Raw genomic sequence first — 57,671 nt, 5'->3', positions numbered from 1 at the left:
GGAATACGGGGCGTCGTCCCCGGCGCCCTCCGCGTAGCGTTCCTCCAGCTCCTTGACCAGGTCCTGGAGTTCGGAGCGGATCCAGTCGCGGGTGGCCACCTCGCCGAGGCCGACGCGCAGGGACGCGATCTCGCGGGTCAGGTACTCGGTGTCCGCGATCGACCGCTCGTTCTGCTTGCGGTCCTGTTCGAGATTGACCCGGTCCCGGTCGTCCTGGCGGTTCTGCGCGAGCAGGATCAGCGGGGCGGCGTACGAGGCCTGCAGCGACAGCATCAGCGTCAGGAAGATGAACGGATAGTTGTCGAAGCGCAGGTCGCGCGGTGCGGAGACGTTCCACACCACCCACAGGATGATGACGAAGGTCATCCAGACGATGAACCGTCCGGTGCCCAGGAACCGGGCGATCCGCTCGGAGAGCCGGCCGAAGGCCTCCGGGTCCCACTCGGGCAGCAGCCGGCGGCGCGGCGGCATCGGCTGGTCGAGCCGGTTGCGCGGCCGCGTCGTCGCGGTGGCCCCGATGGGGGTCCGCTCCCGGCCGTCGCGCTCAGGAGCCATGACGGTCCCCCGTGCCGTCCGGGGCCGCACCGGCGGGTTCCTCGTCGAGGTGGAACTCCGTCTCGCGCCAGTCGTCGGGCAGCATGTGGTCCAGTACGTCGTCCACGGTCACCGCGCCGAGCAGCGAGCCGCTCTCGTCGACCACCGGCGCCGCGACCATGTCGTACGTGGCGAAGAAGCCGGCCACCACGGGCAGCGCCGCCTCCGGGTCCAGCGGCATCAGGTCGTCGTCCACGAGCGAGCCGACCAGTGTGAACGGCGGGTCGCGCAGCAGCCGCTGGAAGTGCACCGTGCCCAGGTACTTGCCGGTCGGCGTCTCGTCCGGGGGCCGGCACACATAGACCTGGGCGGCGAGCGCGGGGGAGAGGTCGGGATTGCGGACCCGGGCGAGGGCGTCGGCGACCGTCGCGTCGGGGCGCAGCACGATCGGCTCGGTCGTCATCAGACCGCCCGCGGTCCGCTCGGCGTACGCCATCAACCGCCGTACGTCCGCCGCCTCGTTGGGCCGCATCAGCGTCAGCAGCCGCTCCACGTCCTCCTCGGGCAGCTCGGCGAGCAGGTCGGCCGCGTCGTCCGGGTCCATCGCCTCCAGGACGTCCGCGGCGCGCTCCTCCTTGAGCTTGCCGAGGATCTCGATCTGGTCGTCCTCGGGGAGCTCTTCGAGGACGTCGGCGAGCCGGTCGTCGTCCAGCGCGGCGGCCACCTCTCCGCGCCGCTTGGGGGACAGGTGGTGCAGGACGTTCGCGAGGTCGGCGGGGCGCAGCTGCTCGAAGGTGGCGAGCAGGTTCTCGGCGCCCTGACCGTGCTCCTCCAGCGAGAAGCCGGTGACGGCCGACCACTCGACGGTCAGCGTCTCGCCCTTGGAACGCCGGAACGCGCCCCCCTTCCCCTTTCTGACGAACACCCGGTCGAGCTCCCAGTCCCGCCGGGCGGGCAGCTGCTGGATCGACACGTCGAGCACGGTGACCTCCTCGTCCGAGTCGACGAGGCGGACCCGCCGGTCGAGCATCTCGCCGAAGACGAGCCGCTCGGTGGGCCGCTGCTCGAAGCGGCGCACGTTCAGGACACCGGTCGTGATGACCTGTCCGGTCTCGATGCCGGTCACGCGGGTCATGGGCAGGAAGATGCGGCGCCGTGTCGACAGCTCGACGACCAGGCCGAGCAGCCGGGGCGGCCGCCGTCCGACACGCAGCATGGCCACCAGGTCGCGCACCCGGCCCACCTGGTCGCCGCTGGGGTCGAAGACGGCCGTGCCGGCGAGGTGCGAGACGAAGATCCTGGGGGCGCCTGCCGCCATGCCCGCGCCTCCTTCTCGTCCTGGTGCCACCGGCCGTCCGTGCCGTGCCGCTTTGTGTCGCCATGTCCGCTCGGGTCGGCTTCAGGCTAGCCCGTCCCGGTCGGATACGCCCTGGTGAGCGGTCCGGACGGACTGCCTCCGGGAGACATGGGAGACCCCGGTACGCTGCCGTACGCCGCTGAGGACACCCGCACGAGAGGTAGCCCCGCCTGTGACCGCGAAGCCCCTGGATCGTACCCACAGGACCGCACTGGTGAGCGCGATGTGCGCCCTGGTCGTGACGGGGACGGGGCTGACGGGGTGCAGTAGTGAGGACCCGGACGCGGGCACCAACGGGGTCGGCAAGCTGTCCGCCGCGAAGATCCAGAGCCGGACGCGTACGGCGGCGGAGTCGGCGAAGACGGTACGGCTGTCGGGCACTGTCGTGACCAACGGACGTACGTACACGCTCGACATGCGCCTCAAGGGCGACGGCGGCTCGGGGTCGGTCACCTCGCAGGGGGCGACCTTCCGGCTGCTGCGGGTCGGTGAGCACCTCTTCCTGAAGGCCGACGCGGAGTTCTGGAGCCATCAGGACGGCAAGGGCGACGACGCGGGGTCGGACGCGGCGGCCGCCGACAAGCTGGAGGGCATGTACGTGAAGGTCCCGACCGGCGACCCGGCCTACAAGCGCTTCAGCGGCTTCACCGACAAGAACGTCCTCCTCGACGGCCTGCTCACCCTGCACGGCACGCTCGCCACCGACGGCCACCACGAGCAGAACGGCACCCGCACCATCCGCATCACCGGCGACAAGGGCTCCGGCGGCAGCCTCGACGTCTCCCTGGAGGGCGAGCCGTATCCGCTGCGCCTGGTCCGCGCCGCGGACGCCGGCACCCTCAGCCTCACGGACTGGGGCAAGGACTTCGCCCTGGCCGAGCCCTCCAAGAAGGAAACGGTGGACTACGGGCAGCAACTGCCCGCGTCCTGACGAAGGACGGCGCCCCCGCCGGCGTCAGCCGCGCTTGCGCTTCTTGAAGAGGAGCCGCGGGAGCCCGGCGGGCGCCGGCCGGCGGGTCGTGGCCGGGGTCGGCAGCGGCGGCGCGGCGAGGGAGCCGTCGGGGAGCGCCGACGTCGTGCCCTGCGGCTCCAGGCGGAGCAGCCGGCACTCCCGCGCCCACCGGTCGGGCATCGCCTCCCCGTCGGGCGCGTTCAGCCGCTTGCCCTTGAGCTCGGCGACCGCCGCCTCCCACTCGGGGGACCGGGGCGCCAGTTCGACGACCTTCGCGGCCCAGGAGACCAGGCGCCCGCCCTTGTCCTTGCTGCGCACGGTGACCACGGCGTCGCCGCCGTCGACCAGCCCCGGCAGCGGCTGCTCGCCGGTTCCGTCGCCGACCAGGCACACCGCGCCGTCGTGCCAGACGTGCCACAGCGGGCGCGAGGCCGGCTCCTGGTCCCGCCGGCCGTCGAGCGTCGGCACCCGGCTGCCCGTCACCCAGATCAGCCCGGACTTCTTGGTGGCCTCCTCGACGAGGGCCTGGTCGAGCAGCTGTTCCGTCATGGGGGCAAGACTATCCAGCGGCCCACGCGCGGTGACCGGCCCGCTCAGAGCCAGCCGTTGCGCTTCAGGGTGCGGTGGATGCCGAGGCAGATGACCACCGTGATCCCCATGATCACGGGGTAGCCGTAGCGCCAGTGCAGCTCCGGCATGTGCTTGAAGTTCATGCCGTACACGCCGCACACCATGGTCGGTACGGCGATGATCGCCGCCCAGGACGTGATCTTGCGCATGTCCTCGTTCTGCGCGACGGACGCCTGCGCGAGGTTGGCCTGGAGGATCGAGTTCAGCAGCTCGTCGAAGCCGAGCACCTGCTCCTGCACCCGGGCGAGGTGGTCGGCGACGTCCCGGAAGTACTTCTGGATGTCGGGGTCGATCAGCCGCATCGGCCGCTCGCTGAGCAGCTGCATGGGGCGCAGCAGCGGCGACACCGCCCGCTTGAACTCCAGCACCTCACGCTTGAGCTGGTAGATGCGCCCCGCGTCGGTGCCGCGCGGGGTGCCCTTGCGCCCCGGTGAGAACACCTCCGTCTCGACCTCGTCGATGTCGTCCTGCACGGCGTCGGCGACCGCGATGTACCCGTCGACGACGTGGTCGGCGATCGCGTGCAGCACCGCCGAGGGGCCCCTGGCGAGCAGCTCGGGGTCGTCCTGGAGCCGGTGCCGCAGCGCCCGCAACGAGCCCTGCCCGCCGTGCCGGACGGTGATGAAGAAGTCCCGCCCGGTGAAGCACATCACCTCGCCGGTCTCCACCACCTCGCTGGTGGCGGTCAGTTGGGCGTGGTCGACGTAGTGGATGGTCTTGAAGACGGTGAACAGCGTGTCGTCGTAGCGCTCCAGCTTGGGCCGCTGGTGGGCCTGGACGGCGTCCTCCACGGCCAGCGGGTGCAGCCCGAACTCGCTGGCGATACCGGCGAATTCGGCCTCGGTGGGCTCGTGCAGGCCGATCCAGACGAACCCGCCGTCGCGGCGCACCTGGCGCATCGCCTCATGGGGCGTCAGCTGGTCCGGCGTCACCACGCGGGCGCCGTCGCGGTAGACGGCGCAGTCCACCACGGCCGACGGCGTACCGGGGTCACGGGTCGTGTCGTACGTGCCACTGTCCTTGCGCAGCGAGGGACGGGGACGGACCGCGGCGCGGAGGTCACGGATCATCGACATGGCAGGCTCCTTCGCAACGGAGGCGGCCGGCAACGGTTGGAACTGCCCGGAATGGGGACGTCCTGACTGCGGATGTTTGGCACGTCCACAAAGCGGGGAGCACCGCACCGTCACGGTGGCGGCTTCGCTACTGATTCAGATCAGACGGATCAGTCAGATGGATCAGGCGGAAACGAAGTGCTCTTCCGTCGGTGCACCGGACAGACGAGATGCGAGTGCGAGAGGTGGCAGCCGGCAGAGCCAGAGCTACGTCAACGGCAGGAAGAGCGGGTGGTACTGCACGGTCGACTTCGGTCCATTGCAGCCCCACCTCCTCCGGCCGGTCCCCCGTGAGGGACGATCCATTCCCCGCAGGGAGCCCCCGCAGGGGAGTCTCACGCGTCGAGGCTTGAGAGCGACGCTTCTGCGTGCTGCCCCGACCAGCGGCCAAGACTATCAGCGCACCGAAGCGTCAACATGCCGCTTTGCCGGTTGTTGACCGCGGGTGCGGCGGTCCGGGACGGAAAAAGCGCCGCCTATGCTCGGCGTATGGCAGACGTTCTTCCGCTGGTCGAAGCCCGGTTGCGCGCCGCGCTGGGCGAACCCGACGCGCGCGCCGCGGTCACCTTCCTGGGCACCGACCGCATCGAAGTGCTGCGCTTCACAGAGGGCGACGTCGTCCGCTACGCGACCCTCGGCATGTCGGCGCAGCCGATGACCGACCCCACCGCGGCCCTCGCCGACCCGGTCAAGGGCCCGCGCGCCGAGCTGGTGCTGTCGGTACGCGCGAGCGGCACCGACACCGACAAGGTGCTCCGCCCGCTCGCCGTACTGGCCGCCTCACCGCAGGTCGAGGGGCTGGTCGTGGCCCCCGGCGCCTCTCTCGACGTGGGTGAACCCCTGTGGCCCGGCGCCCCGTTCACCTCCGTGCTGGTCGCCGAGTCGGGCGGTCTGGTCGAGGATCTCGACCTGGACCCGCCCGCCGATCCCGTACGTTTCCTGCCGCTGCTGCCGATGACTGCGAACGAGGCCGCGTGGAAGCGGGTGCACGGCGCGGGCGCCCTCCAGGAGCGCTGGCTGAGCGGCGGAACGGACCTGCGCGATCCGCAGCGCAAGTCCGTGTCCCTCGACTGATCTCCGGTCAGTTCACGGTCGCTGCCCGCTGGTTGGCCCGGTCGTGGGCCGGAGCCGAAACCGGACCCGAAACCCGGACCCGAAACCGGACCCGAAACCGGACCCGAAACCGGACCCGGAGCCGGAGCCGGACCCGGAGCCGGTCGGTCGGCGATGACGTGACGCCGTCCTCGGCCGGGATCGTCGCGATCGTTGACGTATGCACGTAGTAATTAGCAGGGCTAACTACTGTGTCGGTCATCCAGTTTCCCGGAAGAGCGGGCGCGCGCCGGACGGGTGATCGTCCTTGACGCGGCGAAGGACGGGGAGGACCGTTGGGCTCTATGAGGGGCGAACCCAGTTGCCCGAAGTGTGGTGGCCGGGTCAGGGCTCCCGGACTCTTCTCCGACTCCTGGCAGTGCGATGTGCACGGGACCGTGCATCCACTGCAGCCCGTGATCCCGCCCAGCGTCGAGGCCCTCGGTGTCGTGGTGCACCGCACGCAGGTCCCGGTGTGGATGCCGTGGCCCCTGCCGGTCGGCTGGCTGTTCACGGGCGTGGCCTGCGCCGGCGACGACCGCAGTGGCGGCCGGGCGACTGCCGTGGCCTGCTCCGGACCCGGACCGCTCGGCGGCATAGGTGAGCTGGTCCTCGTCGCCGAGGAGCTCGGCGTCGGCCTCGGCGCGCGGTACGCGGGCATCGACGGACCCGACCCCGGCCCGTACATGAACGTCGAGAAGCCGCCCCAGGCGAAGGTCCTGGCGGCCGGCCGGCCGACCCCGCTGTGGCTCGTCTCCGGTTCCCCGGACGACCGTGCCGTCTTCGCGGGCGAGGCGCTCGGGCTGTGGCTGTGGGCGGTCGTCTGGCCGGAGCAGTCGGGGCTGCTGATGTACGACGAGCTGGTGCTGACGGATCTGCGGGACGCCGGCGCGGAAGTGGATCTGCTGCCGTGCGGGGCGCTGTCGCCGCGGATTCTCGAGCCGTAGGGCGGCGCGGGCGTAGGGGGTGCATCCCCGGGGCGGGTGTGACAGGGAGGGGTGGGACTCCCGTTATCCTTGAGCGTCCCCTTCCGTACCGTCACCGCCTGGAGTCCGCGTCGTGCGCATCGATCTGCACACCCACTCCACCGCGTCCGACGGCACGGACACCCCGGCCGAGCTGGTCCGCAACGCGGCCGCCGCCGGTCTGGACGTCGTCGCGCTGACCGACCACGACACCACCCGCGGGTACGCGGAGGCGCTCGCCGCCCTCCCCGACGGGCTGACCCTGGTCACCGGCGCCGAACTCTCCTGCCGCCTCGACGGCATCAGCCTGCACATGCTGGCCTATCTCTTCGACCCCGAGGAGCCCCACCTGCTCGCCGAGCGCGAGCTGGTCCGGGACGACCGGGTGCCGCGCGCCCAGGGCATGGTCGCCAGGCTCCAGGGGATGGGCGTGCCCATCACCTGGGAACAGGTCGCGCGCATCGCGGGCGACGGCTCCGTGGGCCGCCCCCATGTCGCCTCCGCCCTGGTCGAGCTCGGTGTCGTGAGAACGGTGAACGACGCCTTCACCGAGGACTGGCTGGCCGACGGCGGCCGGGTGTACATGCCGAAGCACGAGACCGACCCCTTCGAGGCGATCCGGCTGATCAAGGGCGCGGGCGGGGTCGCCGTCTTCGCGCACCCGGCCGCGGCCAAGCGGGGCCGCACGGTGCCCGAGTCCGCGATAGCGGAGCTCGCCGCCGCCGGCCTCGACGGCATCGAGGTCGACCACATGGACCACGAGCCGGCGACGCGGGCGCGACTGCGTGGACTGGCGGCGGAACTCGGGCTGCTCACCACCGGCTCCTCCGACTACCACGGCAGCCGCAAGACCTGCGTGCTCGGGGAGTTCACGACCGACCCCGAGGTGTACGGGGAGATCACGCGTCGGGCGACCGGGGCGTTCCCGGTGCCCGGTACGGGTGGGGGCCGCGCTGCCTGACCGCCTTCGGGCGCCTCTGCGCCGGACCTTCGGTGCGGCACTTTCGCCGTCGTCCCGGGTGTACGGGTCCGCGGCCGCCCTTGGCTCCGGCAGTCCCTGACCGCCCCTGACTCGCTCTGTATTCACCGCATGCGGCGTCGACCGCCCGTGCCGTCCGTCCCGCCGGCCGTGTCGCCGTGCGGAACGCCTGCCCGTACCGGCTGCCGTGCCGCGCGGGCGCCCCTGTTCCACCCACCACCTTCGCAAGGCCACTCACCGTGTTCGACGTCGCCGTCTTCGGCTCCCTCTTCCTGACCCTCTTCGTGATCATGGATCCCCCCGGGATCACCCCGATCTTCCTCGCGCTCACCGCCGGCCGCCCCGGCAAGGTGCAGAAGCGCATGGCCTTCCAGGCTGTCTGTGTGGCCGGCTCAGTCATCGCCGTCTTCGGTCTGCTCGGGCACCAGATCCTGAACTACCTGCATGTCTCCGTGCCCGCGCTGATGATCGCGGGCGGGCTCCTTCTGCTGCTGATCGCCCTCGACCTGCTGACCGGCAAGACCGACGAGCCCAAGCAGACCAAGGATGTCAACGTCGCGCTCGTCCCGCTGGGCATGCCGCTGCTGGCCGGCCCCGGCGCGATCGTGTCGGTGATCCTGGCCGTCCAGAAGGCGGACAGCGTGGCGACGCAGGTGTCCGTGTGGGCCGCGATCCTGGCGATCCATGTCGTGCTGTGGGTCGTGATGCGTTACTCGCTGCTGATCATCCGTGTCATCAAGGACGGCGGTGTGGTGCTGGTGACCCGGCTCGCGGGCATGATGCTGTCCGCGATCGCCGTGCAGCAGATCATCAACGGGATCACGCAGGTGATCAGGGGGAGCTGACGGACAGAGCCCCGCACGGCATGTGCCGTACGGGGCTCCGGAGTCTGCAAAGCGTCTGCGGGTTACGTGTACATCTTCCGCGGGTTACGAGGCAGTCGAGTCGGCCGGGCGGATCCAGAGGCGCTGGCCTATGGCCGCGGCCTGCTGAACGATCCGGTTGACGGAGGCGGCGTCCACGACGGTGGTGTCAACGGGGGTTCCGTCGACGTCGTCGAGTCGCATGATTTCGAAGCGCATGGGCTTCTCCCTTCGTCTGGTCATCCTCCTGAGGAGAACTACTGATGAGTGGCGCAGGAGGCGTCAGTGCCCCTTGCTCTCTACGGATTCAACGGGATGCGTGTTACAAACATTCCCTACGCTAAGGAAATTTTTCGAGAACCTAATTACTGACGAGTAAGGGATGGGCATCGACCGATCGGGACCGGTTGTGTTCACAGCGTGACCGCCGGGACAATGGAGGCGATGAACGACGACCTCGCGGCGCTCGGCGGCCGCATCGACCGTACGAACGAGCTGCTGCAGCGCATGCTCGCCGAAGTGGCGAAGACACCCTCCACGCACGCGATCTTCGTCGACGCCGGCTATCTGTACGCCGCCGCGGGACGGCTCGTCGCCGGCACCGAGGACCGCCGGGCCTTCGACCTCGACGCGGAGGGCCTCATCGAGGCGCTCATCGACCGCGCCCGCACGATCTTCGCGGACAGCCGGCTCCTGCGCGTCTACTGGTACGACGGCGCGCGGCGCCGCATCCACACCGCCGAGCAGCAGTCCATCGCCGAGCTCCCCGACGTCAAGGTGCGGCTCGGCAACCTCAACGCCAACAACCAGCAGAAGGGCGTCGATTCCATCATCAGGTCCGATCTGGAGTCCCTCGCCCGGCACCGTGCGATCAGTGACGCCGCGCTGCTCGGCGGCGACGAGGACCTGGTCTCCGCGGTCGAGGCCGCGCAGGGGTACGGCGCGCGGGTCCACCTGTGGGGGATCGAGGCGCCCGAGGGGCGCAACCAGGCCGAGCCGCTGCTCTGGGAGGTCGACAGCCAGCGGACCTTCGACCTCGACTTCTTCAAGCCGTACGTGTCCCGGCGGACCGGCGCCGCCTACGACGTGTCGGCGGCGCCCCGGCCGACCCGGGACGACGTGCGGTTCGTGGGCGCCCAGATCGCCGCGAAGTGGCTGGCGGCGCGCGGGCGCGAAGCGTTGGCGGAGCTGCTGCCCGGCCATCCGTATCTGCCCGGCTCCGTCGACCAGGATCTGCTCGTCGAGGCCGAGGGGCTGCTGCAGTACTCGCTGCGCGGTCAGGCGGATCTGCGTCGCGCGCTGCGGGACGGCTTCTGGGAGCACGTGCGGGCGCAGTACTAGGTGCCAACCGGTCCTGGTCTCGGCGCCGCGTTACGTGCGGTGGCGCTGCTCCTGATCGTGGTGCGCTACAGCTCGTCCCAGAAGGCCGCCAGGGCGCGGGCCGTTGCCCGTGGCTGGTCCGTGTTCGGGGAGTGCTCCGCATCCCGTACGACCGTGCGGTGGGCCTTGAGCCGCGCGGCCATGTCGTCCAGCAGCGGCACCGGCCAGGTGTCGTCGCGCGCGCCCGACACCACGTGCATCCCCAGGGGTACGGCGGCCAGCTCCGCCACGCGGTCCGGCTCCGTGCACAGCTGACGGCCCGTCGCGATGAGCTGCGCGGGGCTGGTGGCCAGCCAGCGGCGGCGCAGGTCGGCGCGGTCGTCCAGACCGGCGTCCAGGCCCGCGTCCAGGCCCGCGTCCAGCTCACCCGTGCCGTCGTGCCCCGGCTCGCCGGTGTCGGTCTCCTCGGGGGGCTCCATCGCCTGGATCGCGTCCCACACGTCCGCCATGCTCATCACGGCGAGCGCGTCCCTCAGCAGCTTCACGCGCTGCTGCTGGGAGACGGAGATCTGGGCCGGGCCGGAGGACATGAGGGTGAGTGACGCGAACGGGGTCGCGTCCAGCAGGACCGCCGCGCGGGCGATCAGGCCGCCTAGGGAGTGGCCCACGAGGTGCACCCTGGTGCCCACGGCTGCCGCCTGCGCGAGGACGTCCCGCGCCAACTCGCCCTGCGCGTACGGTGCTTCGTCGTCCCTCGGGCCCGGTGTCTCGTACTGGCCGCGGCCGTCCACCGCGACGGTGCGATAGCCCGCGTCGGCCAGCGGCCCGTGCAGCGCGATGAAGTCCTCCTTGCTGCCGGTGAACCCCGGCAGCAGCAGGACCGTCCCTCTCGTCTGTTTGCTCGACCCGGGTGCCGCGTCGAGCACGGCGAACTCACCGCGCGTGGTCGTCAGCCGGTACGCACGCACACCGACGGGCGGGACAAAGCTGGGAGGCCTGCTCATGGGGGGAGGCTACCGGGCGGGGGTGGCTTGGACGGGTGCGGGTTCGCTGCCGCTGGGTGCTGGGTGCTGGGTGCTGTCCGGTGGTGGGCGTCGGTCGCCGTCCGGCGGTGGGTGGGTGGTTCGCCGTCCGGCGGGGGGTGGGTCGGGTCCGTGCCGGTACATCCGCCCGTCGCCCTACCGGCTGTGCTGTCCTCTGGGGGCGCTCGGTTGCCCGTCCTCACGCATGGCGACGGGCATTTGATGTACCGGCACGGCCCCTTCGGCCGGCTCGCGACTGCGGGTGCGTGGGGGTTGCGGGCTGGGGCGGCCCGCCGTCGCTGTCTTGCGCTGCGGGCAGCGGCGGCACCTGTCTTCGCAGCGGGCTGCGGGCTGCGGGCTGCGGGCACGGGGTGGCGGCGAAGCCGCATGGCTGCGGGCAGCGGGCACTCGGGTGGCGGCGAAGCCGCATGGCTGCGGGCAGCGGGCACTCCGGGGGGGCGGCGGAGCCGCTCTTGCTGCGGGGCTGCGGGCACGCGGTGGGGCCGTACGGTCATAGCTGCGGGCATGCGTGCCGCTAGGGGCGGCACGGGTGGGCGCAGCGGCACCCCGTAGGCGCCGGGCTCGCCGACCCACCCCTGCGCCAGCACTCACGCCGGGTGGCAATGGGGGTACGGGAGTGGGCTCACGCGGGCGGCACCCCGTAGGCGCCGGGTCCGTCGATGCACCCTGACGCCGGTCCAGGCAGGGAAGGGGACCTTGGCCCACCCGAGGGGCCCGGCAGGGTCCGAGATGCGCTCAGGTGGCGGCGCCGGCCAGGGCGGGGAGATGCCGATGGCCCGGTCCCACAGGGTGTGGGACCGGGCCATCGGGATGGGATCAGCTCTCCGCAGGCTCCGCGGCGGCGACAACCTTGCGGGTGCGGCGCCGCGGCGTGGTGGCCTTGGGCTCGTCGGCCGTCTGGGCCGGGATGTCGGCGTCGACGGCCGGGACCGCGGCCTTGCGGGTGCGGCGGCGGGGCTTGGTCTCGACGGCCTCGCCCTCGGCGGTGTCGACGACGGCGACAGGCGCCGCGGCCTTGGCGCGGGTGCGCCGCGGCTTGGCCTCGGACACCTCCGTGGCCTCGGCAGCGGCGGGAGCCGCGGCCTTGGGGGTGCGCTTGGGCGCGGCCGGGGCCTCGCTCACGCCCTCGACCGTGTCGACCACGGTCTCCGCGGCCTTGCGGGTGCGGCGCCGCGGCGTGGTGGCGACGGGCTCGTCGGCCGTCTGGGCCGGGATGTCGGCGTCGACGGCCGGGACCGCGGCCTTGCGGGTACGACGGCGGGGCTTGGTCTCGACGGCCTCACCCTCGGCGGTGTCGACGACGGCCTCGGCAGCGGCGGGAGCCGCGGCCTTGCGGGTGCGCTTCGGCGCGGCCGGGACCTCGCTCACGCCCTCGACCGTGTCGACCACGGTCTCCGCGGCCTTGCGGGTGCGACGACGCGGCTTGGTCTCGGCCTCGGGGACCTCGGCGACGGGGGTCTCCACGACGGGGGTCTCGACGACCGCCGTCTCGACCGGCTCCGCGGCCTTGCGGGTGCGACGACGACGCGACTTCGCGGGCTCGTCGGTGACGCCCTCGGCCGTGGCCACGGCGGCCTCGGCAGACGGCTCGGCGACAGCCTCGGTCACCGCGGGCGACTCCCCGGCCGCTCCGCCGCGGGTACGGCGACGACGGCGCGGGGTGCGTGGGGTGCGCGGCTCGGTGGCCTCGACGGCGTCGACGGACTCGGTCGTCGCCTCCGGCGCCGGAGCCGCAGACGACTCGTCGAGCGGCGTCCCATTGCGCGTACGGCGACGGCTGCGCGGCGTACGCGCCGGGCGCTCACGCTCGCGCTCGGGGGCCGGACCGGCCGAGCGGCCACCGCGGCCACGCGGACCACCACGGCCACCGGTCTCACCGAGGTCCTCGACCTGCTCGGCCGCGAGACCGGCGCGCGTGCGCTCGGCACGCGGCAGGACACCCTTGGTGCCGGCCGGGATGTTCATTTCCTCGAAGAGGTGCGGGGACGTGGAGTACGTCTCCGGCGGGTCCGGGAAACCGAGGTCCAGCGCCTTGTTGATCAGCTGCCAGCGCGGGATGTCGTCCCAGTCGACGAGCGTGACGGCGATGCCCTTGGCGCCCGCGCGGCCCGTACGGCCGATGCGGTGCAGGTACGTCTTCTCGTCCTCGGGGGACTGGTAGTTGATGACGTGCGTGACGCCTTCGACGTCGATGCCGCGGGCGGCGACGTCGGTGCAGACGAGGACGTCGACCTTGCCGTTGCGGAAGGCGCGCAGCGCCTGCTCACGGGCGCCCTGGCCGAGGTCGCCGTGGACCGCGCCGGAGGCGAAACCGCGCTGCTGGAGCTGGTCGGCGAGGTCCGCCGCCGTCCGCTTGGTGCGGCAGAAGACCATCGCGAGACCGCGGCCGTCGGCCTGCAGTATCCGCGAGACGATCTCCGGCTTGTCCATGTTGTGCGCGCGGTAGATGTGCTGCGCGGTGTTGCGGACCGTCGCGCCCTCGTCGTCCGGCGCCGTGGCGCGGATGTGCGTGGGCTGCGACATGTAACGGCGGGCCAGGCCGATCACGGCGCCCGGCATCGTGGCCGAGAACAGCATCGTCTGACGGCGGGCCGGCAGCATGTTGATGATCTTCTCGACGTCGGGCAGGAAGCCCAGGTCGAGCATCTCGTCGGCCTCGTCGAGGACGAGCGACTTGATGTGCTTCAGGTTCAGCTTCTTCTGGCCCGCGAGGTCCAGCAGCCGGCCCGGGGTGCCGACGATCACGTCGACGCCCTTCTTGAGGGCCTCGACCTGGGGCTCGTACGCCCGGCCGCCGTAGATGGCGAGCACGCGCACGTTGCGGACCTTGCCCGCGGTGAGGAGGTCATTGGTGACCTGCGTGCACAGCTCGCGCGTCGGGACGACGACGAGCGCCTGCGGGGCGTCGGTGAGCTGCTCGGGCTGCGCCCGGCCCGCCTCGACATCCGCGGGAACGGTGACGCGCTCCAGGAGGGGGAGGCCGAAGCCCAGCGTCTTGCCGGTGCCGGTCTTGGCCTGGCCGATGACGTCGGTGCCCGTGAGGGCGACGGGGAGCGTCATCTCCTGGATGGGGAAGGGGGTGACGATGCCGACGGCCTCAAGTGCCTCGGCCGTCTCGGGAAGGATTCCGAGGTCTCGGAAAGTCGTAGTCAGGGTGCTGCCTCTTCTGTGTACGCGGTGCGAGGCGAGCGCGGGGGTCGTGTCGGGACCGTGCCGGGGACGTCGGCCGCTTGTCGGGCGGGCCGAGTGGCATGGGACCACAGCCGACGCTCGAGCGCTCGTACCGCTGAGGGTCCCTCCGGGTGTCGTACGCAAGGTGCCGTACCGACGTGGAGGGCTGTCGGGTCGGAGCCGATCGGGCCTCCGACCGGGCATCCTCATTCGTGCGGCCCGTCAGATACTCGGCGGGCGCATTACCACCATACCCCGGAATCGCGCACATGCGTTGGCCGGTTTGGTCACATGGTCGTCGTCACACTGATTGACCAGGGACTTCCGTGTCGCGACGAGCGGGCTATTGTGCGCTTCATGACGACGCCTGACAACGCCGCTGACACCCCCGCCGAGACCGCTCCCACGGCCACCGGAGTCGCCGCCCAGGACTGGGACACGGCCTCCGCGGACCCCCAGTACCGCGCCGCGGTCGTGGACCTCCTCGGAGCGCTCGCGTACGGGGAGCTGGCGGCGTTCGAGCGGCTCGCCGAGGACGCCAAGCTGGCGCCGACGCTCCTCGACAAGGCGGAGCTGGCGAAGATGGCGTCGGCGGAATTCCACCACTTCGAGCAGCTGCGGGCCCGGCTGGCCGCGATCGGCGCGGAGCCGACCGACGCCATGCAGCCGTTCGTCGCCGCCCTCGACGGCTTCCACCGGCAGACCGCCCCCTCGGACTGGCTGGAGGGGCTCGTCAAGGCCTACGTCGGCGACTCGATCGCGAGTGACTTCTACCGGGAGGTCGCGGCCCGCCTCGACACGGACAGCCGCAGCCTGGTGCTGGCCGTGCTGGACGACACCGGGCACGCGAGCTTCGCCATCGAGAAGGTGCGCGCGGCGATCGACGCGGACCCGCGGGTGGGCGGGCGGCTCGCGCTGTGGGCGCGGCGTCTGATGGGCGAGGCCCTCTCCCAGTCGCAGCGGGTGGTCGCCGACCGTGACGCCCTGTCGACCATGCTCGTCGGCGGAGTCGCGGACGGCTTCGACCTCGCGGAGGTCGGCCGGATGTTCTCCCGGATCACCGAGGCCCACACGAAGCGGATGGCCGCGCTGGGCCTGGCCGCCTAGGACAGGCCACGGGCCCCCCGGCGGGCTATGGGCGCGCCGGGTCGCCGGTGTCCTTGCGGCGGTCCCTACGCCGGCGCCGAGTGGCGGCGAAATCGCTCCGCCGGGCGGAGCAGCAGGGACAGCGAGGCGGCGGCCACGGCGACCGCGCCGACGAGGGTGAGTGCGAAGTGGCCCGGTCCCAGCGCGCTGTGGGTGAGGAAGGCGCCGAAGAGGGCCCCGGCGATGCCCGTCGGAAGCACCAGAGTGCGCGCGGGCAGGCGGTGGGACAGGCGGTGAACCGCCGCCCAGGCCAACGCGAAACCGAGGATCGCGGAGCCGAGCGCTTCCAAGAACATGGTGTGGTCCCTCCCGCACGGCTGGGGCAAATCGGTCGTAGCCGGTGTACCCCTGAGCTGCGGAACGCAATCCTCCTCTGTGCGGGAGATGTGTTCCGTCTGTGCAGTTCAGGTCATGAGAAAGGGACCCGGCGACGCATGCCGCCAGGCCCCTTCCCCGCTGTCTGCTACAGCGCGCTGAAGCCCACCTTGCGCGTGGTGGGCTCGCCGAGCTCCACGTACGCGAGACGGTCGGCCGGGACCAGGACCTTGCGGCCGTGGTCGTCCACGAGGCTCAGCAGTGCCGACTTGCCGGCCAGCGCCTCGGACACCGCGTGCTCGACCTCCTCGGCGGTCTGACCGCTCTCCAGAACGATCTCGCGGGGCGCGTGCTGCACGCCGATCTTGACCTCCACGGCTATGTCCCTCCGACGGTCAGTGATGTGCGCGTTCCTCCGCGCCGTACGCAGCACACATTAGCCCGGTGAGGGGACCCGTACGTTCCGTCCAAGAACGCCAACAGCGAACACGCGACGGGAACAAGGACGCGGACGTGCCGCGCCGCCGGGCTGTACTCCGGTGACGGGCGCCGTCCGCGCCGTATGACAGCCGTATGTCAGTGGGTCTCGCTGCCGTGCAGCGGGAAGCCGGCGATGCCCCGCCAGGCCAGGGAGGTCAGCAGCTGGACCGCCTGTTCGCGCGGGACGCTGCGGTCGCTGTGCAGCCAGGAACGCGCCACCACCTGGGCGAGTCCGCCCAGGCCGGACGCGAGCAGCATCGACTCGGCCCGGGACAGGCCGGTGTCCTCGGCGATCACCTCGCAGATGGCTTCCGCGCACTGGACCGTGACCCGGTCGACGCGCTCGCGCACGGCGGGCTCGTTCGTCAGGTCGGACTCGAAGACCAGCCGGAAGGCGCCGCCGTCGTCCTCGACGTACGCGAAGTACGCGTCCATCGTGGCCCGTACGCGCAGCTTGTTGTCCGTGGTGGAGGCCAGCGCCTTGCGCAGGGATTCCAGCAGGGACTCGCAGTGCTGGTCCAGGAGGGCGAGGTAGAGGTCGAGCTTGCCCGGGAAGTGCTGGTAGAGCACCGGCTTGCTGACACCCGCACGTTCGGCGATGTCGTCCATCGCGGCCGAGTGGTACCCCTGGGCAACGAAGACTTCCTGGGCCGCGCCGAGGAGCTGGTTGCGTCGGGCACGGCGCGGCAGGCGTGTGCCCCGCGGGCGTGCCGCCTCTGTCTGCTCGATGGCTGTCACGCCGCCTCCCAATGTCGTCCACATGCGGTGTGCGCCGCGCCGCCATCGTACTTTTCGGTAACCGTGATGTGCGCGCTGCGAGCGCAGAATTTCACGGACCGGACAACGGCGATAGCCCCACAGAGCGCGTCAGGCAGGGGCGGGGCGGTCGCGGGGGCGCCTTCCCGCCGCTTCCGGGGTCCCTGGCGGTCTGCCGGGGCGGCCACGGCCGTCAGCGGTAGTCGTCCTCGTCGAGGGGGACGACGCGGGCCTGTTCCGCCAGGTCGGCCTCGTTGGCGGTGGCCGGGTCCGCGCTGGTCAGCGAGTCGTCACGGTCCGGAGCCACGTCGGTGTGCTGCTCGGCGGCGTCGGCCTCGGGGGTCTCCTCGGCGAGGTCGACGGTCTCCTCGTCCTCGAACGTCCCGGGGTCGGTGGGGTCGATGGCCATGGTGGGCTCCCTTCCTAGAACTTCCCTGAGCCTCCGGAAAAAGAAGCCCGGGCCACTTGGGTGCCCTGTTTCGAGCCTAGGAGACACGTCAGAGGGGCGCTATGCGATCCCGGGGCGGAATGAGCACGACCTGTGATGGCGAACACATGAACCACTGCGTGATCGTCTCGTAACATTGCCGCATGTCTTCGACCGAGCTGCCGTCCGTGCTGGCCACCTCCGTCACACCCAAGGTGGGCACGGTCAAGGTCGCGGAGGGCGAGCGGCTGCGCTCCGTAGGCCTGCCCGGGATCACGCTGACGGTGCGGTCGAGACCGCCGGAGCGGGACGGCCTGCCCCCGGCCCTGTACGTGCACGGCCTCGGTGGCTCCTCGCAGAACTGGTCGGCACTGATGCCACGGCTGGACGGACTCGTCGACAGCGAGGCGCTCGATCTGCCGGGCTTCGGGGACTCGCCGCCACCGGACGACGGGGACTACTCGGTCAACGGGCACGCGCGCGCGGTCATCCGCTACCTCGACGCCTCGGGGCGCGGCCCCGTGCACCTCTTCGGGAACTCGCTGGGCGGAGCGGTCACGACGCGCGTCGCGGCCGTACGCCCCGACCTCGTCCGTACGCTCACGCTGGTCTCGCCCGCGCTGCCGGAGATCCGGGCCCAGCGCACGGCGTGGCCGACCGCGCTGCTCGCGCTGCCCGGGGTGGCGCGGCTGTTCACGAGGTTCACCAGGGACTGGAGCGCCGAGCAACGCGTCCGCGGAGTCACGGCGCTCTGCTACGGGGACCCCACCATCGTCACGCCCGAAGCGTTCCGGAACGCGGTCGAGGAGATGGAGCGGCGGCTCGCCCTCCCCTACTTCTGGGACGCCATGGCGCGCTCGGCCCGCGGCATCGTCAACGCGTACACCCTGGGCGGGCAGCACTCGCTGTGGCGCCAGGCCGAACGCGTCCTCGCGCCGACCCTCCTCATCTACGGCGGCCGCGACCAGCTCGTCGGCTACCGCATGGCGCAGCGCGCCGCCCGCGCCTTCCGCGACGCCCGGTTGCTGACCCTGCCGGACGCGGGGCATGTCGCGATGATGGAATACCCCGAGACGGTCGCCACCGCCTTCCGTGAACTCCTCGCGGACACGGGCGAGTTGAGCGGACCGGCTGCCGGGGGCGCGTCGGCCGCGAGGGACGCGGCCGACCATGCCGACCACACGAACACGGAGAGCTGAGGCCGGGGGTGGGACGTCACAGCCGTCGGGGGCGGGCAGACAAGGGCGATGCCGGCGACAAGCAGGGTGCTTCGGGGGCGGCGGTGCCCCCCGCCGGGGCGCCGGCCGGCACGGTGCCCCGCTTTCCGGACGGGACGCCGGCGCACGGCGTCCCGCGTTTTCCCGACGGCACCCCTGCTCACGGTGTGCCCCAGGTGCGGGGCGGACACCCCGAGCAGCGCGAGAACGGGGGCGGCTGGGGCGAGTTGAGAGGCGGCCCGCGGGCGACGGGCGCCGGATACGGCGTACCGCAGCCGGAGCAGGCCGCGCACCGTGCGCCGTACGCCGGGCAGGGTGCGCCCGGTGGCGGGCCGGCGGGTGGGCCCGCCGGGTTCGCGGGACCCCGCATTCCGCACCAGCGGCAGGAGCCGGGCCGGCGCGGCGGACCCCGGCAGGCCTATCTCGACGCCTTCGACGCGGACAACGACGTCTTCGACGCGGACGACGATGTCTTCGGCGCGGACGACGACGTCTTCGCGCCCCGCGGAACCCTTCGCTCCGGGCCGTATGCCGCGGTCCCGGTCCAGGCTCCGGGCGTCGAGCCGCCGACCGGCCGGCCGCCGGGCACGGCCAAGGGCGGCGGCAAGGGGCGGGCGTTCGCCGGGATCGCGGCCGCCGCGGTGACGACCGTGCTGGCCGTCGTGGTCGCCGGGCAGGTCGCCGACGGGCGCGAGGACGCCGCCGTGCGCCCGCAGGCCGCGGGGGGCGGTGACCGGGCCGCCCGGGACTCCGCCTCGCGCGGAGACCAGCGACCGACGCAGAGCGGCACGCCGGCCGCGACCGTGCTGACGTACGACCAGAAGATGAGCAAGACGTACGCGCTGGGCGCGCAGCTCAAGGGGTCGGGGAAGTTCGAGGCGGTCGCCGGCTTCGACAAGGCGCCCGGCAAGGGGCGCAAGTACACCTACCGCGTCGACGTGGAGCAGGGGCTGGGACTCGACGGCGGGCTCTTCGCGCAGGCCGTGCAGAAGACGCTCAACGACGACCGGAGCTGGGCCCACAACGGCGGCCGTACCTTCGAGAGGATCTCCTCCGGGAAGCCCGATTTCGTGATCACGCTCGCGAGTCCCGGCACCACCGCCACCTGGTGCGCCAAGTCCGGACTCGACACCACCGAGGACAACGTGTCGTGCGACTCGGCCGCCACCGACCGGGTCATGATCAACGCGTACCGTTGGGCGCAGGGCTCCGAGACCTACGGTGACCGCATTCACGCGTACCGGCAGATGCTGATCAACCACGAGGTGGGCCACCGGCTCGGATTCGGCCATGTCACCTGCGGCAAGGACGGTGACCTGGCGCCCGTCATGCAGCAGCAGACGAAGTTCCTCGATCACGACGGGATCCACTGCAAGGCCAATCCCTGGGCCTACCCCGGGAGTTGACGGACGCCTCCGGAACCGCGTTGACACCAGGCGAAAATTCGTTCATATTTCTGCGCATGTCGCCTCGTCACGCCTCCGTATGCGCCGCCCTTGAGCTGGCGCTCATCGGCGTGACCGCGCTCTGCGTGGCCGACATTCACTGTCGCTGACGCTCGCCCCTGGCGTGTGCGTCGCGTTCTTCCCTCTCTGGGTTCCGCATGTTCTTCACGGCGGTCTCCCGACGTGCTGTCCGACGCCCGGGGCGAGCTCTGCTCAGCTTCGTCTCACCCTGTGTCGTCTGGTCTCGCCATGCGAGACACCCTTCCGAGAGGTCGTCTTCCGATGCGTCAACCGTCCGTCATAGCGCGCCGCGTGGCCGCGGCATCCGTCAGCCTGGTCGTGGCAGCGGGTGCCGCCGCCTGCGGCCCTGAGGACAACGATGCGAAGGGCGCCGCTGGCGACTCCAAGCCGCAGAAGGGGGGCACGCTGACGGTTCTGAACTCCAACCCCCAGGAGGACTTCGACCCGGCGCGGCTCTACACCTCCGGCGGCGGCAACGTCCCCTCGCTCGTCTTCCGCACGCTCACCACGCGCAATCGCGAGGACGGCGCCGAGGGCGCCAAGGTCGTCCCGGACCTGGCCACGGACACCGGCCGGCCGAGCAAGAACGCGACCGTGTGGACGTACACCCTGAAGAAGGGGCTCAAGTACGAGGACGGCACCGCGATCACCACGGCCGACATCAAGTACGGCATCGAGCGCTCCTTCGCCGCCGAACTCTCCGGCGGCGCGCCCTACTTGAGGGACTGGCTGATCGGCGGCGCCGACTACCAGGGCCCGTACAAGGACAAGGGCAAGGGGCTCGACTCGATCGAGACGCCGGACGAGCGCACCATCGTCTTCCACCTCAACAAGCCCGAGGGCGAGTTCCCCTACCTGGCCACGCAGACGCAGTTCACGCCCGTCCCGAAGGCCAAGGACAACGGCACCAAGTACGAGGAGCACCCGGTCTCCTCGGGTCCCTACAAGGTCGTCAAGAACGAGAACGACGGCGAGCGGCTGACCCTGGAGCGCAACACCCACTGGTCGGCCGCCACCGACGAGGAGCGCAAGGCCTACCCCGACAGGATCGACGTACGCTCCGGCCTCGACTCCTCCGTGATCAACCAGCGGCTGTCGGCGTCCCAGGGAGCAGACGCCACCGCCGTCACCACGGACACCAACCTCGGCCCGGCCGAGCTCGCCAAGGTCACGGGCGACAAGGAACTCGCCTCGCGCGTCGGCACCGGGCACTTCGGCTACACCAACTACCTGGCCTTCAACCCGAAGGTGAAGCCGTTCGACAACCCGAAGGTGCGGCAGGCGGTCTCGTACGCCATCGACCGTTCGTCGGTGATCAACGCGGCCGGCGGTTCGTCGCTCGCCGAGGCCGCGACGACGTATCTGCCGAACCAGAAGTCCTTCGGCTACACGCCCTACGACCACTTCCCGGCGGGCAAGTCCGGCGACCCGGCCAAGGCCAAGGAGCTGCTGAAGGAGGCCGGCTACAAGAACGGCCTGACCATCACGCTGACCCATTCCAACTCGAAGGACTTCGAGACCAGCCCGGAGATCGCGACGGCCGTCCAGGACGCCCTGAAGAAGGCCGGGATCACCGTCAAGCTCCAGGGCCTCGAGGAGAACGACTACAAGGACAAGATCCACAGCGTCAAGACCGAGCCCGGCCTCTTCCTCGCGCACTGGGGTGCCGACTGGCCGTCCGGCGGCCCCTTCCTCGCCCCGATCTTCGACGGCCGTCAGATCGTCAAGGACGGCGCCAACTTCAACACCGGCTTCCTCAATGACAAGTCGGTCAATGACGAGATTGACGCGATCAACAAGTTGACCGATCTTGACGAGGCCGCCAAGCGCTGGGGTGCACTGGACAAGAAGATCGGTGAGCAGGCGCTGACCGTGCCGCTGTTCCACCCGGTCTACAAGCGGCTGTACGGCAAGGACGTCAAGGACATCGTGATCAGCGACTGGACCGGCGTCCTGGACATCTCCCAGGTCGCGGTGAAGTAGCCCGATGAGTGAGGCCCTTGTGGCCTCGGAGGCTGCCGGGGCGGGCACCGAACTGGTGCTCGCCCCCGCCTCGGGGGCCCGACAGTTCTGGCGGCGGCTGCGTGCGCAGCGCGCCGCCCTCGTCGCGGCAGTCGTCGTCACGCTTCTCGTCCTGGTCGCGCTCGGCGCGCCGCTGCTCACCGCGATCGAGGGGCAGGACCCGACCACGTACCACCCCTCGCTGATCGACTCGGCGCGCGGCGGCGTCCCCGTCGGATCGCTCGGCGGCATCAGCGGCGACCACTGGCTCGGCGTCGAACCGCAGACCGGACGCGATCTGTTCGCACGGCTGGTGTACGGCGCCCGGGTCTCCCTGGGGGTCGCGCTGGCGGCCACGCTGGTGCAGGTCCTCATCGGTGTCGTGGTGGGCGTCGCGGCCGCGCTCGGGAACCGATGGGTTGATCAACTGTTGAGCCGCGCCACCGACATCATCGTCGCGATGCCGCTGATGATCATGTCGCTGGCGCTGCTGGCCATCGTGCCCGGCAGTTTCCCGCGGCCCGTGCTGGTCGCGCTCGTCATCGGCCTGATCGCCTGGGGCAGCATCGCGAAGATCGTGCGCGCCCAGACACTCACCCTCAAGGGGCTCGACTACGTCTCCGCCGCCCGGCTCAGCGGCTGGGGCGCCTGGCGGATCGCCCGCCGCGAACTGCTGCCGGGCCTTGCCGCGCCCGTCATCACCTACTCCGCCCTTCTCGTGCCGCAGAACATCACCGTCGAGGCCGCCCTGTCGTTCCTCGGGGTCGGTGTGAAGCCGCCGACGCCGTCGTGGGGACAGATGCTCACCGCCGCCGACGTCTGGTACCAGGCGGCGCCGCAGTACCTGCTGCTGCCGGCCGGCGCGCTGTTGATCACCGTGCTCGCGCTGACCGTGCTGGGCGACGGCGTACGGACCGCACTCGACCCGCGCGCGGCCTCACGGCTGCGCGTCGGCACGGGGCGCAAACGCGAGGCGAAGGCGGACGCGGGCGCGGTCACGGGCGCGGTCGCAGTCGCGGTCGCCGCTACGGCGGACGCGGAGGCCGACGCGGGTGCCGCGACGGTGGGTGCGGGAGCCGGGTCGGCCGGCGCGGGTGCCGCGACGGCGGATCCGAGTATCGGGACGGCGGATCCGAGTACTGAGACGGCCGTCGCGGGCAACACGGCGGCGGACGCGAGCGCCACGACGGAGGTCAAGAAGTGAACGGCTTCGGCGGCTTCGTGCTGCGCCGCGCCATCGGCACCGTGGTCACCCTGCTGGCCATCTCGGTGATCATCTACGTGGTCTTCTACGCCACCCCCGGCAACGTCGCCCAGATCACCTGCGGCCCGCGCTGCTCGCCGGTCCAGGTCCACCAGGTCGCCCAGCAACTGCACCTCGGCGACCCGCTGTACGTGCGCTACTGGCACTTCCTGCAGGGCATCTTCGCCGGCCAGGACTACTCGACGGGTACGTCGGTGCAGCACTGCTCGGCGCCCTGCCTCGGCCTGTCGTACCGGACCGACCAGCAGGTCACGCAGCTGATCCTGACGAAGCTGCCGGTCAGCCTGTCGCTGGTGTTCGGCTCGATGGTGCTGTGGCTGGTCCTCGGCGTCGGCACCGGCGTGCTCTCCGCGTGGCGGCGCGGCCGGCTCACCGAACGCGTGCTGACCGGCATCACGCTCGCGGGCGTGGCCACTCCCGTGTTCGTGATCGGTCTGGTGCTGATGATCGTCGTCTGCGGCCAGCTGCAACTGCTGCCCTTCCCGCAGTACGTCAATTTCACCGACGATCCCGAGCAGTGGGCGTGGAACCTGCTGCTGCCCTGGCTCTCGCTCGCCCTCATCGAGGCCGCCGCGTTCGCCCGGCTGACCCGGGCGTCGATGCTGGAGACGCTCGCCGAGGACCACATCCGCACCTTCCGCGCGTACGGCGTCGGCGAGCGGTCGATCATCGGGCGGCACGCGCTGCGCGGGGCGTTCGCGCCGGTCATCGCGCTGAACGCCAACAACGTCGGCTCGGCGGTCGGCGGCGCGGTGCTCACCGAGACGCTCTTCGGACTGCCCGGCATCGGCCAGGAACTGGTGCACGCCGTCAACGTCGTCGACCTGCCGGTGGTCGTCGGCATGGTCCTGGTCGTCGGCTTCTTCGTGGTTCTCGCCAACGCCGTCGCGGACGTCCTGTACGCGGTGGCCGACCGACGGGTGGTACTCGCATGAGCTCGGTGAATGTCGGCGGGAGCCGCGGCGACCGTCCCGGCGACGCCCTGGTGGACGTCGCCGGTCTCTCGGTCGCGTTCGGGAGCCTGCGTGCCGTCGACGGGCTCTCCTTCCGGCTGGCGAAGGGCGCCGCGCTGGCCCTGGTCGGCGAGTCCGGCTCCGGCAAGTCGACGGTCGCGTCCGCCATGCTGGGGCTGCACCGCGGCACGGGAGCGCGCGTCGACGGCTCGGTGCGGGTGGCCGGTGTGGACGTAGGAGCCGCCTCCGACGACGAACTGCGGCGGCTGCGCGGCGCGAAGGCGGCCATGGTCTTCCAGGACCCGCTGTCGTCCCTCGACCCGTACTACGCCGTCGGCGACCAGATCGCCGAGGTGTACCGGGTGCACACGCGGACGTCCCGGCGGGCCGCACGCGCGCGTGCCGTGGAGGTGCTCGACCGGGTGGGGATCGCCGACGCGGCACGCAGGTCCCGTTCCCGACCCCACGAGTTCAGCGGCGGGATGCGCCAACGGGCCCTGATCGCCATGGCCCTGGCCTGCGAACCGGAACTGCTGATCGCGGACGAGCCGACCACCGCGCTCGACGTGACCGTCCAGGCCCAGATCCTCGACCTCCTGCACACCCTGCGGGAGGAGACCGGACTGGGACTGCTGCTGGTCACGCACGACGTCGGGGTCGCCGCCGAGAGCGTCGACGACGTGCTCGTCATGCGCCACGGTCGTGCGGTCGAACACGGGCCGGTCGCCGCGGTGCTCGGCGCGCCGCAGGAGTCGTACACCCGGGAACTGCTGGGTGCGGTGCCGCGCGTCGACGTGCCGCGGGCCGAAGCCGCGAAGCCTTCGGACGAAGTGGTGCTCGAAGCGGTCGGTCTGCGGCGCGAATTCGGCCGTGGCAAGGGGCGGTTCGCCGCGGTGGACGACGTGTCGCTCGTGATTCACCGGGGCGAGACCCTGGGCGTCGTGGGCGAGAGCGGCAGCGGCAAGACGACACTGGGCCGGATGCTGGTGGGTCTGCTGGAGCCGACGGCCGGGTCGGTCCGGTACGAGGGGCGTGCGCAGTCCGGCGTGAACCCGGCCGTGCAGATGGTCTTCCAGGACCCCGTCTCCTCCCTCAACCCCCGGCGCAGCGTGGGCGAGTCGATCGCCGATCCGCTGCGCGCGCGGGGCGAGCTGAGTGAGGAGCGCATCCGGGGGCGCGTACGGGATCTGCTGGAGCGCGTGGGGCTCGAAGAGGCGCACTACGACCGGTACCCGCACGAGTTCAGCGGCGGACAGCGCCAGCGCGTCGGCATCGCGCGGGCGCTCGCCGCCGAGCCGCGCGCCATCGTGTGCGACGAGCCCGTCTCCGCGCTCGATGTCACCACCCAGGCGCAGGTGGTCGCCCTGCTCGCCGAGCTGCAGCGCGAACTGGGGCTCGCCCTGGTGTTCGTGGCACACGATCTCGCGGTCGTGCGCCAGGTCAGCGACCGGGTCGCGGTCATGCGGCGCGGACGCGTCGTCGAGCACGGACCCGCCGACGAGGTGTACGAGTCCCCGCGGGACCCGTACACGAGGCAGCTTCTCGCCGCCGTACCGGCGCTCGATCCGGCGGTCGCGGCGGAGCGCCGCACCGTCCGACGCGAGTTGGCGGTGGTGTAGCCGGAGGTTTTCCGGCGGCGCTCGCCGGAGACGCCCGTGACCTCACGAAACGTAACTGCTTGATCCCTTAGCGCGACGGAACGCGATCCGTCCGGGAAAGTTACGACCGTTCACCCCTTTTGGTGGCGCGATGGACAACCGTCCGTCGCGCCACCGTCATGTCCGCATACGTTCGTCCCGCTGCGAGCCGCCGGGTCAACGGCGGCTCCCCATACGGGAGATCGGGGGTGCACTCGTGCGCATCGGACTGCTTACGGAGGGTGGCTATCCGTATGTGAGCGGTGATGCCAGGCTCTGGTGCGACCGGCTCGTACGCGGGCTCGAGCAGCATGAGTTCGACATCTACGCGCTCAGCCGCAGCGAGCGGCAGGAGGACGAGGGCTGGATCGAACTGCCGCCGCAGGTCAGCCGGGTGCGTACGGCACCGCTGTGGACGGCCGAGGACGACGGGGTGGTGCACGGGCGGCGGGCGCGCCGGCGCTTCGCGGAGGCGTACGGCGAACTGGCCGCCGCGGTGTGCGGGACGGGGGCGCCGGGGACGGACGCCTTGCGGGGGAGCGCGGGCGCCGCACTCGGGACCACGGGCACCTCACTCGGGAGCGCAGGCGTCTCACCGGGAAGCGCGGGCGGCGCACTCGGGACCGCGGATGCCCAGGGGGCTAGCGGGGTTTCGGAAGCCCTTGACGGCGTTGAGGCGGACCGTTTCGGCAACGCCCTGTACGCACTCGCCGAACTCGCCCGCGACGAGGGCGGACTGGTCGGCGCCCTGCGCTCCGAGGCCGCCGTGCGCGCCCTGGAGAGCGCCTGCCGTGCTCCCGGCGCACTCCGCTCCGCCCGCACCGCCCGCGTGCCCGACCTGCTTGCCGTCGCCGCCCACTTCGAACGGGCGCTGCGCCCCCTCTCCCTCGACTGGTACGAGGACGACGGGCTCGGCTCGGTCGATCTGTGCCACGCGGCGGCCGGCGGCTCGGCGGCCCTGCCCGGCCTGCTCGCGCGGCACTTCTCCGGCGTACCGCTGCTGGTCACGGAGTACGGCGTACAACTGCGGGCGCACTACCTGGCGTCCGGTGAGGCGCCCCCCGCGGTCCGGGCGCTGCTCGCCGCCTTCCACGGCAGGCTGGCCGCGGAGGTCTACCGCCGGGCCGTCCTCGTCACGCCCGGCAACACGCACGCCCGTCGCTGGCAGGAGCGCTGCGGCGCCGACCGCGCCAAGCTCCGCACGGTCTACCCGGGCATGGAAGCCGCCCGCTTCGCCGAGGTGGGCGAGGGCGTGGAGGGCGCCGCAAGCGCCGACCCGGACACGCTGGTCTGGGTCGGCAGGATCGAACCGGCCAAGGATCTGATGTCCCTCCTCCACGCCTTCGCGGAGATCCGCAAGGAGGAGCCGAAGACGCGTCTGCGGATCGTCGGAGCGGCCGCGGGCGCCGAGGGCACGGCCTACCTCGGCCACTGCAAGGCCCTCGCCGCACAGCTCTTCCCCGACGAGGCGGAGGGCGTCCACGCGGTCGGCGACAACCCCGTGTCCTTCGAGGAGATCGGCGGCCCGGAGGTCCCGAGCCTGCCCGAGGCGTACGCGGCGGGCGCCGTCGTCGTGCTGTCCAGCGTCGTCGAGGGCTTTCCGATCAGCCTGGTCGAGGCCATGTTCTGCGGCCGAGCGACCGTCTCCACGGATGTCGGCGCGGTCGTCGAAGTCATCGGCGGTACGGGGCTGGTGGTGCCGCCGCGCAATCCGCGGGCGCTCGCCGAGGCGTGCGTGGCCCTGCTGCGCGATCCCGAGCGCCGTGCGCGCCTCGGCGCCGCCGCCCGCGCGCGAGCCCTTGAACTCTTCACCGTCGAGCAGAACATCACGGCATTTCGCGGCATTTACCTGGAGATCGTCTCGCACTCCCCGGTGCGGCGCATGGTCGTCGACGAGGCGGGGGAACCCCTGCCCTTCGGCGTGCCGGCCGAGGCCCACGTGCCCGGTCGCTGGACCGAGGGCCGCCTCATGGCCGCGGGCCGCCCGCGCTGGGCGGCGGGAGCGCCGGTACGCGCCACGGTGCGCATCCCGGCGGGGGAGGGCGCGTGACGAGCGAGCTGGGCGAACTGGACCGGCCGGGCAGACCGAACAGCCCCGGCTCCTGGGACACACGGTCGGAGGAGTGGCTTGTGGCGGGGGTGAGCGAGACGGACGCACACACGGACGGATCACGGGATGGCTTGGGGAGCGCCGGCGTGGACGTGGGGGTGGGCCGGGGCGGCAGCGCCGACGACACGGCGGGTGGTCCGGGCGGAACCCGCGATGGGGGGAGGGGTACGGGCGTGGTTCGCGATGGGGGGAGGGGCGAGGGTGTGGCTCGTGACGGCTTGAGTGGTACGGGTGTGGTTCGCGATGGCTTCAGCGGTACGGGTGTGGTTCGCGACGGCTTGAGTGGTACGGGTGTGGTTCGCGATGGCTTCAGCGGTACGGGTGTGGTTCGCGACGGCTTCAGCGGTACGGGTGTGGCTCGCGACGCGGTGAGCGGAGCGGGCGGGGTCGTCGGAACCGTCGAGGCCGGCCGGGTCGCCGGGGTCGGTCCGGAGGCGAGCCGCGTCGGTGGCGCGCGCAGGTCCCCGGGCCGGCGCGGCGCCGCGGACCCGGTGAAAGCCCTGATGCACCGGCACCGCGAACTGTGCCAACGAGCCGTGGACCCACTGGAGATCGCCGCGGGTCTGGAGGCGCACGGCGTCACCGACCGGACCGCCGCGCGCTTCCGGCACCGGGACGTCTTCTCCCTGGCCGAGGAGATGTACGCGCGCGTGGCACGCGACGGTGAGCCGACGCCGCCGCCCGCGGAGGCCGGTCCGCCAGGAAGGTCCGCCCGCTGGGCCGTGCTCGCACTGCTGCCGGGCGCCCTGTGCGCGGCAGCCGTGAGCGGGCTGCGGCTGACCGACGGACAGCCGCGCCTCGCCGTGGCCGCGGCCGGTGCCCTCGCCGTGGCGCTCGGCCTCCGGGCGGCTCTTCGGCACGGTCCCCTCAGCGCCCCGAACCGTACGACAACCTCCATCCGCACATCGACCTGCTGGCTCCTCGCCTACGCCCTCCTCGGCGACGGACTGCTGAGCGCCGGTCTGGACGGCGGACCCGACGGCTTCTGGCCGCCGGCCACCGCGTCGGTCCTGGCCCTCGCCCTGGCCTGCGCCCCCGCCGCCTGGTGCGCCCGGCTCTTCGCCGTACGGGCCCGCCGCAGGCTGACCGCGAGCCGCGGCCTCGAAGAGTTCGCCGCCTCTGTACAGCCCCTGGTCTTCGGGGTGTTCGGGCTGTTCCTGTGCGCGATGGCCGCGCTGCTCGCCCTGTGCGGCGCGGCGCTGGGCGAGCCGGCCGCGTATGCCGGCGCCGGATCCCTCGGCGCACTGCTTCTGCTCGCCCGGCTGCTCACCGTGCACGGCTTCGGCCACGCTCCGGCCGTGGTCCTCGGCGCCGCGGGCGTGGCCGAGGGGGCCGCCCTGGCCACGGTCTTCGCCGGCCGCCTCCCGGGCTGCTCGTTCCTGGCCACGCCCGTCGAGACCCTCGTCGCCGCGTGGGGTCCCGGGGCCGTCCCGGCCGTGGTGTGCGGTACGGCCGCCCTCGTCCTCCTGATCCACGCCACCCGCACTCTGACCCGCGCCTCGGCCCATGCGACGACCTCCGGAGCGACACCGTGAGCCGCGACCGAATCTCGGCCCCCGGCATCCCGTGTGCCGTGAGCGGCGACCCGGACTCCGGCCCCAGCCGCCGCGAGTCACGACCGAATCTCGGCCCCCGGCACCCCACTGCCGAGAGCGGCGACGCGGACTCCGGCCCTCGCCGCGGTGAGCCACGACCGAACCCCGGCCCCCGGCGGCCCCACCGCCGTGAGCCGTTACCCGAACCCCGGCTTCGACGTCCCTCACCGTCGTGAGCCGCACCCCGAATCTCGGCCCTCGACGTCCCTCACCGTCGTGAGCCGCACCCCGAATCTCGGCCCTCGACGTCCCCCACCGTCGTGAGCCGTGCCGGCCGCGAGGGACACAGCAACCGTCCCGAGCAGCCCCCTCTTCTCCCGCGGGGCCGACACCGCGGGCCTTCCTCCCGATCCACGGCACCACCCCTGAAGGAGAACGCCAGATGATCACCTCCCGAACCGGAGAGTCCGCCCCGGGAGCCGCCCGATGAGGGTCCTGCTGATCGGAGCCAACGGATATCTCGGCCGCTTCGTCGCCGACAGGCTGCTCGCCGACCCGGCCGTGCAGCTCACCGCGCTCGGCCGCGGCGACGACGCCGACGTACGGTTCGACCTCGCCTCGGGCAGCCCCGGCGCGCTCACCCGCTTCCTCGACGCGGTGCATCCCGGGGTGGTCATCAACTGCGCGGGCGCCACCCGCGGCGGAGCCCGCGAACTGACCCGGCACAACACCGTCGCCGTCGCCACCGTCTGCGAAGCCCTGCGCCGCAGCGGTTGCGGAGCGCGGCTCGTGCAGATCGGCTGCGGAGCCGAGTACGGACCGAGCCAGCCCGGCTCCTCCACAGCCGAGGACGCCGTACCGCGCCCCGGCGGCCCCTACGGCGTCAGCAAACTCGCCGCCACCGAACTGGTCCTCGGCTCCGGCCTCGACGCCGTCGTGCTCCGGGTGTTCTCCCCCGCGGGGCCCGGCACCCCCGCCGGATCCCCGCTCGGCCGGCTCGCCGAGGCCATGCGCCGCGCCATGCAGTCCGGCGACGGCGAACTCAAGCTCGGCGGCCTCGGCGTCCAGCGCGACTTCATCGACGTACGCGATGTCGCCCGCGCCGTCCACGCCGCCTCGCTCTCCGCGGCCCAGGGCGTCATCAACATCGGCTCCGGCCGTGCCGTCCGCCTCCGTGACGCCGCCGCCGTCCTCGCCCGCGTGGCCGGCTACGGCGGCGCGCTGCACGAACTCGACGGACCGCCCGGCCCGCTCAGGGCGACCATCGGCCACCCCCGCAGCGAACCGGACCCCTCGGGCCCCGCCGCGTACCCCTACCCGGACGGCTGCGGCAGCTGGCAGCAGGCCGACGTGCGCACCGCGCGCGACCGGCTCGGCTGGCGACCGCGGATCAACCTGGAGGAATCCCTCGCCGACATCTGGATGGAGGCAGCATGCCGTATCTGACCAGCACCGCATCGGGCACCGCGAGCACGGACTTAGGGCTCGGCTTCGGCATCCCCGGATATGCACACCCCCTCGTGGCCCCGCTGGAGTGGGGCGAACTCACCCGCCCCGGCACCCCGTTGCACTGGGTCGTCCTGAATGTGGCCCATGGGCCCGGCATGCGACCCGACCCGCACTGCCTGGAGGCGGCCGGGCGACTGCGCAACGCGGGGGTCCGCGTGCTCGGGAACCTCGACGTCGCCCACGGCACCCGCACTTTCGGGGAACTGGTCTCCGACGCGCACCGGTATCTCGACTGGTATCGGGTGGACGGCTTCTTCCTGGACCGCTGCCCGACCGAACGCGCCGCACTCGGCGAGATCCGTCGCACGGTCACCACCCTGCGCGCGCTGCGCGACGACGCCCACATCGTGCTCGGCCACGGCGCCCACCCGTATCCGGGATACGCCGAGAACGCCGACCAGTTGGTGACCTACTCGGGCCCCTGGAGCGACTACCGCTGGTCGCAGGTGGCCGAGTGGACCGCCGACTACCCGCCCGAGCGGTTCTGCCACTTCGTCCACGGGGTGCCCCGCGGCCATCTCGAAGAGGCGCTGCGCATCGCGCGCTGGCAGGGGGCCTCGACGATCTATTTCACCGACCGCACGGATCACGGGGGCCGGGCCGACCCCTGGGAGACCATGCCCGGCTACTGGGACGAGATCGTCTCGCGGATCGGAACGGGTGTCTCGGAATGAAGAAGGGCGTGGCAGTGTTACAGCGAGAACAATTGTAGTGATTGACCGACCAACGGAGTCCCCGTGTCGCTGCCACCCCTGGTCGAGCCCGCTTCTGAGCTCACCGTAGACGAGGTCCGCAGGTACTCCCGCCACCTGATCATCCCCGACGTGGGCATGGACGGGCAGAAGCGGCTGAAGAACGCCAAGGTGCTCTGTGTGGGCGCCGGCGGTCTCGGATCGCCGGCGCTGATGTACCTGGCCGCCGCGGGCGTGGGCACCCTCGGCATCGTGGAGTTCGACGAGGTCGACGAGTCGAACCTGCAGCGCCAGATCATCCACAGCCAGGCGGACATCGGCCGTTCCAAGGCCGTATCGGCGCGTGACTCGGTGCTGGGCATCAACCCGTACGTGAACGTGATCCTTCACGAAGAGCGGCTCGAAGCCGAGAACGTGCTGGACATCTTCAGCCAGTACGACCTGATCGTCGACGGCACGGACAACTTCGCGACCCGCTACCTGGTCAACGACGCGTGCGTCCTGCTCAACAAGCCGTACGTGTGGGGTTCGATCTACCGCTTCGACGGCCAGGCCTCGGTCTTCTGGTCCGAGCACGGCCCCTGCTATCGCTGCCTCTACCCGGAGCCCCCGCCCCCCGGCATGGTCCCCTCCTGCGCCGAGGGCGGTGTGCTGGGCGTGCTGTGCGCGTCCATCGGCTCCATCCAGGTCACCGAGGCGATCAAGGTCCTCACCGGCATCGGCGAGCCGCTCGTCGGCCGCCTGATGATCTACGACGCCCTGGAGATGCAGTACCGCCAGGTCAAGGTCCGCAAGGACCCGGACTGCGCCGTCTGCGGTGAGAACCCCACCGTCACCGAGCTCATCGACTACGAGGCCTTCTGCGGCGTCGTGTCCGAGGAGGCCCAGGAGGCGGCCGCCGGCTCGACGATCACTCCCAAGCAGCTCAAGGAGTGGATCGACGACGGCGAGAACATCGAGATCATCGACGTCCGCGAGATCAACGAGTACGAGATCGTCTCGATCCCCGGCGCCAAGCTGATCCCGAAGAACGAGTTCCTGATGGGCACCGCCCTGGAGACCCTTCCGCAGGACAAGAAGATCGTCCTGCACTGCAAGACGGGTGTCCGCAGTGCGGAAGTCCTCGCCGTCCTGAAGTCGGCGGGCTTCTCCGACGCCGTGCACGTCGGCGGCGGTGTGATCGGCTGGGTCAACCAGATCGAGCCGGACAAGCCGGTCTACTAGGCATCCGCTTTCTCCGGAGGGGCTCGGCACCATGGGTGCCGGGCCTCTTTCCGTTGCCCGGGTCGGCCCGGGTGCGAGCCCGCGGTTGCCCGCAGCCGCAGCCGTACTCGCAGTCGTGCCCGCAGCCGCACCCGCAGTCGCGCCCGCAGCCGCACCCGCGGGCGCGCCCGCCCACGTGCAGGCAGCGGTGGCTACGAGCCGCAGACCTTCCCGTCCTTCGGCACCGCCGCGTCCAACAGGTAGCTGTTCACCGTGGAGTCGACGCAGGCGCTGCCACGTCCGTACGCCCCGTGGCCCTCGCCCTTCCAGGTGAGCTCCACACCGACACCCTTGCCCAGCTCGTCGGCCATCTTGCGGGCACCCTCGTACGGAGTCGCCGGATCCCCGGTGTTGCCGACCAGCAGGATGGGCTGCGATCCGGGCGCACTGACCTCGGGGGTGTCGTGCTGACCGGGCACCGGCCAGTCGTGGCACCAGCCCGCCGTGTCCCAGCCCATGAAGTCGCCGAAGACGGGCGAGATCTTCTCGAACTCCGGCAGCAGCTTCTTCGACTCCTCGGGCGTCAGCCGCTGCTTGTCGTCCAGGCACGATATGACCCGTTGTGCATGCGTCGTCGTGCCGTAGTGCCCCGAGGAGTCCCGTTCGTTGTAGCCGTCGGCCAGGGTCAGCAGCTCCGAACCGTCCCCGTTCTCCGCGGCCTTCAGGGCGCTGGTCAGGGTGGGCCAGCCCTGCTCGCTGTACAGCGGCAGCACGATGCCGGTCAGGGCCAGCGTCTGCGTGAGCTTGCGGCCGGTCGACGTGGCAAGCGGCTTCGCGTCGATCCGCTTCAGCAGGTCCACGATCTTCTGAGAGCCCTGCTTCGGGTCCTGGCCGGTCGACTTCAGGTAGTCGTCCAGCGCGCGCTGGAAGCCCTGCGTCTGGTTCTTGGCGTGACCCACGGTGTCGGCGCTGGGGTCGACGACCGCGTCCAGCACCACGCGCCCCACGTTCTTCGGGAACAGGTGCGCGTACACACCGCCGAGCTCCGTGCCGTACGAGATGCCGAAGTAGTGCGTCTTCTGGTCGCCGAGGACCTGGCGCATCAGGTCCATGTCGCGGGCGGTGTCGGTCGTCGAGACGTGCGACAGCAGCTTTCCGGCGCTCTTCTCGCAGCCCTTGCCGAAGTCCGTCGCGTCCTTGAGGTATGCCTTCTCCTCACCGGCGTCGTCCGGAGTGGCGTCCACCGACTCGGCGGCCTGCATCTCCTTGTCGCCGCGACAGCGCACGCCTTCGCTGGCGGCGACTCCGCGCGGATCCCAGCTCACCAGGTCGTAGCGTTGCTGGAGCTTGGCGGCCGTGCCGGCGAACGACGGCATTGTGGAGACGCCCGAGGCGCCGGGGCCGCCGAAGTTGAACAGGAGGGAGCCGATCCGCTTGCTCTGGCCGCCGGTGGCCCTGGCCCGGATCAACGCGAGGCCGATCGTCTCGCCCTCCGGCTTCGCGTAGTCCAGCGGCACCTTGAGGGTCGAGCACTGCCAGACGCTGCCCGGCGCGGGGGAGTCCGCGGTGGCCTTGCACTCGCCCCAGTCGAGCTTCTGGGAAGTCAGCGCGGCCGGCAGCCCCGACGACGCACCGGAGGGGGACGTCGCGGACGGCGGGGTGGCACTGTCCTTGTTCTTGTCCTTGGCGTCATCCGACGAGCCGTCGCTGCAGCCGGCCACCAGCAACGCTGCGGCGGCCACCGCCGTCCACCGTGCGAAACGTGTCATGAGCTTCCCCCCTCGCCCGTGCCCCGCCCGAAGTCGCGGATCACTTGCACGCCATAGTAGGCGCCCGCGGCCGACGACCGTTATGGCCTGTGGATAACGCTTTGACCTGCAGTTTCTAGGAGCAGACGGCTCCGGCGGACGGCACCTTCCCGTCCAGCAGATAACCGTCCACCGCGCTGTGCACGCACTTGTTCCCGCTGTCGTAGGCACCGTGCCCCTGGCCCTTGTACGTCAGCTCGACGCCGACTCCGCTGCCCAGCGCGTCGACCATCTTCTTCGCGCCCTCGTACGGTGTGGCCGGGTCGCCGGTGTTGCCGACGACCAGGACCGGGGCCGACCCCGGCGCACTCACGTCGGGGTGGTCGGCGGCGCCGGCCACCGCCCAGTCGGTGCAACTGACCATGCCCCAGGCCAGATAGTCGCCGAACAGCGGTGAGGCGGCCCGGAACTGGGGGAGCTTTTCCTCCACGTAGTCCGCGGTGTAGCGGGGTTTGTCGTCGGCGCAGTTGATGGAGATGTTCGCCGCCGTGATGTTGCTGTACTGACCGTCCTCGTTGCGTCCGTTCATCGAGTCGGACAGCAGCATCAGCACCTTGCCGTCACCGTCGTACGCCTGCTCGAGGCCCTGGGTGAGGTACTCCCAGAAGTCCTTGGAGTACAGGGCCTGTGCAATGCCGTTGGTCGCGGCGGTCTGGGTCAGCTGTCGCGGGAAGACGCCGGGGATCGGCTTGCTGTCGAGGTCGGCCAGCAGCTTGGCGATACGGTCCTTGACGGCCTGTGCGGTGTCGCCGACCGGGCAGTCGTCCACCTTCGAGGTGCAGTCCTCGGCGAAGTTGTCGAGCGCGAGCTGGAAGCCCTTCGCCTGCCCGAGGGAGCTCTGTTCGGCCGTCTGTGTCGGGTCGACGACACCGTCGAAGACGGCCCGGCCCACGTTCTTGGGGTACAAGTGCGCGTACACGCCGCCCAGTTCGGTGCCGTACGAGATGCCGAAGTAGTGCAGCTTGGTGTCGCCCAGTACCTGCCGCATCAGATCCATGTCGCGGGCCGCGTCGGTGGTCCGTACGTGCGGAAGGGTCTTCCCCGAGTTCTTCTCGCAGGCCGTGTTGAACTGCTTGGTGTTGTCGAGGAGCGTGGTCTGCTCGGTCGCGTTGTCGGGCGTCGCGTCCTGCTGGAAGTACTCGTCGAGCTGCTGGTCGTCCTCGCACTTCACGCCGGCGCTGCGCCCGACTCCGCGCGGGTCGAAGCTCACCAGGTCGTAGCGCGTGCGCAGCTTCGCGTAGTCGTCGCCGAAGGCCGGCAGCGTGGTGACGCCGGAGCCTCCGGGACCGCCGAAGTTGAAGACGAGGGAGCCGATGCGCCGGCTCTGGTCGCCGCTGGTCTTCGCCCGGACCAGCGCGATGCCGATCGTGTCGCCCTTGGGCTTCGCCCAGTCGAGCGGGGCCTTCATGGTTGCGCACTGCCACTCGGCACCGCCGGGCAGTGGTGAGGGTGCGTTGCCGCCGCCCTCGGCCTCGGACGGCGCCGGACAGTTCTTCCAGCTCAGCTTCTGGGCCGTCAGATCCTCGTCGTCCTTCGAGTCGTCGCTGCAGCCGGTCATCAAGGAGGACAGCAGTACGGCGGCGGCGGTGAGGACAGTGGCGCGCAGTCGGGGCTGGTTCGGCATGATCCCATCCTGAGGTCGCACCGGACGGGACGCTCGGGGCACGGGCCGTGCGGGTGAGCGCGCCGTTCGTATCCGGCGCGCCTCGCGCGGACTCTAGAGCGCACCCTTGCGCGTCAGGTGGTTGAAGAACAGCCACCCCGGAAGCACCGGCAGCCACAGCGTCAGAAGCCGGTACAGCAGCACCGCGGGCGCCGCGACCTCCTTGGGGAGGCCGACGGCGATCAGACCGACCGTGAGCGTCGCCTCGACGGCGCCCACGCCGCCCGGGGTCGGCGCCGCCGAGCCGAGCGCGTTGCCGGCGAGGAAGACGACGGCGACGCTGGCGAGGCTCAGGGTCGTCGTCTCCTCGTGGCCGAAGGCCCGGATCGAGGCGTCCAGGCACATCACGAAGCAGGCGGTGAGGAGCAGCATGCCGCCGATGCCGGTGATCAGCTTCTGCGGTCGCTGCAGCACGTCGAGCATGCGCGGCACGACACCCGCGAACAGCGACCTCACGCGCGTGGAGACGAACTTGCGCAGGAAGGGCACGGACGTCACCACGAGCACCAGCACCGCGACCGTCAGCAGACCCGCGATGACCGTGCGGGACGGCGACAGGGACGGCGTCTTCTCGGTGCCGGTCAAGTAGCCGAACGACAGCAGCATCAGGATGTGGCAGCCGAGTCCGAACAGCTGCGAGGCGCCGACACTGGCCACCGCCAGCCCCGGACGGACCCCCGCGCGTTGCAGGAAGCGGGTGTTGAGAGCGACACCGCCGACGGCGGCGGGCGCCACGATCTTCACGAACGAACCGGCCACCTGTGCGGCCACGGTCCGCAGGAACGGCACCCGCTCGGGCACGAAGCCGAGCAGGCTCATCGCGGCAGCGAAGTAGCTCAGGGCCGAGAACAGCACGGCCGCGGCGACCCAGCCCCACTCGGCGCTGTCGAAGAGGGTCGCGAACTCGATGTGGGTCAGCTGCGTCAGCAGGAAGTACGCGCCGATGGCGCCGGCGATGAAACTGATCAGCGTGCGCGGCCGGATGCGCTCCAGCCGGGCCGGCTCGACCGGTGCCTGCGGTCTGATGAGCAGCACCTGGTGACGGATCTGCGTGAGCAGATCCTCCTCCCGCGCTTCCTCCACGGCGTCGTCGATGGCCCGCTTCTCGGCCCGCTGTTCAGCACGTACGGCCTTCTTGCCGGGTCTCTCCGGTACGGGCTCGGCGTCCGCGTGGGCTTCCTCGGAGCGGGCGAGCTTGTCCTGCCGGGAGGCCTCCAGGACCGCGTCCCGCTCGCGCTGGGCGCGCTCCCGGGCCAGTCGGCGCAGCGTCGCGCGCGTGGAGCGCGTCAGCGCGATGGGCTGCAGCAGCGGCAGACAGTCGGCGACCGCGTCGGGGCCCAGCACGCCGACGGCCGAGGCGACCGCACGTTCGGCGCCGACCCGCAGTCCGAGACTGGTGACCAGCTGGGCGATGTCCATGCGCAGCACCAGGTCACCGGCCGCGATCTCACCACCGCGCAGATCGGTGAGGATCACCTTGCCGGAACGATCCACCAGGATCGCGTCACCGGCGAGCCTGCGATGCGCGATGCGCCGCGACTGGAGCGCCTGCACCTGGTGCCAGGTGTCCCTGAGGAGATCGTCGGTGATCAGGTCGTCGGGCAGTGAGTCGAGGGTGCGGCCCCCGGTGTGCTCGTAGACGAGAATGACGGCGTCGGGGCCGAGTTCGGAGGTCGCGATCAGCTTCGGCGCGTTGGCGCCGGCCGCGATGGCGGCGTAGGCGAGGAGCGCTTCCTGCTCCAGGGCCTGACGCAGCGACTGGAGGCTGCGGCGGGTGGTGATGCCGCGCAGCGTCAGCCGGCGCCAGACCCGGTAGAAGAACCCCTGTGCCTGCTGTTCCCGGTCGACGACGGTGACGTCGAGTGGTGGGCCGTCCTCCAGGGTGACGAAGTAGCGCCGGCCCCGGTCGCCGTTCTCCGTGGTGTCCGGTGCCTCGTCGCGGGCCGCGCTCACCGGGCGGAAGCCGACGTGCCGCAGACCCGCCATGAGCGTCCGCCCGGTGGGGCGCACGTTGGGGGAGCCGACGGCGTACAGCGTCCCGTAGGCGACCGTCCAACCGATCAGCACGGTCAGGATGATCGAGAACGGAGTCGTGTAGCCGGTGACCAGCATCGAGAAGGCGTCGAGGAGCAGCACCACCCACAGCACCCCACGCCACCGCGGCCGACGCGACATGCCGACCGCGGTCATGTACGCGATGACGGGTGCGAGATAGCCGTGCACCGGGTCGGTGAGGGCGTGGATGTCGCCGGGTGAGGGCTGGGTGAGCGCTTCCTGGATGGAGCTCGGGGCGGCCTTGGCGACCCACAGGTCGGTGGCGAGTGTCACACCGTGCGCGAGGACCGCGGCGAGCACGCCGTCGGCGATGCGCAGACCGTCCCGCTTGATCAGCCGCTCGATGGCGAAGGCGACCGGCACCAGGAGGATCGCGATGCTCGACGCCAGACCCGCGATCTTGATCAGCAGATCGGGGGCCTGGCCGGTGCCCTTGTTGATGTCCTGTTCGAGACCCGAGGTGGTGCCGTGCGCGAACGCGGCGACGGCGAGCAGCACCGCGATCGCGAGGACGCCGACCAGCAGCCGCATCAGGTCCGAGGGACGGTGCACGCGCGCGGGGAGCAGCGGTTCGTCGCCCTCGACCTCGTCGTTGTGCGCCTCCTCGGCGCAGTCCCCGTCCTGTCCGGATCCGCGCTGATCCGTGCTGTCCGGCACGTCCTTGTCCCCGTTGTCGTCCGCGGCGGCGGTGTCCGGGCGCGACGACGCCTCAGAGGTGCCCTCCGCGTCTTCGGGGTGCACACCCTGCTGTTTCATCGTCTCTTCTTGATCTCGTATCACCAGTCACCGCCCGGATGATGGTGGCATGCCCGACCGACACACGGGGGCATGAGGGTGCAATACGGGGGCCGGACCACCTCTCCGAAGGGCCGGTGCCGGGTGAGGGATACGCACCGTCGCCGCCGCGTCACAGTGTCGGTGGGGTGGGGCAGGATGGGTCGGATGAGCGAGGAGAGCCTTCCGGCGGACGCCCTGCCGGAGTACGCGGAGCGGGTCCTTGAGGTCGCCGAGCTGATCCCGCCGGGGCGCGTCATGACGTACGGGGACGTCGCCGAGTGGCTGGAGGAGGGCGGGCCGCGGCAGGTGGGCCGCGTGATGGCCCTCTACGGAGGAGCGGTTCCGTGGTGGCGTGTCGTGCGCGCGGACGGCGTCCTGCTCCCCGGCCACGAACTGCGGGCCATGAACCACTATCGCGCGGAGGGCACGCCCCTCAAGGAGGCGAGCAGGGCCTCCGAAGGCCATCAGCCGCGCGTCGACATGAGACGGGCGCGATGGGACGGGGGCGAGCGCACGGAGGGTCACACCTGACAGCTTCCGCCATCGGGCGGGTGAAAGGGGAACCTGTGGCCCGTACGGGGGAAACCGGGCACACCCGTCGCATGCCGTACGTTCGAGCAGCGAGGGACGCACGTGGCCCGGGGGAAGAAGGGGAAGCCCTCCTTCCGCGGTGCGCACCGGCGTACCGTCTCCCACGGTCCCCAGCGGCGTGGCGTCGACGACGCGCGTCCCCCTCACCTCGTGGCCACCGCCCTCCACCCGCGGTGGTCCGCCCACCCGTCACCCGACCACCGCCCCTCAGCGACGGCGCTCCGCGCCGGCAGTGTCATCCCGCACAACCACCAGGACCGGCGAACCACGTGAGCTCCTCTTCTTCCACCAGGCACCTGTCGCCCCCCTCCGTGCGACAGGGAACCCGTGGCGCTTACCGACTGGTGCGTACCCCGCCTGCGCGGCCGGACCCCCCTCGTCTGGACGCGGCGCAGCGCTCGGTGGTTGACCACAAGGGCGGCCCGCTGCTCGTTCTCGCAGGTCCGGGCACGGGCAAGACGACCACACTCGTCGAGTCCGTGGCGGCGCGGATCGCCCGCGGAGGGGACCCCCGGCGGATCCTGGTGCTGACGTTCAGCCGCAAGGCGGCCGTCGAACTGCGCGACCGCATGGCACTGCGCATAGGGGCCGCGCGTGCCCCGCAGGCGACCACCTTCCACTCGTTCTGCTACGCCCTGGTCCGCGCCCATCAGGACAGCGACCTGTTCGTCGAGCCGCTGCGGCTGCTGTCGGGTCCCGAGCAGGACGTGGCGGTGCGTGAGCTGCTCGGGGGCCAGCCCGGCCTGGAGCGGCTCGGCCTCGCGCATGTGCGCTGGCCCGACGAACTGCGGGCCTGTCTGACCACGCGCGGCTTCGCCGACGAGGTCCGCGCGGTGCTGGCCCGCAGCCGTGAACTGGGTCTTGGCCCCGACGCGCTGGACGCCTTCGCCTCCCGTATCGGCCGCCCGGACTGGCGTGCGGCGGCCGCCTTCCTCGCCGAGTACCTGGACGTTCTCGACATGCAGGGAGTGCTCGACTACGCGGAACTCGTGCACCGCGCGGTGCTGCTGGCCCGGCGGCCGGGCGTCGCCGAACAGCTCGCCCTCCAGTACGACGCCGTCTACGTGGACGAGTACCAGGACACCGATCCCGCACAGGTACGGCTGCTGCACGCCCTCGCGGGCGGGGGCCGGAACCTGGTGGCCTTCGGCGACCCCGACCAGTCGATCTACACCTTCCGGGGCGCCGACGTGAACGGCATCCTGGACTTCCCGGACGCCTTCCCGCGCGTGGACGGCCGTCCGGCACCGGTCGAGGTCCTGGGTACGTCACGCCGCTCGGGCGCCGCCCTGCTGACCGCCACGCGGCTGCTCACCCAGCGCATGCCCCTGACCCGTCTCCCCGCGGAGAAGGTCCGCGCCCATCGCGGGCTCGCGCCGGTACGGGACGGCGGGCGCGTCGAGGTCTACACGTACCCGACGCCGGGCACGGAGCTGGACAACATCGCGGACATCCTCCGCCGGGCGCACCTGGAGGACGGGGTCCCCTGGAGCGACATGGCCGTTCTCGTCCGCGCCGGAGCCCGCACCATCCCGTCCGTCCGCCGCGCTCTGACGGCGGCGGGGGTCCCCCTGGACATCGACGGCGACGATCTGCCGCTGCGCCACGAACCGGCGGTGACGCCCCTGTTGACGGCGCTGCGGGCGGTGGCGACGGCGGAGGCGGAGTCCGTGTCCGCGGGTCCGGAGCCGTCCGGGGCCGCGTCGGGAGCGGCGGACTCCGGGGCGGCGGCGGCGGAGGCCCCGGGTTCGGATGCAGCCGAGGCCGGCGCGGCCGGGACGGCACCGGAGGCACCCGCGTCCGACGCGGGCGAGTCCGATGCGGGCGTTTCCGGGGCGGAGACCGACGTACAGACGCCCGAAGGGCCGCCGTCGGGCGCGGACCCCGAACCGTCCGACTCCGCGCCGGACGGCGAGGCACCCGCAACGGAAACAGCCTCGGACGCGCCCCCCGCGCGGGACGCCTGCTGGCTCGACACCGAGACCGCGCTCACCCTGCTCGCCTCCCCCCTCGCCGGCATGGACGCCGCGGACCTGCGCAGGCTCGGCCGCGCCCTGCGCGAGGAGGAGCGCGCCGCGGGGAACCTCGTCCCGCCGCCCTCGGACGAACTCCTGGCGCGGGCGCTGGCCGAACCGGAGCGGCTGGTCGCCCACGACCCCGCGTACGCCCGCGGAGCCCAGCGCCTCGGTGCGCTGCTGCGCAAGGCGCGGGAGCGTCTCGCGGGCGGCGGGACGGCCGAGGAGGCGCTCTGGGACCTGTGGGAGGGCACGCCGTGGCCGCGGCGCCTGGAGCGGGCCGCCCGGCGCGGCGGCGCGGCCGGGCGCAACGCCGACCGGGACCTCGACGCCGTGTGCGCGCTGTTCGCGACGGCGGCCCGCGCCGAGGAGCGCACCGGCGGCCGCGGTGCCCTCAACTTCCTGGAGGAAATCGAAGCCCAGGACATCGCCGCCGACACGCTCACCGGCCGGGCCGTACGGCCGGACGCGGTACGCCTGATGACCGCGCACCGCTCCAAGGGCCTGGAATGGCGGCTGGTGGTCGTCGCGGGCGTCCAGGAGGGCCTGTGGCCGGACCTGCGCCGGCGCGGCTCCCTGCTGGAGGCCGACCGCATCGGACACGACGGCCTGGCCGAACCCCTCACGCCCGGAGCGCTCCTCTCCGAAGAGCGCCGTTTGTTCTACGTGGCCGCCACGCGCGCGCGTGAACGCCTCGTCGTCACCGCGGTGAAGGCTCCCGCGGACGACGGCGACCAGCCCTCCCGCTTCCTGACCGAACTCGGAGTCGAACCCAAGGACGTGACGGGCCGCCCGCGCCGCCCCCTGTCCGTCGCCGCCCTGGTCGCCGAGCTGCGCGCGACCACCGTCGACCCGCGCGTCTCGGACACCCTCCGGGAGGCCGCGGCCCGTCGCCTCGCCCGGCTCGCCGCGCTCGGCGACGAGGACGGCCGCCCCTTGGTGCCGTCCGCGCACCCCTACCGCTGGTGGGGCATGTACGAGCCGACCGAGAGCAAGATCCCGCTGCGCAACCGCGACCAGCCCCTCGTGCTCTCCGGAAGCGCCCTCGACCAGCTCGCCAACACCTGCGCCCTGCAGTGGTTCCTGGGCCGCGAGGTGAAGGCCGACGCGCCGGCGACGGCCGCCCAGGGCTTCGGCAACGTGGTGCACGTCCTCGCCGACGAGGTCGCCTCCGGGCACACCCCGGCCGACCTCGCCGTCCTCATGGAGCGGCTCGACTCCGTGTGGAACGCGCTCGCCTTCGACGCGCCGTGGAAGTCGGCGCAGGAGAAGGAGCACGCGCGCGTGGCGCTCGAACGCTTCCTCAATTGGCACGTCATGGACCGCACCGGCCGCACGCCGGTCGCCAGCGAGCACGACTTCGACGTGACCCTCGAAGCGGGCTCCTACGAAGTACGCATCCGCGGCTCCATGGACCGCGTCGAGGCGGACGCCGAGGGCCGTGCCTACGTGGTCGACTTCAAGACCGGCAAGCAGGCGCCCAGCGCCGCCGACGTGGCCCGTCACCCCCAGCTCGCCGTCTACCAACTGGCCGTCGCCGAGGGTGCCGTCGACGATGCCTTCGACGGCGTACGCCCCGAACCCGGCGGCGCGGAACTCGTCCAGCTGCGGCAGGGCGCCGCCCAGAAGAACGGCGGAGAGACCCTCCCCAAGGTGCAGGCCCAGGAGCCCCTCTCCGGGGAGTGGGTCGGCGACCTCCTCGCCACCGCCGCGGGCAAGGTCCTCGACGAACGGTTCACGCCGACGACGGGACAGCACTGCACGCACTGCGCGTTCCGGGCGTCGTGCAGCGCGCGGCCGGAGGGCCGGCAGGTCATCGACTGACCGGCGGACCCCCGGGGGTGACGCGGCCTGAGTGACGTACCGCACCACGTGTGCTGACCAGCTCTTCTTCCGTCGCGACAGCCGAAAGCGGTCACCGCTGTCAGTGGGCGCCGCTAGCCTCTCTGACGTGCCAGCCCGTATCACCGACCCCGAGCAGCTCAAGGAGCTCCTCGGCATCCCGTTCACCCCGGAGCAGACGGCCTGCATCACCGCGCCGCCCGCGCCGCAGGTGATCGTGGCCGGAGCCGGATCGGGCAAGACGACGGTGATGGCCGCCCGCGTGGTGTGGCTCGTCGGCACCGGACAGGTCGCCCCCGAGCAGGTGCTGGGCCTGACGTTCACCAACAAGGCCGCCGGAGAACTCGCCGAGCGGGTCCGCAGGGCGCTGATCAAGGCGGGCGTCACCGACCCCGACGTGATCGACCCGGACAACCCGCCCGGCGAGCCCGTGATCTCCACGTACCACGCCTTCGCCGGCCGCCTGCTCACCGACCACGGCCTGCGCATAGGGCTCGAACCCACGGCGCGTCTGCTCGCCGACGCCACCCGCTACCAGCTCGCCGCGCGCGTGCTGCGCGAGGCGCCGGGCCCGTACCCCGCGCTGACCCGCTCCTTCCCCGACCTCGTCAGCGACCTCCTCACGCTCGACTCCGAGCTCGCCGAGCACCTGGTCCGGCCCGAGGACCTGCGGACGTACGACGGCGAGCTGCTGCGGTCCCTGGAGGGCGCCAAACTCACCAACGCCGAGCTCCGCAAGGTCCCCGACGCGGCCGCCGCACGGCGCGAGCTCACCGAACTGGTGGGCCGCTACCGCGCGGCCAAGCGCGAGCGCGATCTGCTCGACTTCGGCGACCAGATCGCCCTCTCGGCGACCCTGGCCCGCACCCGCCCGGAGGTCGGTGCCATCCTGCGGGACGAGTTCCGGGTGGTCCTGCTCGATGAGTACCAGGACACTTCGGTGGCACAACGCGTCCTGCTCGCAGGGCTGTTCGGCGCCGGCACGGGGCATCCGGTGACCGCCGTCGGCGACCCCTGCCAGGCGATCTACGGATGGCGCGGCGCCTCCGTCGCCAACCTCGACGACTTCCCCGAGCACTTCGGGCATGCCGACGGCCGTCTCGCCACGCGCCAGTCGCTCAGCGAGAACCGCCGCAGCGGCGGCCGCCTCCTCGACCTCGCCAACAGTCTGGCGGAGCCCCTGCGCGCCCTCCACGCGGGCGTGGAGGCCCTGCGGCCGGCCCCCGGAGCCGAGCGGGACGGCCTGGTCCGCTGCGCGCTGCTGCGCACCCACGCCGAGGAGATGGACTGGCTCGCGGACTCGATCGCCCACCTCGTGCGCACCGGAAAGGCCCCGGGGGAGATCGCCGTGCTCTGCCGTACGGCGACCGATTTCGCGGAGATCCAGGGCGCGCTCGTCGCCCGTGACATCCCGGTCGAGGTGGTCGGCCTGTCCGGCCTGCTGCACCTCCCCGAAGTGGCCGATCTGGTCGCCGTCTGCGAGGTGCTCCAGGACCCCGGGGCCAACGCCTTCCTCGTCCGTCTGCTCACCGGGCCGCGCTGGCGGATCGGTCCCCGCGACCTGGCGCTGCTGGGCAGGCGCGCGCGCCTTCTCGTGTCCCACGCGCGCGTAGGGGCCGACGACGACCCGGACCGCAGGCTGGCCGCGGCCGTCGAAGGGGTCGACCCGGCCGAGGTGATATCGCTCGCGGACGCTCTCGACACATTCCTGGAGATGCCGCTCGGGTCGGAGGCGGCGGACGACGGCCTGCCGTTCTCGCCGGATGCACGGGTGCGCTTCGCGCGGCTCGCCGCCGAACTGCGCGACCTGCGCCGCTCGCTGGCCGACCCCCTGATGGACGTCCTGCACCGCGTGCTCGCCGTCACCGGCCTGGAGGTCGAGCTCTCCGCGTCCCCGCACGCGCTCGCCGCCCGCCGCCGCGAAACGCTGTCCAACTTCCTGGACGTCGCCGCGTCCTTCGCGGCGGGCGACGGCGAGGCGACACTGCTCGCCTTCCTCGGCTTCCTGCGGACGGCGGCGCAGTACGAGAAGGGCCTCGACAACGCCCTGCCGGGCGGCGAGAACACCGTGAAGGTGCTGACCGCCCACAAGTCCAAGGGCCTGGAATGGGATGTCGTCGCGGTTCCCGGGCTGGTCACCGGGACCTTCCCGAGCACTCAGGGCCGCGAGAAGTGGACCGCACAGGGCAAGGTCCTGCCGCACGAACTGCGCGGTGACGCCGACACCCTGCCCGACATCGCTGCCTGGGACGCCAGGAGCATGAAGGCCTTCCACGAGGCGATGAAGGACCACCAGCACACCGAGGAACTCCGCCTCGGCTACGTCACCTTCACCCGGCCGCGCTCCCTGCTGCTCGGCTCAGGTCACTGGTGGGGCCCGTCCCAGAAGCGGCCGCGGGGCCCCTCCGACTTCCTGCACGCCCTGTACGAGCACTGCGCGTCCGGCTACGGCGAGATCGAGGTCTGGACCGACGAACCCGCGGAGGACGAGGAGAACCCGGCCCTGCACGAGGCGTCCGCCGACCACGCGTGGCCGCTTCCGCTGGACGACGCGGCCCTGGCCAGGCGCCGCGCGGCCGCGGAGACCGTGCTGGCCCACCTGGAGCGGGTCGCGTCCCATGAGGACGCCCACCCCGGGGCCCGGCACGACCCGTCCTCGCACGAGGATCCCGACTGGCCGCCTCCGCCCGAGGACGACGAAGCCCCGTACGGGGAAGGCGACTTCCCGGAACCCTCCGACGTCCCCGAGCCTCCCGAAGAGGACTCCTCGGACTGGGAAGCCTGGACGGTGGAACGCCCGGCCGTCCCGCACCAGGCACCGGCCCCGGACACCCGCGCGCACCAGGCACCGGCCCCGCAGGCCCGCCCGCACCCCGGCGAGCACGACACCGGGCGCGCCCCCCTCACCCCGGAGGAGGCGCGCACCATCGACTCCTGGGACCGCGACCTGGACGCCCTCACCGGTGAGCTCCTGCGTGCCCGCGCGAGCGTCACGGACGTACCTCTGCCGCCGTCGCTCACCGCCTCGCAGCTGATGCGCCTGGCCGCCGACCCGGACGGCTTCGCGCAGGAGCTGGCCCGTCCCATGCCCCGCCCGCCGCAGCCGGCGGCCCGCCGCGGCACCCGCTTCCATGCCTGGGTCGAGTCCCGCTTCGAGGAGCTGCGGCTGCCGATGCTGGAACCGGAGGAGCTGCCGGGCAGTGACGCGGAGATCGCCGACGAGCGCGACCTGGAGACCCTCAAGGACGCCTTCGAGCGGTCCCCGTACGCGCAGCGGACGCCGTACCGCGTCGAGACCCCCTTCCAGCTCGCCATCGCGGGACGCGTCGTACGCGGCCGTATCGACGCCGTCTACCGGGAGGCCGACGGCGACGGCACGACGTACGAGATCGTCGACTGGAAGACGAGTCGCACGCGCACCGCGGACCCCCTTCAGCTCGCGGTCTACCGGCTCGCCTGGGCCGAGCAGCAAGGCGTGCCGCTGGAGTCCGTCAAGGCCGCGTTCCTGTACGTGCGCAGCGGCGAGGTCGTCCGTCCCGCCGGCCTTCCCGACCGGGCCGCGCTGGAGCGACTGCTTCTGGACGAGCCTCCGGAGGAGTCCGCGGAGGAACCGCCGGACGAGCATGTCGGTGCGGGCCGTTAGGCTCGTGACCATGAGCAAGCCCGTTGACAGCGCTGTCAGCACCGTCCGCACGTACATTGGCACGCACCGCGCCGCCTTCCTCGACGACCTCGTGGAATGGCTGAGAATCCCCTCGGTGTCGGCCCAGCCCGCGCATGCCGCGGACGTACGGCGCAGCGCCGACTGGCTCGCCGCCAAACTCAAGGAGACCGGCTTCCCGACCAGCGAGGTCTGGGCGACCCCGGGAGCCCCCGCCGTCTTCGCCGAGTGGCCCTCCGGTGACCCGCAGGCGCCCACCGTCCTGGTCTACGGCCACCACGACGTGCAGCCGGCCGCCCTCGACGACGGCTGGGATTCCGAGCCCTTCGAGCCCGTGATCCAGGGGAACCGTCTCCACGCGCGCGGGGCGGCTGACGACAAGGGCCAGGTGTTCTTCCACACACTCGGCGTCCGCGCCCACCTCGCCGCCACCGGGCGCACCGCCCCGGCGGTCAACCTGAAGCTGCTCATCGAGGGTGAGGAGGAGTCCGGCTCGCCACACTTCCGCGCCCTCGTCGAGGAGCACGCGGGCCGGCTCGCCGCCGACGCGGTGATCGTCTCCGACACGGGCATGTGGTCCGAGGACACCCCGACGGTGTGCACGGGCATGCGAGGCCTCGCCGAGTGCGAGATCGAGCTGCGCGGACCCGACCAGGACATCCACTCGGGCTCCTTCGGCGGCGCGGTGCCGAACCCCGCCACCGCGGCCGCCCGCCTGGTCGCCGCGCTGCACGACGAGCACGCGCGCGTAGCGGTACCCGGCTTCTACGACGGCATCACCGAGCTCACCGGCCGTGAGCGCGAGCTCTTCGCGGAACTGCCCTTCGACGAGGGGCAGTGGCTGCGCACGGCCAAGTCCTCCGCGGCGTACGGGGAGGCCGGGCACACCACCCTGGAGCGCATCTGGGCCCGCCCGACCGCGGAGGTCAACGGCATCGGCGGCGGTTACCAAGGCCCCGGCAGCAAGACGATCATCCCGTCCTCGGCCCAGGTCAAGCTCTCCTTCCGGCTGGTCGCGGGACAGGACCCGGACCACATCGAGAAGGCGGTGCGCGCCTGGGCGGCCGACCAGCTGCCCGCCGGGATCCGGTGCGAGATCACCTTCGGCGCGGCCACGCGCCCGTGTCTGACGCCCCTGGACCACCCGGCCCTGCAGTCCGTCGTACGGGCCATGGGCCGTGCCTTCGGGCAGCCGATCCGCTTCACGCGCGAGGGCGGCTCAGGACCCGCCGCGGACCTTCAGGAAGTGCTCGGCGCACCCGTGCTGTTCCTGGGCATCTCCGTCCCCTCGGACGGCTGGCACGCCCCGAACGAGAAGGTCGAACTCGATCTCCTCCTGAAAGGCGTCGAGACCACCGCCTACCTGTGGGGCGACCTGGCCGAGACCTGGGGCGAGGCACACTGAAGAAGGCCGGTCACGAGCTGAAGAACGACCTCCGCACCCGTCCCGCCGTACATCCCGCTGAACCGCCCGTCGAAATAACCGTTCCACCGGGGGAGTTGGAAGCACCCGTGACCACCTGGACCGACCACACCGCCGACCGTCCCATCTCGCTCACCGCCCCGAGTGGCATCGACCGGGCCGCCCACCACCGGCTCGACGAGGCCTGGCTCGCGGCGGCGTGGAGCCACCCCTCGACCCGAGTGTTCGTGGTCTCCGGCGGCCAGGTGCTCATCGACGAGACGGCGGACGGCACCACCGAACTCCTCATGACCCCGTCCTTCGAGGCCCCCCTCACCGAAGCCCACCGCTACTTCCTGGGCACCGACGACGACGGCGTCAGCTACTTCGCGCTCCAGAAGGACGCGCTTCCCGGCCGTATCGACCAGTCCGCGCGCGCGGCCGGGCTGCGCGAGGCGGGGCTGCTCCTGTCGCCGCGCGACGCGGGCCTGATGGTGCACGCGGTCGCGCTGGAGAACTGGCAGCGGCTGCACCGCTTCTGCTCGCGCTGCGGGGAGCGCACGGTCATCGCGGCCGCCGGCCACATCCGCCGCTGCCCGGCCTGCGGAGCCGAGCACTACCCGCGTACCGACCCGGCAGTGATCATGGCGGTCACGGACGACCACGACCGCATCCTGCTCGGCCGCCAGATGCACTGGCCCGAAGGCCGCTTCTCCACGCTCGCCGGCTTCGTCGAGCCGGGCGAGTCCATCGAGCAGTCGGTGCGCCGGGAGGTCTTCGAGGAGGCAGGCGTCACGGTCGGTGAGGTGGAGTACGTCGCCAGCCAGCCCTGGCCCTTCCCCTCCAGCCTCATGCTCGGCTTCATGGCCCGCGCCACCTCGTCGGAGATCAACGTCGACGGCGAGGAGATCCAGGAAGCGCGCTGGTTCTCCCGCGAGGACCTGCGGACCGCCTTCGAGTCCGGAGAGGTGCTGCCCCCGTTCGGCATCTCGATCGCGGCCCGCCTGATCGAACTCTGGTACGGCAAGCCCCTGCCGAGGCCGGGAGGCGCGGCCCTGTGACACAGAAGTGGGGGGGGGGGCGGGGGGGCGGCGGGGTGGCGGGGGGGGCCGCCGGGCTCGGGGCCCCGCGCTTTGGGGGCGGGGGGCCCCGCCGCCACTCGCCTTCCGGCTACTGGATCTCGCGCAGTACGTCGAGGATCGCCGCCGTGTCCCCGGCCGCCGTGAGCCGCTCACGGAAGGCGGGATCCATCAGCTTCCGCGACAGCAGCGCCAGGATCCGCAGATGCTCGTCACCCGCGGCCGCCTCCGGTACGGCGATCATGAAGACCAGCTTGGCCCTGGTGTCGTCGAGCGCACCCCACTCGATGCCCTCGGCGGACCGGGCGAACCCGACGACCGGCGCGCTCACCGCGTCCGTCTTGGCGTGCGGGATCGCGATCTCCTCGCCGAGACCGGTGGTGCCCTGCGCCTCACGCCGCAGCGCGGTCCGCACGAGCTCCTCCACGTCGTCGACCCTGCCGCTCGCGGCCAGCAGCCCGGCCATCTCACGGATCGCGGACTCCTTGTCCCCGGCGTCGAGTTGCACCTTCACGGTCTGCTCGGTGAGGTGGCCGGAGAGGACGCGGTCCTCGGAAGCGGGCGGCGGCGTCGTGGCCGCGGCCGGGCTCGCCTTCGACGGCGCCTCAGCCTTGGTGGCCGTGCTCGCCTTCGACGTGGTCGCAGGGGTCGCCCCGCCCGTGGTGGCCTGGGGCGCCTTCGGCGCGGAGACCGTACCGCCGCCGGTCAGGGCGCCCGCACCGACGAGCACGGGCTCGGACCGGGGGGACGGCACGTCCACGAGCGGCTCGCCCCGGCGCCGGCGTTCGGCGAGGTCCACGAGTGTCACCGTCGTCAGTGCCGTCACCGCGGTACCGATCGCCACGGCCACGAAGAACATCGGTACGCCGCCCACGGCACCCAGCAGCGCCACGATCGGCCCGCCGTGGGGCACCGCGTCCTCGACCCCGGCGAGTCCGGCGACCGCGCCGGCCACCGCACCGCCGAGCATGTTCGCGGGGATGACCTGAGCGGGCCGTGCCGCCGCGAAGGGGATCGCGCCTTCGGAGATCCCGAAGCAGCCCATGAACAGCGAAGCCAGACCGGTCTCGCGTTCCTGCTCGGTGTAGAGGCGCTTGCGGATCAGCGTGGCCACGCCCTGACCGAGCGGCATGACCGGAATCGCCGCCGCGCACATGCCCATGACCGTCTGGTTGCCGGTCGCGATGAGCCCCGCGCCGAAGAGGAACGCCGTCTTGTTGACCGGCCCGCCCATGTCGAACGCGATCATGAGCCCGAGAATCGCGCCGAGCAGCACCGCGCTGGTCCCGGTCATGCCGCTGAGCCAGCTGGTCAGATGCTCGAAGACCCACGAGATCGGCTTCCCGATCACGTAGATGAAGAACATGCCGAGTGCGGTGGTCGCCACGATCGGGATCACGATGATCGGCATGATCGGCTGCGCGAACTTCGGGACCTTGACCTTCTTGATCCACAGCACCAGATAACCGGCGAGGAAGCCGGTCACGATGGCCCCGATGAAGCCCGCCCCCGCCTTGGAGTCGTACAGCGAACCGGTGTTGGCGATCCAGCCGCCGATCATTCCGGGCACCAGAGCGGGCCGGTCCCCGATCGCGTACGCGATGTAGCCGGACAGGATCGGCACCATCAGCGTGAAGCCGATGACGCCGATGTTGTTCACGTCCATCCAGAAGGAGTCCTTCGGGATGACCAGGCCGCCGGACGGGTCCGTGTGCCCGCCGAGCGAGAGCGATATCGCGATCAGCAGCCCGCCGACCACGACGAACGGGATCATGTAACTGACCCCGTTCATCAGGGCCTTGTACGCCACGCTCCGCTCCTTGCCACCGCCGCTCGTCGAGGCGACCGTGGCGTCGGCCGTGTGCACGGGCGCCGACTGCACCTGTTCGATCAGCCGCTCAGGATGGTGGATTCCCTCGGCCACCCCGACGGTGATGACCCGCTTTCCCGCGAACCGGCTCAGGTCCACGTCCTTGTCGGCCGCGACGATGACGCCGTCAGCGGTGTTGACATCGTTGTCATCGAGCACATTTTCGGCACCGATGGATCCCTGGGTCTCCACCTTCATGTCGATCCCGAGTCGCTCCGCCGCCTGCGAGAGCTTCTCGGCCGCCATGTACGTGTGGGCGATGCCGGTCGGGCATGCGGTAACCGCGAGCAGCTTCAATCGCTTCTGCTCACCGTCGCCGCCCGTGGGGGGAGGGCTGGCTGGATTGGTCACGTGGATCTCCTAACGCCTTTGGCACGCGGAACGACGTCCCGGACGTCCCGCAGATCGCTCTCCTGCTCCCGATCTCCTCGCATAGTGCAACAGGTGTCCAGCGATCGAAAGGCTCGGAAGTCCCGGTTTGTCCAGGTCTGATGGCTCCTGTTGCCCGTCTCGTTCGCTCCCTGTTACCGATCCCCATGACGTTCCGTTATCGGCCCGACCTCCGACGGCGCGCCCTTTTCCGCATCCCGACGCGCCCTTTCCACGGCGTGAGGCGCCTCGCCCATGGCTTGAAGCTTCCCTTCGCATGGCCTGAAGCGTCCCTTCCATGGCCTGAGGCGTTTCCCTTCCACGGGCTGACGGCGTGGACCGGACACCGATCCGATACGACCTCGGCGCACCCCTCGTCCTGACCTGGCGGGGCCCTCGTCCTGGGCCGGCGGGAGCGGAGGCGGGCTGGGGTCGACAGGCTCACCGGTGTAGCTTGGGGAAGAGCCAGACGTCGCTGCTGATGGCGGTCGGGCGGCCCTTCCGGGGGCCGGCCGAGGGAGAGAGGGCCTCCGACGGACTGCGCTGCGCGCACCGCGGCATGCCCGTGCCCCGTCCGGGCAGGCGTGTGCCGCCGCCGCGCAGACCAGCCGTATCCACCTCGCCCCAACCCCGAGGAGCAGCTCGAATGTCGACTGTCGCCACCGGCCAGGATTTCAAGGTCGCCGATCTTTCTCTGGCCGCGTTCGGTCGCAAGGAAATCACTCTCGCCGAGCATGAGATGCCCGGTCTGATGTCGATCCGCAGGGAGTACGCCGAGGCGCAGCCGCTGGCCGGCGCCCGCGTCACCGGTTCGCTGCACATGACGGTGCAGACCGCCGTGCTGATCGAGACCCTGGTCGCCCTGGGCGCCGAGGTGCGCTGGGCGTCCTGCAACATCTTCTCCACCCAGGACCACGCGGCCGCGGCCATCGCGGTCGGCCCGAACGGCACTCCCGACAACCCCCAGGGTGTCCCGGTCTTCGCCTGGAAGGGCGAGAGCCTGGAGGAGTACTGGTGGTGCACGGAGCAGGCGCTGACCTGGCCGAACACTCCGACCGGCGGCCCGAACATGATCCTGGACGACGGTGGTGACGCCACCATGCTCGTCCACAAGGGCGTCGAGTACGAGAAGGACGGCAAGGTCCCCTCGGTCGACACCGCCGAGTCCGACGAGCACCGTGTGGTCCTCGAGCTCCTGGCCCGCAGCATCACCGACGGCTCGCAGAAGTGGACCCAGCTCGCCTCGGAGATCCGCGGCGTGACCGAGGAGACCACGACCGGCGTCCACCGCCTGTACGAGATGCACCGCGACGGCACCCTGCTGTTCCCGGCGATCAACGTGAACGACGCCGTGACGAAGTCGAAGTTCGACAACAAGTACGGCTGCCGGCACTCGCTGATCGACGGCATCAACCGTGCCACCGACGTCCTCATCGGCGGCAAGACCGCGGTCGTCTGCGGCTACGGCGATGTGGGCAAGGGCTGCGCGGAGTCTCTGCGCGGGCAGGGTGCCCGGGTGATCATCACCGAGATCGACCCGATCTGCGCCCTGCAGGCGGCGATGGACGGCTACCAGGTCACGACGCTGGACGAGGTCGTCGACAAGGCCGACATCTTCGTCACCACGACCGGCAACAAGGACATCATCATGGCCTCGGACATGGCCAGGATGAAGCACCAGGCGATCGTGGGCAACATCGGTCACTTCGACAACGAGATCGACATGGCCGGCCTGGCGCAGCTGCCGGGCATCGTCAAGGACGAGGTCAAGCCGCAGGTCCACACGTGGACGTTCCCCGACGGGAAGGTCCTGATCGTGCTGTCCGAGGGCCGCCTCCTGAACCTGGGCAACGCGACCGGTCACCCGTCGTTCGTGATGTCCAACTCGTTCGCGGACCAGACCCTGGCCCAGATCGAGCTGTTCACCAAGCCCGACGAGTACCCGACCGACGTGTACGTGCTGCCCAAGCACCTCGACGAGAAGGTCGCCCGCCTCCACCTCGACGCCCTCGGCGTGAAGCTGACGACGCTCCGCCCCGAGCAGGCCTCGTACATCGGCGTCGAGGTCGAGGGCCCGTACAAGTCGGACCACTACCGCTACTGATCCGCTGCTGGGCGCTCACCTCCGTCACGAGGTGAGCGCACCCGCAGGTGCTGCCTCACCGAGTACGTGGTGGGCGTGGCGGTCGGCTCACCGAGTACGTGGTGAGTGCGACTGCCGGTTCACCGAGTACGTGGTGGGCGTGGCTGCCGGTTCACCGAGTACGTGGTGGGCGTGGCTGCCCGCTAACCCAGCACCGGGTGAGCGGGACCGGCACGCAGCACGCAGCGCAGGCGAGCGCGTCCGTGCACTGACGCGCTCCTCAGCAGCAGGTCCCAGGCAGGCCCCCGCACCCCCGTGCCGGGGGCCTGCCCCTTGCCGGACCGACCTCGGAAGACCCAGGACCCCTATGCCCCGCGGCCGATATTCGCTCCACGATCCGCACGACCACACCCCCCTCGCCGACGAACACTTCCACTGCGCGCCGGGCCCCTCCGGCTGGCGCTACGTCTCCCAACTCACCACCCCCTCCGGCGAGCACGCCGGCTCCGTCGACCTCGCGCTCGACGAACTCGGCCGCCCCATCCGCCTCGAGCTCCACGCCGCGAGCTGGCAGGTCCGCGGCGCGGCTCTCGACGGCGTCACGTGGGTCCGCACCGACCCCACCGGCACGGAGGCCACGGAAGGCAATGTCCACGCCCACGCCTTCACCGGCACCTCACCGGCGTTCCTCGTCGCCACCGCTCGTCTTCTGCGCCTCACCCCCGATGCCTCCGCGACCCGCGTACGCCTCGTCGCCTTCACGGACCCGGTCCTCGCCCCCCGCACCCTCGACCAGTCCTGGGCCCTGATGACGAGAGAAACACACGCCACTGACAACGGTCCGCTGACCGTGGACGAATACCAGGTCACAGCGCTGGACACCGGTGAGCAGAACGCCGTTCACATCGCGGGCGACGTGATCCTGGCGGCTCCCGGCATCGAGCTGGAGGACCTGGAGTCGCCGCCGTCGACGCTCGCCTGACACGCGATCACCCACCGCACGCGGACCGATCCCGCTCACGGCTCACTGAGCGCGACGCCAGAGGCCCGGCGCCCGAAGGTGCCTTGCGTTCAGGCGGGCGGTGCGAAACCGGTGGCGGGCCGATCGGGCTGCTTAGGGTGCTCGGGCTGCATGGGCTGAGCCTGCCGGTCCTGCAGTTGCGGGTCCTGCCGGTTCGGCGACTGCTGCTGGTGGTCCGGGAGGCTCGCGTCGGCCGGTGGCGTCGGCCTGGCCGCGTCGAACCGACCCGCGGCCGGGCCCTGCCCGGCGCCCTCAGCTCCCGGCGGAGAATAGGCAGGTGCCGACGGATAGGGGGATCCGCCCGGCGGGACCGCAGCGGACCCGCCACCACCCGGCGTCCCGTTCGGCCAACTCGAAGCGGGTGACGAGCCCGGATACGCCCCGCCCGCACCTCGGTACTCCCCGGCGGGAACCCCACCCGCAATCGGGCCGCTGCCCGTCAGCTGCCGGCCACCGGACGTACGCCGTACCTCGCGCGCCTGCCGTTCCTGCACCACGGCCGCCAGATACGCGGCCGCCGGAACCCCCTGAGGTGCCGGAGTCCCCGTGCACGCCGCGAGATCGCCGGCGAGGCGCTGCGCCATCTCCCAGCCGACCCGTGGATCCAACTGCTGCATCCGCGTCAGGTACTGGCGGATGGCCAGCCACAGCCCGTCCGGAACCGCCGACAGATCAAGACCGGAGAACCGTCCCGCCAGCCAGGGCGGCGGCGGAGGCACGAAGTGCGCGCGCCCGGCGGGCACCCGCTCCCGTACGACGAGCGTTCCCGCGAACACGTCGCCGAGCCGTCTTCCGCGCTCGGAGAGCAGCGAGGCGATGCACGCCACGATCCCGAACGTCGTCAGGATCTCCACCATGCCGACCGCACCCCGGACCAGCGCGTGCCGGAACCGGATCGGCCCGCCGTCGTCCCGCACCACCCGCAGTCCGCAGGCCAGCTTCCCCAGGGAGCGCCCATGGCTGAGCGTCTCCACCGCGATCGGCCCACCCACCAGCACCAACAGGGAAGCCGCGATCGTGACCGCGATCTTTGCCGCGTCGTCCAAGCTGCCTGTCGAATACACCAGGACGATGCTCACGAACAGGTAGACGACCATGGCCACGGCCAGGTCGAGCAACACCGCCAGAGCTCGGCTCGGCAGTTTCGCGGGGCGCAACTCCAGCGCCACCGCCTCGCCCGTCACTAGCTCACTCACGCCTGCCGTCCTTCCCCTGAGCTGCCCCGAAGACCGCCAGTCTGCCAAGCTGAGGGCACATCGCGCCGCGGTACGACAAGCTGACACGCAGTACGAGAGGACGAGGAGCAGCAGAACCGATGGACCTCGACGTCTTCGTGTCCGCCCACCGCGCCGAGTGGGACCGCCTCGACGCCCTGTTGCACCGCCAGCGCCGCCTCAACGGTGCCGAGGCCGACGAGCTCGTCGCCCTCTACCAACGCACCGCCACCCACCTCTCCCTGATCCAGTCCAGCGCCCCGGACCCGCAACTGACCGGACGCCTGAGTCAACTGGTGGCACGCGCGCGTAGTGCCGTGACAGGCACCCGCCGGGCCTCCTGGCGCGATGTCACGCGCTTCCTCGCCCACGGCTTTCCCGCCGCGGTCTACCGCTCGCGCCACTGGTGGGTACCGACAGCCCTTGTCTCCATCGCGGTAGCGACCCTCCTGGGGTGGTGGATCGGTACGCATCCCGAGGTCCAGTCGTCGATCGCGGCCCCCAGCGAGCTGCGCGACCTCACCCGCCCCGGTGGAGAGTACGAGACGTACTACTCCAGCCACCCCGCTGCCTCCTTCGCCGCCCAGGTCTGGACGAACAACGCCCAGGCCGCCGCGATGTGCCTGGTCCTCGGGATCTTCCTGGGGCTCCCGGTCATCTGGATCCTCTTCCAGAACATGCTCAACCTGGGAGTGGGCTTCGGCCTCATGTCGTCCGCGGGCCGCTTCGACACCTTCCTCGGACTCATCCTTCCGCACGGCCTCCTGGAGCTGACCGCTGTCTTTGTCGCGGCCGGCACGGGCCTGCGCCTCGGCTGGACACTGATCGATCCGGGGCCCCGCTCCCGCCGTACCGCCCTCGCCGAGGAAGGCCGCGCCGCCCTCGGCATGGCCATCGGGCTCGCCCTGGTCCTGTTCATCTCCGGCGCCATCGAAGGCTTCGTCACCCCTTCAGGCCTCCCCACCTGGGCCCGAATAGGGATAGGCATCGCCGCTGAACTGGCATTCCTCGCGTACGTCTATGTCCTGGGCGGTCGCGCGGCCCGCTCCGGCGAGACGGGCGACGTCGAAGCGGCTGAGCGCAGCGCCACTGTCCCCACCGCAGCCTGATGTGCGTCCACCCTCGCTGACCTGCTAGTCTCCTCTTCGCCCCAAGGGAGTCGTTGACACGGACCCAACGGGGAGGTAGATTCGAACAGTTGCCTAGAACTGGACACGTCCGGTGGCAGCGGCTAGTTTCTATCTGCTTCCGGAGACAATCGATTTCCGAGAAGCCACTCCTGATGATTCAGAAATGGATGCCGGTCAGTCCGGCCCAAATCTTCTGATAATGTCGGAGCCGCCGGAAAGGGAAACGCGGAAGCGGAAACCTGGAAAGCACCGAGGAAATCGGAACCGGAAACGGTCTGATAGAGTCGGAAACGCAAGACCGAAGGGAAGCGCCCGGAGGAAAGCCCGAGAGGGTGAGTACAAAGGAAGCGTCCGTTCCT

At 71.5% G+C, this 57,671-nt stretch carries 42 protein-coding genes and 1 pseudogene (1 of these 43 running past the window's edge); 27 read left to right on the top strand and 16 right to left on the bottom strand.

Features of this window, described 5'->3' with window-relative positions; genetic code table 11:
• Together ACFVYF_RS34190 and ACFVYF_RS34185 are read right to left on the bottom strand one after the other, a co-directional pair.
• Positions 1 to 555, bottom strand: a pseudogene (locus tag ACFVYF_RS34190) (DUF1003 domain-containing protein); it reaches 41 nt to the left of the window's first position.
• A complete protein-coding gene (locus ACFVYF_RS34185; protein WP_389461694.1) occupies positions 545 to 1,852 on the bottom strand; it encodes a magnesium transporter MgtE N-terminal domain-containing protein in 1,308 nt (435 codons plus the stop codon). Before ACFVYF_RS34185 ends, ACFVYF_RS34190 begins: the two are co-directional and overlap by 11 nt.
• Before the next feature lie 262 nt (positions 1,853 to 2,114).
• Here ACFVYF_RS34185 and ACFVYF_RS34180 point away from each other — a divergent pair, with 262 nt between their 5' ends.
• Positions 2,115 to 2,822 carry a hypothetical protein gene (locus ACFVYF_RS34180; RefSeq protein ID WP_389461821.1) on the top strand — a complete coding sequence of 236 codons (708 nt, stop codon included), beginning with the start codon at positions 2,115 to 2,117 and terminating at the stop codon, positions 2,820 to 2,822.
• A 24-nt stretch (positions 2,823 to 2,846) separates the two neighbouring features.
• On the opposite strand, the gene ACFVYF_RS34175 is transcribed toward ACFVYF_RS34180, so the two are convergent.
• Positions 2,847 to 3,392: a hypothetical protein gene (locus ACFVYF_RS34175; protein ID WP_389461692.1), complete on the bottom strand. Its 546-nt coding sequence runs from the start codon at positions 3,390 to 3,392 to the stop codon at positions 2,847 to 2,849.
• A 44-nt stretch (positions 3,393 to 3,436) separates the two neighbouring features.
• Positions 3,437 to 4,549 (bottom strand): magnesium and cobalt transport protein CorA, encoded by a 1,113-nt coding sequence (locus tag ACFVYF_RS34170; protein ID WP_389461690.1) that lies wholly within the window; start codon positions 4,547 to 4,549, stop codon positions 3,437 to 3,439.
• Between the two features lie 528 nt (positions 4,550 to 5,077).
• Here ACFVYF_RS34170 and ACFVYF_RS34165 point away from each other — a divergent pair.
• From ACFVYF_RS34165 to ACFVYF_RS34150, 4 genes are all read left to right on the top strand, one after another.
• The gene (locus ACFVYF_RS34165) at positions 5,078 to 5,662 is read left to right on the top strand and encodes a suppressor of fused domain protein (protein ID WP_389461688.1); all 585 of its coding nucleotides are present in this window, start codon (positions 5,078 to 5,080) and stop codon (positions 5,660 to 5,662) included.
• A 323-nt stretch (positions 5,663 to 5,985) separates the two neighbouring features.
• On the top strand, positions 5,986 to 6,627 hold the full coding sequence (locus ACFVYF_RS34160) for a DUF6758 family protein (RefSeq protein WP_389461686.1): 642 nt from the start codon (positions 5,986 to 5,988) through the stop codon (positions 6,625 to 6,627).
• 112 nt (positions 6,628 to 6,739) lie between these two features.
• Positions 6,740 to 7,606 (top strand): PHP domain-containing protein, encoded by an 867-nt coding sequence (locus ACFVYF_RS34155; RefSeq protein ID WP_389461684.1) that lies wholly within the window; start codon positions 6,740 to 6,742, stop codon positions 7,604 to 7,606.
• 257 nt (positions 7,607 to 7,863) lie between these two features.
• Positions 7,864 to 8,469 carry a MarC family protein gene (locus tag ACFVYF_RS34150; RefSeq protein ID WP_389461682.1) on the top strand — a complete coding sequence of 202 codons (606 nt, stop codon included), beginning with the start codon at positions 7,864 to 7,866 and terminating at the stop codon, positions 8,467 to 8,469.
• 84 nt (positions 8,470 to 8,553) lie between these two features.
• Here the strand turns inward: ACFVYF_RS34150 and ACFVYF_RS34145 are convergent, their stop codons facing one another.
• Entirely contained in the window at positions 8,554 to 8,706 is a 153-nt protein-coding gene (locus ACFVYF_RS34145; RefSeq protein WP_121405831.1) for a hypothetical protein, read from the bottom strand.
• A 225-nt stretch (positions 8,707 to 8,931) separates the two neighbouring features.
• On the opposite strand from ACFVYF_RS34145, the gene ACFVYF_RS34140 reads away from it, so the two are divergent.
• Positions 8,932 to 9,828, top strand: a complete 897-nt coding sequence (locus ACFVYF_RS34140) for an NYN domain-containing protein (protein ID WP_389461680.1) — start codon at positions 8,932 to 8,934, stop codon at positions 9,826 to 9,828.
• 65 nt (positions 9,829 to 9,893) lie between these two features.
• Here the strand turns inward: ACFVYF_RS34140 and ACFVYF_RS34135 are convergent, their stop codons facing one another.
• Both ACFVYF_RS34135 and ACFVYF_RS34130 read right to left on the bottom strand, forming a co-directional pair.
• Positions 9,894 to 10,811 (bottom strand): alpha/beta fold hydrolase, encoded by a 918-nt coding sequence (locus ACFVYF_RS34135; protein WP_389461678.1) that lies wholly within the window; start codon positions 10,809 to 10,811, stop codon positions 9,894 to 9,896.
• An 855-nt stretch (positions 10,812 to 11,666) separates the two neighbouring features.
• Positions 11,667 to 13,910, bottom strand: a complete 2,244-nt coding sequence (locus ACFVYF_RS34130; RefSeq protein ID WP_389461676.1) for a DEAD/DEAH box helicase — start codon at positions 13,908 to 13,910, stop codon at positions 11,667 to 11,669.
• A gap of 468 nt (positions 13,911 to 14,378) precedes the next feature.
• Here ACFVYF_RS34130 and ACFVYF_RS34125 point away from each other — a divergent pair, with 468 nt between their 5' ends.
• On the top strand, positions 14,379 to 15,128 hold the full coding sequence (locus ACFVYF_RS34125; RefSeq protein WP_389461675.1) for a ferritin-like fold-containing protein: 750 nt from the start codon (positions 14,379 to 14,381) through the stop codon (positions 15,126 to 15,128).
• A gap of 65 nt (positions 15,129 to 15,193) precedes the next feature.
• Here ACFVYF_RS34125 and ACFVYF_RS34120 read toward each other — a convergent pair whose 3' ends face one another.
• From ACFVYF_RS34120 to ACFVYF_RS34105, 4 genes are all read right to left on the bottom strand, one after another.
• A complete protein-coding gene (locus ACFVYF_RS34120) occupies positions 15,194 to 15,463 on the bottom strand; it encodes a hypothetical protein (protein ID WP_389461673.1) in 270 nt (89 codons plus the stop codon).
• Between the two features lie 167 nt (positions 15,464 to 15,630).
• Positions 15,631 to 15,858 (bottom strand): DUF3107 domain-containing protein, encoded by a 228-nt coding sequence (locus tag ACFVYF_RS34115; protein ID WP_121405835.1) that lies wholly within the window; start codon positions 15,856 to 15,858, stop codon positions 15,631 to 15,633.
• A 200-nt stretch (positions 15,859 to 16,058) separates the two neighbouring features.
• Positions 16,059 to 16,700: a TetR/AcrR family transcriptional regulator gene (locus ACFVYF_RS34110; RefSeq protein ID WP_389461672.1), complete on the bottom strand. Its 642-nt coding sequence runs from the start codon at positions 16,698 to 16,700 to the stop codon at positions 16,059 to 16,061.
• 211 nt (positions 16,701 to 16,911) lie between these two features.
• Entirely contained in the window at positions 16,912 to 17,127 is a 216-nt protein-coding gene (locus tag ACFVYF_RS34105) for a hypothetical protein (RefSeq protein WP_389461670.1), read from the bottom strand.
• 182 nt (positions 17,128 to 17,309) lie between these two features.
• On the opposite strand from ACFVYF_RS34105, the gene ACFVYF_RS34100 reads away from it, so the two are divergent.
• The 12 genes from ACFVYF_RS34100 (at position 17,310) to moeZ (ending at position 32,753) form a co-directional block, all read left to right on the top strand.
• On the top strand, positions 17,310 to 18,344 hold the full coding sequence (locus tag ACFVYF_RS34100; protein WP_389461668.1) for an alpha/beta fold hydrolase: 1,035 nt from the start codon (positions 17,310 to 17,312) through the stop codon (positions 18,342 to 18,344).
• A gap of 8 nt (positions 18,345 to 18,352) precedes the next feature.
• Positions 18,353 to 19,768 carry a DUF3152 domain-containing protein gene (locus tag ACFVYF_RS34095; RefSeq protein ID WP_389461666.1) on the top strand — a complete coding sequence of 472 codons (1,416 nt, stop codon included), beginning with the start codon at positions 18,353 to 18,355 and terminating at the stop codon, positions 19,766 to 19,768.
• A 56-nt stretch (positions 19,769 to 19,824) separates the two neighbouring features.
• Positions 19,825 to 19,917 carry an Ms4533A family Cys-rich leader peptide gene (locus ACFVYF_RS34090; RefSeq protein WP_383279183.1) on the top strand — a complete coding sequence of 31 codons (93 nt, stop codon included), beginning with the start codon at positions 19,825 to 19,827 and terminating at the stop codon, positions 19,915 to 19,917.
• Between the two features lie 172 nt (positions 19,918 to 20,089).
• Positions 20,090 to 21,811 carry an ABC transporter substrate-binding protein gene (locus tag ACFVYF_RS34085; RefSeq protein ID WP_389461664.1) on the top strand — a complete coding sequence of 574 codons (1,722 nt, stop codon included), beginning with the start codon at positions 20,090 to 20,092 and terminating at the stop codon, positions 21,809 to 21,811.
• 4 nt (positions 21,812 to 21,815) lie between these two features.
• Positions 21,816 to 23,033 carry an ABC transporter permease gene (locus tag ACFVYF_RS34080; protein ID WP_389461663.1) on the top strand — a complete coding sequence of 406 codons (1,218 nt, stop codon included), beginning with the start codon at positions 21,816 to 21,818 and terminating at the stop codon, positions 23,031 to 23,033.
• Positions 23,030 to 24,028 (top strand): ABC transporter permease, encoded by a 999-nt coding sequence (locus ACFVYF_RS34075; RefSeq protein ID WP_389461661.1) that lies wholly within the window; start codon positions 23,030 to 23,032, stop codon positions 24,026 to 24,028. The genes ACFVYF_RS34080 and ACFVYF_RS34075 overlap by 4 nt, the downstream gene beginning before the upstream one ends.
• On the top strand, positions 24,025 to 25,665 hold the full coding sequence (locus ACFVYF_RS34070) for a dipeptide ABC transporter ATP-binding protein (RefSeq protein ID WP_389461659.1): 1,641 nt from the start codon (positions 24,025 to 24,027) through the stop codon (positions 25,663 to 25,665). Before ACFVYF_RS34075 ends, ACFVYF_RS34070 begins: the two co-directional genes overlap by 4 nt.
• A gap of 235 nt (positions 25,666 to 25,900) precedes the next feature.
• Positions 25,901 to 27,733, top strand: a complete 1,833-nt coding sequence (locus tag ACFVYF_RS34065; protein WP_389461657.1) for a DUF3492 domain-containing protein — start codon at positions 25,901 to 25,903, stop codon at positions 27,731 to 27,733.
• Between the two features lie 353 nt (positions 27,734 to 28,086).
• Positions 28,087 to 29,328, top strand: coding sequence for a hypothetical protein (locus ACFVYF_RS34060; protein WP_389461655.1), 1,242 nt, complete (start codon positions 28,087 to 28,089; stop codon positions 29,326 to 29,328).
• 486 nt (positions 29,329 to 29,814) lie between these two features.
• A complete protein-coding gene (locus tag ACFVYF_RS34055) occupies positions 29,815 to 30,774 on the top strand; it encodes an NAD-dependent epimerase/dehydratase family protein (RefSeq protein WP_389461653.1) in 960 nt (319 codons plus the stop codon).
• The gene (locus ACFVYF_RS34050; protein WP_389461652.1) at positions 30,762 to 31,511 is read left to right on the top strand and encodes a spherulation-specific family 4 protein; all 750 of its coding nucleotides are present in this window, start codon (positions 30,762 to 30,764) and stop codon (positions 31,509 to 31,511) included. Before ACFVYF_RS34055 ends, ACFVYF_RS34050 begins: the two co-directional genes overlap by 13 nt.
• A gap of 63 nt (positions 31,512 to 31,574) precedes the next feature.
• Complete coding sequence (moeZ, locus tag ACFVYF_RS34045) at positions 31,575 to 32,753, top strand: adenylyltransferase/sulfurtransferase MoeZ (protein WP_389461650.1); 1,179 nt, start codon at positions 31,575 to 31,577, stop codon at positions 32,751 to 32,753.
• A 191-nt stretch (positions 32,754 to 32,944) separates the two neighbouring features.
• Here moeZ and ACFVYF_RS34040 read toward each other — a convergent pair whose 3' ends face one another.
• From ACFVYF_RS34040 to ACFVYF_RS34030, 3 genes are all read right to left on the bottom strand, one after another.
• Complete coding sequence (locus tag ACFVYF_RS34040; protein ID WP_389461648.1) at positions 32,945 to 34,501, bottom strand: alpha/beta hydrolase; 1,557 nt, start codon at positions 34,499 to 34,501, stop codon at positions 32,945 to 32,947.
• Between the two features lie 115 nt (positions 34,502 to 34,616).
• A complete protein-coding gene (locus tag ACFVYF_RS34035) occupies positions 34,617 to 36,164 on the bottom strand; it encodes an alpha/beta hydrolase (RefSeq protein WP_389461646.1) in 1,548 nt (515 codons plus the stop codon).
• Positions 36,165 to 36,257: 93 nt separating this feature from the next.
• A complete protein-coding gene (locus ACFVYF_RS34030) occupies positions 36,258 to 39,014 on the bottom strand; it encodes a lysylphosphatidylglycerol synthase domain-containing protein (protein WP_389461644.1) in 2,757 nt (918 codons plus the stop codon).
• 186 nt (positions 39,015 to 39,200) lie between these two features.
• Between ACFVYF_RS34030 and ACFVYF_RS34025 the strand changes: the two genes are divergently transcribed.
• The 5 genes from ACFVYF_RS34025 to nudC all read left to right on the top strand — a co-directional run bounded on the left by ACFVYF_RS34025 (position 39,201) and on the right by nudC (position 49,607).
• Entirely contained in the window at positions 39,201 to 39,566 is a 366-nt protein-coding gene (locus ACFVYF_RS34025; protein ID WP_389461643.1) for an MGMT family protein, read from the top strand.
• Between the two features lie 329 nt (positions 39,567 to 39,895).
• Positions 39,896 to 43,465, top strand: coding sequence for an ATP-dependent helicase (locus tag ACFVYF_RS34020; protein ID WP_389461641.1), 3,570 nt, complete (start codon positions 39,896 to 39,898; stop codon positions 43,463 to 43,465).
• Between the two features lie 127 nt (positions 43,466 to 43,592).
• Positions 43,593 to 47,126: a UvrD-helicase domain-containing protein gene (locus ACFVYF_RS34015; RefSeq protein ID WP_389461639.1), complete on the top strand. Its 3,534-nt coding sequence runs from the start codon at positions 43,593 to 43,595 to the stop codon at positions 47,124 to 47,126.
• Positions 47,127 to 47,136: 10 nt separating this feature from the next.
• Positions 47,137 to 48,549 carry a dipeptidase gene (locus ACFVYF_RS34010; RefSeq protein WP_389461637.1) on the top strand — a complete coding sequence of 471 codons (1,413 nt, stop codon included), beginning with the start codon at positions 47,137 to 47,139 and terminating at the stop codon, positions 48,547 to 48,549.
• Positions 48,550 to 48,656: 107 nt separating this feature from the next.
• Entirely contained in the window at positions 48,657 to 49,607 is a 951-nt protein-coding gene (gene nudC / locus ACFVYF_RS34005; RefSeq protein WP_389461635.1) for an NAD(+) diphosphatase, read from the top strand.
• A gap of 109 nt (positions 49,608 to 49,716) precedes the next feature.
• Here the strand turns inward: nudC and ACFVYF_RS34000 are convergent, their stop codons facing one another.
• Positions 49,717 to 51,846: a fructose-specific PTS transporter subunit EIIC gene (locus ACFVYF_RS34000; protein WP_389461633.1), complete on the bottom strand. Its 2,130-nt coding sequence runs from the start codon at positions 51,844 to 51,846 to the stop codon at positions 49,717 to 49,719.
• A gap of 664 nt (positions 51,847 to 52,510) precedes the next feature.
• On the opposite strand from ACFVYF_RS34000, the gene ahcY reads away from it, so the two are divergent.
• Complete coding sequence (gene ahcY / locus ACFVYF_RS33995) at positions 52,511 to 53,968, top strand: adenosylhomocysteinase (RefSeq protein WP_389461631.1); 1,458 nt, start codon at positions 52,511 to 52,513, stop codon at positions 53,966 to 53,968.
• A 346-nt stretch (positions 53,969 to 54,314) separates the two neighbouring features.
• The gene (locus ACFVYF_RS33990) at positions 54,315 to 54,929 is read left to right on the top strand and encodes a hypothetical protein (RefSeq protein ID WP_389461629.1); all 615 of its coding nucleotides are present in this window, start codon (positions 54,315 to 54,317) and stop codon (positions 54,927 to 54,929) included.
• Between the two features lie 89 nt (positions 54,930 to 55,018).
• On the opposite strand, the gene ACFVYF_RS33985 is transcribed toward ACFVYF_RS33990, so the two are convergent.
• A complete protein-coding gene (locus tag ACFVYF_RS33985) occupies positions 55,019 to 56,164 on the bottom strand; it encodes an RDD family protein (protein ID WP_389461627.1) in 1,146 nt (381 codons plus the stop codon).
• Between the two features lie 119 nt (positions 56,165 to 56,283).
• Here ACFVYF_RS33985 and ACFVYF_RS33980 point away from each other — a divergent pair, with 119 nt between their 5' ends.
• Positions 56,284 to 57,291, top strand: a complete 1,008-nt coding sequence (locus tag ACFVYF_RS33980; RefSeq protein WP_389461625.1) for a stage II sporulation protein M — start codon at positions 56,284 to 56,286, stop codon at positions 57,289 to 57,291.
• Positions 57,292 to 57,671: the final 380 nt, after the last annotated feature.

Source organism: Streptomyces sp. NPDC058274 (genome assembly GCF_042881375.1).
GTDB lineage: Bacteria > Actinomycetota > Actinomycetes > Streptomycetales > Streptomycetaceae > Streptomyces.
Note: the sequence above shows the minus strand (reverse complement) of the source record. Positions and strands in the feature narration are given on the sequence as shown.

Coding starts and splice junctions, on each gene's coding strand:
- ACFVYF_RS34185 (WP_389461694.1), bottom strand. CDS start 1,852: ATGGCGGCAGGCGCCCCCAGGATCTTCGTCTCGCACCTCGCCGGCACG.
- ACFVYF_RS34180 (WP_389461821.1), top strand. CDS start 2,115: ATGTGCGCCCTGGTCGTGACGGGGACGGGGCTGACGGGGTGCAGTAGT.
- ACFVYF_RS34175 (WP_389461692.1), bottom strand. CDS start 3,392: ATGACGGAACAGCTGCTCGACCAGGCCCTCGTCGAGGAGGCCACCAAG.
- ACFVYF_RS34170 (WP_389461690.1), bottom strand. CDS start 4,549: ATGTCGATGATCCGTGACCTCCGCGCCGCGGTCCGTCCCCGTCCCTCG.
- ACFVYF_RS34165 (WP_389461688.1), top strand. CDS start 5,078: ATGGCAGACGTTCTTCCGCTGGTCGAAGCCCGGTTGCGCGCCGCGCTG.
- ACFVYF_RS34160 (WP_389461686.1), top strand. CDS start 5,986: ATGAGGGGCGAACCCAGTTGCCCGAAGTGTGGTGGCCGGGTCAGGGCT.
- ACFVYF_RS34145 (WP_121405831.1), bottom strand. CDS start 8,706: ATGCGCTTCGAAATCATGCGACTCGACGACGTCGACGGAACCCCCGTT.
- ACFVYF_RS34140 (WP_389461680.1), top strand. CDS start 8,932: ATGAACGACGACCTCGCGGCGCTCGGCGGCCGCATCGACCGTACGAAC.
- ACFVYF_RS34135 (WP_389461678.1), bottom strand. CDS start 10,811: ATGAGCAGGCCTCCCAGCTTTGTCCCGCCCGTCGGTGTGCGTGCGTAC.
- ACFVYF_RS34130 (WP_389461676.1), bottom strand. CDS start 13,910: ATGACGCTCCCCGTCGCCCTCACGGGCACCGACGTCATCGGCCAGGCC.
- ACFVYF_RS34125 (WP_389461675.1), top strand. CDS start 14,379: ATGACGACGCCTGACAACGCCGCTGACACCCCCGCCGAGACCGCTCCC.
- ACFVYF_RS34120 (WP_389461673.1), bottom strand. CDS start 15,463: ATGTTCTTGGAAGCGCTCGGCTCCGCGATCCTCGGTTTCGCGTTGGCC.
- ACFVYF_RS34105 (WP_389461670.1), bottom strand. CDS start 17,127: ATGGCCATCGACCCCACCGACCCCGGGACGTTCGAGGACGAGGAGACC.
- ACFVYF_RS34100 (WP_389461668.1), top strand. CDS start 17,310: ATGTCTTCGACCGAGCTGCCGTCCGTGCTGGCCACCTCCGTCACACCC.
- ACFVYF_RS34090 (WP_383279183.1), top strand. CDS start 19,825: ATGTCGCCTCGTCACGCCTCCGTATGCGCCGCCCTTGAGCTGGCGCTC.
- ACFVYF_RS34085 (WP_389461664.1), top strand. CDS start 20,090: ATGCGTCAACCGTCCGTCATAGCGCGCCGCGTGGCCGCGGCATCCGTC.
- ACFVYF_RS34080 (WP_389461663.1), top strand. CDS start 21,816: ATGAGTGAGGCCCTTGTGGCCTCGGAGGCTGCCGGGGCGGGCACCGAA.
- ACFVYF_RS34070 (WP_389461659.1), top strand. CDS start 24,025: ATGAGCTCGGTGAATGTCGGCGGGAGCCGCGGCGACCGTCCCGGCGAC.
- ACFVYF_RS34055 (WP_389461653.1), top strand. CDS start 29,815: ATGAGGGTCCTGCTGATCGGAGCCAACGGATATCTCGGCCGCTTCGTC.
- ACFVYF_RS34050 (WP_389461652.1), top strand. CDS start 30,762: ATGCCGTATCTGACCAGCACCGCATCGGGCACCGCGAGCACGGACTTA.
- ACFVYF_RS34040 (WP_389461648.1), bottom strand. CDS start 34,501: ATGACACGTTTCGCACGGTGGACGGCGGTGGCCGCCGCAGCGTTGCTG.
- ACFVYF_RS34035 (WP_389461646.1), bottom strand. CDS start 36,164: ATGCCGAACCAGCCCCGACTGCGCGCCACTGTCCTCACCGCCGCCGCC.
- ACFVYF_RS34030 (WP_389461644.1), bottom strand. CDS start 39,014: ATGAAACAGCAGGGTGTGCACCCCGAAGACGCGGAGGGCACCTCTGAG.
- ACFVYF_RS34025 (WP_389461643.1), top strand. CDS start 39,201: ATGAGCGAGGAGAGCCTTCCGGCGGACGCCCTGCCGGAGTACGCGGAG.
- ACFVYF_RS34010 (WP_389461637.1), top strand. CDS start 47,137: ATGAGCAAGCCCGTTGACAGCGCTGTCAGCACCGTCCGCACGTACATT.
- ahcY (WP_389461631.1), top strand. CDS start 52,511: ATGTCGACTGTCGCCACCGGCCAGGATTTCAAGGTCGCCGATCTTTCT.
- ACFVYF_RS33990 (WP_389461629.1), top strand. CDS start 54,315: ATGCCCCGCGGCCGATATTCGCTCCACGATCCGCACGACCACACCCCC.
- ACFVYF_RS33980 (WP_389461625.1), top strand. CDS start 56,284: ATGGACCTCGACGTCTTCGTGTCCGCCCACCGCGCCGAGTGGGACCGC.